General features: G+C 72.6%; 52 protein-coding genes (2 of these 52 running past the window's edge). 30 read left to right on the forward strand and 22 right to left on the reverse strand.

Features of this window, described 5'->3' with window-relative positions:
- A protein-coding gene (locus ACFV4P_RS15095) for an ABC transporter ATP-binding protein (protein ID WP_380471121.1) crosses the window boundary here: on the reverse strand, positions 1–840 show its 5' portion. The gene continues 78 nt to the left of window position 1, outside the view; only the first 840 of its 918 coding nucleotides appear in the window; it begins with the start codon at positions 838–840; its stop codon lies off the left edge, out of view.
- Positions 841–1,140: 300 nt separating this feature from the next.
- On the opposite strand from ACFV4P_RS15095, the gene ACFV4P_RS15100 reads away from it, so the two are divergent.
- Positions 1,141–4,839: a toxin TcdB middle/N-terminal domain-containing protein gene (locus tag ACFV4P_RS15100; RefSeq protein ID WP_380471123.1), complete on the forward strand. Its 3,699-nt coding sequence runs from the start codon at positions 1,141–1,143 to the stop codon at positions 4,837–4,839.
- Between the two features lie 252 nt (positions 4,840–5,091).
- Here the strand turns inward: ACFV4P_RS15100 and thpR are convergent, their stop codons facing one another.
- The 4 genes from thpR to ACFV4P_RS15120 form a co-directional block, all read right to left on the reverse strand.
- Entirely contained in the window at positions 5,092–5,673 is a 582-nt protein-coding gene (gene thpR / locus ACFV4P_RS15105) for an RNA 2',3'-cyclic phosphodiesterase (protein WP_380471125.1), read from the reverse strand.
- Positions 5,674–5,699: 26 nt separating this feature from the next.
- A complete protein-coding gene (locus ACFV4P_RS15110; RefSeq protein ID WP_380471127.1) occupies positions 5,700–5,933 on the reverse strand; it encodes a hypothetical protein in 234 nt (77 codons plus the stop codon).
- A gap of 30 nt (positions 5,934–5,963) precedes the next feature.
- Positions 5,964–9,065, reverse strand: coding sequence for a hypothetical protein (locus ACFV4P_RS15115; protein WP_380471129.1), 3,102 nt, complete (start codon positions 9,063–9,065; stop codon positions 5,964–5,966).
- Positions 9,066–9,322: 257 nt separating this feature from the next.
- Positions 9,323–10,051, reverse strand: a complete 729-nt coding sequence (locus tag ACFV4P_RS15120) for a Crp/Fnr family transcriptional regulator (protein WP_380471131.1) — start codon at positions 10,049–10,051, stop codon at positions 9,323–9,325.
- Between the two features lie 168 nt (positions 10,052–10,219).
- On the opposite strand from ACFV4P_RS15120, the gene ACFV4P_RS15125 reads away from it, so the two are divergent.
- The gene (locus tag ACFV4P_RS15125; protein WP_380471133.1) at positions 10,220–10,957 is read left to right on the forward strand and encodes a hypothetical protein; all 738 of its coding nucleotides are present in this window, start codon (positions 10,220–10,222) and stop codon (positions 10,955–10,957) included.
- Between the two features lie 16 nt (positions 10,958–10,973).
- Entirely contained in the window at positions 10,974–11,387 is a 414-nt protein-coding gene (locus ACFV4P_RS15130; protein ID WP_380471135.1) for a hypothetical protein, read from the forward strand.
- Positions 11,388–11,400: 13 nt separating this feature from the next.
- Here the strand turns inward: ACFV4P_RS15130 and ACFV4P_RS15135 are convergent, their stop codons facing one another.
- Positions 11,401–11,952 carry an EF-hand domain-containing protein gene (locus ACFV4P_RS15135; protein ID WP_380471136.1) on the reverse strand — a complete coding sequence of 184 codons (552 nt, stop codon included), beginning with the start codon at positions 11,950–11,952 and terminating at the stop codon, positions 11,401–11,403.
- Between the two features lie 345 nt (positions 11,953–12,297).
- Here ACFV4P_RS15135 and ACFV4P_RS15140 point away from each other — a divergent pair, with 345 nt between their 5' ends.
- Positions 12,298–13,323, forward strand: coding sequence for an alcohol dehydrogenase catalytic domain-containing protein (locus tag ACFV4P_RS15140; RefSeq protein WP_380471138.1), 1,026 nt, complete (start codon positions 12,298–12,300; stop codon positions 13,321–13,323).
- Between the two features lie 48 nt (positions 13,324–13,371).
- Here the strand turns inward: ACFV4P_RS15140 and ACFV4P_RS15145 are convergent, their stop codons facing one another.
- The 3 genes from ACFV4P_RS15145 to ACFV4P_RS15155 all read right to left on the reverse strand — a co-directional run bounded on the left by ACFV4P_RS15145 (position 13,372) and on the right by ACFV4P_RS15155 (position 15,048).
- The gene (locus ACFV4P_RS15145; protein WP_380471140.1) at positions 13,372–14,196 is read right to left on the reverse strand and encodes an HAD-IIB family hydrolase; all 825 of its coding nucleotides are present in this window, start codon (positions 14,194–14,196) and stop codon (positions 13,372–13,374) included.
- A gap of 184 nt (positions 14,197–14,380) precedes the next feature.
- On the reverse strand, positions 14,381–14,893 hold the full coding sequence (locus tag ACFV4P_RS15150; RefSeq protein WP_380471142.1) for a tetratricopeptide repeat protein: 513 nt from the start codon (positions 14,891–14,893) through the stop codon (positions 14,381–14,383).
- Positions 14,890–15,048: a hypothetical protein gene (locus tag ACFV4P_RS15155; protein WP_380471144.1), complete on the reverse strand. Its 159-nt coding sequence runs from the start codon at positions 15,046–15,048 to the stop codon at positions 14,890–14,892. Before ACFV4P_RS15155 ends, ACFV4P_RS15150 begins: the two co-directional genes overlap by 4 nt.
- Positions 15,049–15,291: 243 nt before the next feature.
- Here ACFV4P_RS15155 and ACFV4P_RS15160 point away from each other — a divergent pair, with 243 nt between their 5' ends.
- From ACFV4P_RS15160 to ACFV4P_RS15175, 4 genes are all read left to right on the forward strand, one after another.
- Positions 15,292–16,491 carry an FAD-dependent oxidoreductase gene (locus ACFV4P_RS15160; protein WP_380471146.1) on the forward strand — a complete coding sequence of 400 codons (1,200 nt, stop codon included), beginning with the start codon at positions 15,292–15,294 and terminating at the stop codon, positions 16,489–16,491.
- Between the two features lie 72 nt (positions 16,492–16,563).
- On the forward strand, positions 16,564–17,988 hold the full coding sequence (locus ACFV4P_RS15165) for a rhodanese-like domain-containing protein (protein ID WP_380471148.1): 1,425 nt from the start codon (positions 16,564–16,566) through the stop codon (positions 17,986–17,988).
- The gene (locus ACFV4P_RS15170) at positions 17,985–18,776 is read left to right on the forward strand and encodes a sulfite exporter TauE/SafE family protein (RefSeq protein WP_380471150.1); all 792 of its coding nucleotides are present in this window, start codon (positions 17,985–17,987) and stop codon (positions 18,774–18,776) included. Before ACFV4P_RS15165 ends, ACFV4P_RS15170 begins: the two co-directional genes overlap by 4 nt.
- Positions 18,777–18,937: 161 nt before the next feature.
- Positions 18,938–19,762: a GntR family transcriptional regulator gene (locus tag ACFV4P_RS15175; RefSeq protein ID WP_380471152.1), complete on the forward strand. Its 825-nt coding sequence runs from the start codon at positions 18,938–18,940 to the stop codon at positions 19,760–19,762.
- 29 nt (positions 19,763–19,791) lie between these two features.
- Here ACFV4P_RS15175 and ACFV4P_RS15180 read toward each other — a convergent pair whose 3' ends face one another.
- The 6 genes from ACFV4P_RS15180 to ACFV4P_RS15205 all read right to left on the reverse strand — a co-directional run bounded on the left by ACFV4P_RS15180 (position 19,792) and on the right by ACFV4P_RS15205 (position 26,267).
- Positions 19,792–20,415: a response regulator gene (locus ACFV4P_RS15180; protein WP_380471154.1), complete on the reverse strand. Its 624-nt coding sequence runs from the start codon at positions 20,413–20,415 to the stop codon at positions 19,792–19,794.
- Positions 20,412–21,698: a sensor histidine kinase gene (locus tag ACFV4P_RS15185; protein WP_380471156.1), complete on the reverse strand. Its 1,287-nt coding sequence runs from the start codon at positions 21,696–21,698 to the stop codon at positions 20,412–20,414. The genes ACFV4P_RS15180 and ACFV4P_RS15185 overlap by 4 nt, the downstream gene beginning before the upstream one ends.
- 13 nt (positions 21,699–21,711) lie before the next feature.
- A complete protein-coding gene (locus ACFV4P_RS15190) occupies positions 21,712–22,452 on the reverse strand; it encodes an ABC transporter permease (RefSeq protein ID WP_380471158.1) in 741 nt (246 codons plus the stop codon).
- Between the two features lie 41 nt (positions 22,453–22,493).
- Positions 22,494–23,402, reverse strand: a complete 909-nt coding sequence (locus tag ACFV4P_RS15195; protein WP_380471160.1) for an ABC transporter ATP-binding protein — start codon at positions 23,400–23,402, stop codon at positions 22,494–22,496.
- Between the two features lie 207 nt (positions 23,403–23,609).
- Positions 23,610–24,896: a cytochrome P450 gene (locus tag ACFV4P_RS15200; protein WP_380471162.1), complete on the reverse strand. Its 1,287-nt coding sequence runs from the start codon at positions 24,894–24,896 to the stop codon at positions 23,610–23,612.
- A gap of 15 nt (positions 24,897–24,911) precedes the next feature.
- Complete coding sequence (locus tag ACFV4P_RS15205; protein ID WP_380471164.1) at positions 24,912–26,267, reverse strand: glutamine synthetase family protein; 1,356 nt, start codon at positions 26,265–26,267, stop codon at positions 24,912–24,914.
- A 332-nt stretch (positions 26,268–26,599) separates the two neighbouring features.
- Here ACFV4P_RS15205 and ACFV4P_RS15210 point away from each other — a divergent pair, with 332 nt between their 5' ends.
- From ACFV4P_RS15210 to ACFV4P_RS15255, 10 genes are all read left to right on the forward strand, one after another.
- Entirely contained in the window at positions 26,600–26,788 is a 189-nt protein-coding gene (locus ACFV4P_RS15210; protein WP_073812716.1) for a ferredoxin, read from the forward strand.
- A 5-nt stretch (positions 26,789–26,793) separates the two neighbouring features.
- Positions 26,794–28,005 (forward strand): NAD(P)/FAD-dependent oxidoreductase, encoded by a 1,212-nt coding sequence (locus ACFV4P_RS15215; RefSeq protein WP_380471166.1) that lies wholly within the window; start codon positions 26,794–26,796, stop codon positions 28,003–28,005.
- A gap of 9 nt (positions 28,006–28,014) precedes the next feature.
- The gene (locus ACFV4P_RS15220; RefSeq protein WP_380471168.1) at positions 28,015–28,824 is read left to right on the forward strand and encodes an acetoacetate decarboxylase family protein; all 810 of its coding nucleotides are present in this window, start codon (positions 28,015–28,017) and stop codon (positions 28,822–28,824) included.
- A gap of 30 nt (positions 28,825–28,854) precedes the next feature.
- Positions 28,855–30,318 carry an aldehyde dehydrogenase gene (locus ACFV4P_RS15225; RefSeq protein WP_380471170.1) on the forward strand — a complete coding sequence of 488 codons (1,464 nt, stop codon included), beginning with the start codon at positions 28,855–28,857 and terminating at the stop codon, positions 30,316–30,318.
- Positions 30,311–31,246 carry a 3,4-dihydroxyphenylacetate 2,3-dioxygenase gene (locus ACFV4P_RS15230; RefSeq protein WP_380471172.1) on the forward strand — a complete coding sequence of 312 codons (936 nt, stop codon included), beginning with the start codon at positions 30,311–30,313 and terminating at the stop codon, positions 31,244–31,246. Before ACFV4P_RS15225 ends, ACFV4P_RS15230 begins: the two co-directional genes overlap by 8 nt.
- A 12-nt stretch (positions 31,247–31,258) precedes the next feature.
- On the forward strand, positions 31,259–32,104 hold the full coding sequence (locus ACFV4P_RS15235; protein WP_380471174.1) for a fumarylacetoacetate hydrolase family protein: 846 nt from the start codon (positions 31,259–31,261) through the stop codon (positions 32,102–32,104).
- Positions 32,105–32,132: 28 nt separating this feature from the next.
- A complete protein-coding gene (locus ACFV4P_RS15240) occupies positions 32,133–32,756 on the forward strand; it encodes a TetR/AcrR family transcriptional regulator (protein ID WP_380471176.1) in 624 nt (207 codons plus the stop codon).
- A gap of 204 nt (positions 32,757–32,960) precedes the next feature.
- Positions 32,961–34,415, forward strand: a complete 1,455-nt coding sequence (locus ACFV4P_RS15245; protein WP_380471178.1) for an APC family permease — start codon at positions 32,961–32,963, stop codon at positions 34,413–34,415.
- Positions 34,416–34,474: 59 nt separating this feature from the next.
- Complete coding sequence (locus ACFV4P_RS15250; RefSeq protein ID WP_380471180.1) at positions 34,475–35,956, forward strand: aldehyde dehydrogenase; 1,482 nt, start codon at positions 34,475–34,477, stop codon at positions 35,954–35,956.
- Entirely contained in the window at positions 35,953–36,678 is a 726-nt protein-coding gene (locus ACFV4P_RS15255) for a gamma-glutamyl-gamma-aminobutyrate hydrolase family protein (RefSeq protein ID WP_380471182.1), read from the forward strand. Before ACFV4P_RS15250 ends, ACFV4P_RS15255 begins: the two co-directional genes overlap by 4 nt.
- On the opposite strand, the gene ACFV4P_RS15260 is transcribed toward ACFV4P_RS15255, so the two are convergent.
- A complete protein-coding gene (locus ACFV4P_RS15260; protein WP_363471227.1) occupies positions 36,675–37,247 on the reverse strand; it encodes a MarR family transcriptional regulator in 573 nt (190 codons plus the stop codon). The genes ACFV4P_RS15255 and ACFV4P_RS15260 overlap by 4 nt on opposite strands.
- Before the next feature lie 207 nt (positions 37,248–37,454).
- Here ACFV4P_RS15260 and ACFV4P_RS15265 point away from each other — a divergent pair, with 207 nt between their 5' ends.
- Complete coding sequence (locus tag ACFV4P_RS15265) at positions 37,455–38,168, forward strand: WXG100 family type VII secretion target (protein ID WP_380471184.1); 714 nt, start codon at positions 37,455–37,457, stop codon at positions 38,166–38,168.
- Between the two features lie 245 nt (positions 38,169–38,413).
- Here the strand turns inward: ACFV4P_RS15265 and ACFV4P_RS15270 are convergent, their stop codons facing one another.
- Positions 38,414–40,204 (reverse strand): zinc-ribbon domain-containing protein, encoded by a 1,791-nt coding sequence (locus ACFV4P_RS15270; RefSeq protein ID WP_380471186.1) that lies wholly within the window; start codon positions 40,202–40,204, stop codon positions 38,414–38,416.
- A 111-nt stretch (positions 40,205–40,315) separates the two neighbouring features.
- Here ACFV4P_RS15270 and ACFV4P_RS15275 point away from each other — a divergent pair, with 111 nt between their 5' ends.
- On the forward strand, positions 40,316–42,028 hold the full coding sequence (locus ACFV4P_RS15275) for a sialidase family protein (RefSeq protein WP_380471188.1): 1,713 nt from the start codon (positions 40,316–40,318) through the stop codon (positions 42,026–42,028).
- A 68-nt stretch (positions 42,029–42,096) separates the two neighbouring features.
- On the opposite strand, the gene ACFV4P_RS15280 is transcribed toward ACFV4P_RS15275, so the two are convergent.
- From ACFV4P_RS15280 to ACFV4P_RS15295, 4 genes are all read right to left on the reverse strand, one after another.
- Positions 42,097–43,035: a hypothetical protein gene (locus tag ACFV4P_RS15280; protein WP_380471190.1), complete on the reverse strand. Its 939-nt coding sequence runs from the start codon at positions 43,033–43,035 to the stop codon at positions 42,097–42,099.
- 42 nt (positions 43,036–43,077) lie between these two features.
- Positions 43,078–44,226: a DUF3696 domain-containing protein gene (locus ACFV4P_RS15285; protein ID WP_380471192.1), complete on the reverse strand. Its 1,149-nt coding sequence runs from the start codon at positions 44,224–44,226 to the stop codon at positions 43,078–43,080.
- Positions 44,223–45,485 carry a DUF262 domain-containing protein gene (locus ACFV4P_RS15290; RefSeq protein WP_380471194.1) on the reverse strand — a complete coding sequence of 421 codons (1,263 nt, stop codon included), beginning with the start codon at positions 45,483–45,485 and terminating at the stop codon, positions 44,223–44,225. Before ACFV4P_RS15290 ends, ACFV4P_RS15285 begins: the two co-directional genes overlap by 4 nt.
- Before the next feature lie 112 nt (positions 45,486–45,597).
- The gene (locus ACFV4P_RS15295) at positions 45,598–46,338 is read right to left on the reverse strand and encodes a FadR/GntR family transcriptional regulator (RefSeq protein ID WP_380471196.1); all 741 of its coding nucleotides are present in this window, start codon (positions 46,336–46,338) and stop codon (positions 45,598–45,600) included.
- Positions 46,339–46,392: 54 nt separating this feature from the next.
- On the opposite strand from ACFV4P_RS15295, the gene ACFV4P_RS15300 reads away from it, so the two are divergent.
- The 4 genes from ACFV4P_RS15300 to ACFV4P_RS15315 all read left to right on the forward strand — a co-directional run bounded on the left by ACFV4P_RS15300 (position 46,393) and on the right by ACFV4P_RS15315 (position 51,722).
- Positions 46,393–47,166, forward strand: coding sequence for a gamma-glutamyl-gamma-aminobutyrate hydrolase family protein (locus tag ACFV4P_RS15300; protein WP_380471197.1), 774 nt, complete (start codon positions 46,393–46,395; stop codon positions 47,164–47,166).
- Positions 47,163–48,596 (forward strand): amino acid permease, encoded by a 1,434-nt coding sequence (locus tag ACFV4P_RS15305; RefSeq protein ID WP_380471199.1) that lies wholly within the window; start codon positions 47,163–47,165, stop codon positions 48,594–48,596. The genes ACFV4P_RS15300 and ACFV4P_RS15305 overlap by 4 nt, the downstream gene beginning before the upstream one ends.
- A gap of 163 nt (positions 48,597–48,759) precedes the next feature.
- Positions 48,760–50,292 carry a flavin monoamine oxidase family protein gene (locus tag ACFV4P_RS15310; RefSeq protein ID WP_380471201.1) on the forward strand — a complete coding sequence of 511 codons (1,533 nt, stop codon included), beginning with the start codon at positions 48,760–48,762 and terminating at the stop codon, positions 50,290–50,292.
- 23 nt (positions 50,293–50,315) lie between these two features.
- A complete protein-coding gene (locus tag ACFV4P_RS15315; protein WP_380471203.1) occupies positions 50,316–51,722 on the forward strand; it encodes a glutamate-cysteine ligase family protein in 1,407 nt (468 codons plus the stop codon).
- A gap of 2 nt (positions 51,723–51,724) precedes the next feature.
- Here the strand turns inward: ACFV4P_RS15315 and ACFV4P_RS15320 are convergent, their stop codons facing one another.
- Complete coding sequence (locus tag ACFV4P_RS15320) at positions 51,725–52,672, reverse strand: RimK family alpha-L-glutamate ligase (protein ID WP_380471205.1); 948 nt, start codon at positions 52,670–52,672, stop codon at positions 51,725–51,727.
- Positions 52,673–52,897: 225 nt separating this feature from the next.
- Between ACFV4P_RS15320 and ACFV4P_RS15325 the strand changes: the two genes are divergently transcribed.
- The 6 genes from ACFV4P_RS15325 to ACFV4P_RS15350 form a co-directional block, all read left to right on the forward strand.
- Positions 52,898–53,719 carry a lipase family protein gene (locus tag ACFV4P_RS15325; RefSeq protein WP_380471207.1) on the forward strand — a complete coding sequence of 274 codons (822 nt, stop codon included), beginning with the start codon at positions 52,898–52,900 and terminating at the stop codon, positions 53,717–53,719.
- A gap of 342 nt (positions 53,720–54,061) precedes the next feature.
- Positions 54,062–55,189 (forward strand): helix-turn-helix transcriptional regulator, encoded by a 1,128-nt coding sequence (locus ACFV4P_RS15330; protein ID WP_380471208.1) that lies wholly within the window; start codon positions 54,062–54,064, stop codon positions 55,187–55,189.
- A 96-nt stretch (positions 55,190–55,285) separates the two neighbouring features.
- Positions 55,286–55,729, forward strand: coding sequence for a hypothetical protein (locus ACFV4P_RS15335; RefSeq protein WP_380471210.1), 444 nt, complete (start codon positions 55,286–55,288; stop codon positions 55,727–55,729).
- A gap of 323 nt (positions 55,730–56,052) precedes the next feature.
- Complete coding sequence (locus ACFV4P_RS15340) at positions 56,053–56,295, forward strand: DUF397 domain-containing protein (protein WP_380471212.1); 243 nt, start codon at positions 56,053–56,055, stop codon at positions 56,293–56,295.
- A gap of 90 nt (positions 56,296–56,385) precedes the next feature.
- Entirely contained in the window at positions 56,386–56,874 is a 489-nt protein-coding gene (locus tag ACFV4P_RS15345; protein WP_380471214.1) for a hypothetical protein, read from the forward strand.
- A 14-nt stretch (positions 56,875–56,888) separates the two neighbouring features.
- A protein-coding gene (locus ACFV4P_RS15350; protein ID WP_380471216.1) for a JmjC domain-containing protein crosses the window boundary here: on the forward strand, positions 56,889–57,321 show its 5' portion. It continues 464 nt past the right edge of the window; only the first 433 of its 897 coding nucleotides appear in the window; the start codon lies at positions 56,889–56,891; its stop codon lies beyond the right edge, outside the window.

The raw sequence follows: 57,321 nt of genomic DNA on the forward strand, positions 1-57,321 counted from the left end.
CACGGCGATGCCGGCCCGGACGAGTCGCACCACCAGGGCGTCCAGTGCGGGTACGGCCGCGCGGATCACGAGGCGGTCGGCGGTGTCGTCGGTGAGGCGGACGCCCGTCGTTCCGGCGGCGACGCGGCGGGCCGCCGCCGGGTCGGAGGTGAGCAGCCGGTGGTCGAGTTCGCGGTTCCGGGCGGCCAGTTCGGTCAGCGGGCCGGAGAACACCACCCTCCCGGTGGCGAGGACGGTGACCTCGGAGCACAGCGCCTCCAGGTCGTCCATGCGGTGGCTGGAGAGCACGACGGCGCAGCCGTCCGCCGCGAGCCGCCGGAGTACGCCGTGCACCTGCCGCTTGCCGGCCGGGTCGAGGCCGTTGGACGGCTCGTCCAGTACCAGCAGGCGGGGCCGGGTGAGCAGGGCGGCGGCGAGGCCGAGCCGTTGGCGCATGCCGAGCGAGAAACCGCCCACCCGGTCGTCGGCGACGTCGGTGAGGCCGACCTGGTCGAGTGCCTCCTCGACCCGCGCGGCCCGGCCCTGGAGCGCGGCCAGTGCGGCGAGGTTCTGCCGGGCGGTCAGCGCGGGGTAGAGACCGGGCCCGTCCACGAACCCGGCCACCCCGTCGGGTGCGGCGAGTGCCCGCCCGATCGGTGTCCGCAGGATCTCCAGGCTGCCCCCGTCGGCGGCGGCCAGCCCCAGCAGCAGCCCGAGCAGCGTCGTCTTCCCGGCGCCGTTCGGCCCCACCAAGCCGTGGATCTGCCCCTGCGTCACATCGAGGTCGACGCCGTCGAGGGCGATCACGTCACCGAAGCGCTTGGTGATCCCCCGGGCCCGGACCGCGAGCGGTGTGTCCATGAGTGCTTCCCTCCAAAGCCGTTGGAGACCCTAGGCAGTTGACGCGACGCGATCAGGGACCGCTTCCTGAACATTCATGGAACGGAAGGCGAGGAGCGGCCGAGGAATTGACGATTCGTCACCTCATCGGTCGACCGGGCCGGAAATCGTCCGACGTATCCGGGGGCGGGCCGCCCGGCGTACGGGCGTCAGCGGGCGCGCGGGGGTGTCGTCACGCGTACGGTGGAACCGGGGTTGCGCTCCGAGCGGGCCTGTGGAGCTGGCCGGTTCGGTGCTTCCTGGCGTCTGGAAGGACGTGCCATGGCTGGTCCCGCGCCGATCGTTCCGACCGACAACGTGGCGGGAGTGACGCCGGGCAAGCTCGCCGGCGGCGCGTTCGGGGTGACACCGGACGGCGCGGGCAGCCTGACGCTGCCGCTCTGGGTTCCGGTCGGGCGGCTGGGCGTCCAGCCCGAGCTGGACCTGCACTACCACAGCCGGGGCGGCAACGGCCCGCTCGGCGTGGGATGGTCGCTGAGCGGCCTGCCCAGGATCACCCGCCGCCGCACCATCCCCGACGAAGGCACCGACGGGCCGATCAGGTACGACAGCACCGACCCGTTCGCGCTGGACGGCGAACCGCTCGTCCTCGTGGGCGGCACCCACGGCGCGGACGGCGCCGAGTACCGGACGAAACGCGACACCTTCACCAAGATCGTGCTGCACGACGTCGACACCGCGCCGGACGGCCGCCCGCTCGGCCCGACCTGGTTCGAGGCCTTTCAGAAGGACGGCCGGATCCTGACCTTCGGCGGCCTCGGACGGGAGGACCTCGGCTCACGCTTCGAAGGCCTGGCCCAGGTGGTGACGCCGGTTCAGGTACCGGCCGGGACCTTGCCCGCCGCCGTGCGGGACGCCGTCGCGGTGTCGCAGCAACCGGTCCGCTACGGCTGGGGCCTGCGCAGCATCAGGGACCGCTCCGGCAACGAACTCCGGATCACCTACCAGGGCTACCCGTTCCGGCCGGAACTGCCGCCGCCCGAACGCGACTTCGTGCCCGTCCGCATCCAGTACACGGGCTCGCAGGGCGGCGGCGTGCCCGCGCTGCGCTCGGTCGACTTCGGGTGGGAGCCGCGCCCCGACCCCGAGACCCGGCTGCTGTCCGGTCTGCCCGTCACCCAGCACACGCGGCTGCGGGAGCTGCGGATGAGCGGCCCGGACCCGACCGCCGCCGACCCGTCGAACGTCGCCCTGCTGCGCCGCTACGTCTTCGCGTATCAGAACACCAGCGTCAGCGGCCGCAGCCTGCTCACCGGCGTCCAGGAGCTCGACGGGGCCGGGATCGCGCTCGGCGGGCACACCTTCGACTGGGAGCTCGGCGGGAGCGGCTTCCAGGAGATCGCGACGGGCATCACCGACATCAAGACCACACCCGCCGGGCGCAGCACGCTCCCCGGCCGGATCCGGGTCGCCGACTTCGACGGCGACGGGCGGGACGACATCCTCTACGTGCCGCGCTCGGACCCGGACCACTTCGCGATCCTGCGCTCCGATCCCGCCTCGCCCACCGGCTTCCGGGACCCGTACTACACCGACATCCCCGTCCCTGCGGACAGCGAGGACGGCCGGGTGCACGTGTACCCGGACCCGGCCGGTGACTTCATGAACATCTTCGTCCTCGACGACTCGGCACAGCCCGGCACCGTGGGCAGCCCGACCTACCGCGTCCACCATGCGGGAATCGACCGCTCGGGCGCCTCGGGCAGCATCGGCTCGTTCTGGGTCTTCGAGGGCCGGGACGTCTTCAACCCGGCCGGTTCGGTGGACGGGCCGGTGGAGGTGGCCGACCTGGACGGCGACGGGCTGCCCGACCTGGTGCACGGCTGGACCGGTGGCGGCGGCGTCGACCCGAACTGGTACCTGCGGGCCAACCTCGGCGGCAACCTCAACTTCGACGTGGAGCAGCCGCTCGGCACCTACCCGTTCCCGCACCTGACGGTCTCCCCGGACGGCGGCAGCGCGACGGCGCTGCTCGTCGACGACTCCGGCACCACCGGCGGCGACCCGCGCTGGTCGGCCGTCGGCGTGACCAGGCAGGGCGGCCAGGTGAGCACCACCGTGGCGCTGGGCACGCTCCCGCGCGGGCAGGACTACCTGTTCGGCGACTTCACCCGCAGCGGCCTGCCGTCCGCGTTCAGCCTCGGCGGCGCGCCCGGACCCGTCCCGGCGGCCGTGTCCGACCCGACGCTGACCGAGAACCTCGGCGGCACGTTCGGCCAGGCAGTGCCCGTCGTGCTCCAACTCCCGCAGCCCCCCAGCAGGTTCACGCCCGCGCTGCGGGTCATCGACTGGAACGAGGACGGCCACGCCACCGTGCTGGTCCGCACCCGGACGGCCGAGGAGCTGGGCGACCCGATGTACGTGCTGCGGTGGGACGGCCAGGGCTTCGCGCAGCTCCAGCTGCCCTTCACCAGCAGCTGGGACCAGCAGTTCCCGGAGGGCTTCGACCTCTGCAAGGTGATCGACCACAACGGCGACGGCCTGGACGGCGTGGTGATGTACAGCGGCGGCGAGCTGCGCCTGTTCGTCCGCGGCGGCGACCGGGCCGACCTGCTGACCGGCATCACCGACGGGCTGGGCGCCCACACCGCGATCGGCTACCGGCCGATCTCCGACCCGGCCGTGCACACCCCGCAGTACGGCTTCACCTTCCCGCTGCGGGCGAGCACCGGGAAGATCTGGGTGGTCGCCGAGTACCGCGAGGACAACGGCGTCGGCGGGGTGAACACGCACCGGTACACCTACGCGGGCGGCGTCCAGGACGTCACCGGCGCCGGGTTCCTGGGCTTCCGGCGGCGCACCGCCGTGCACGTCGAGACCGGTGTCGGCACCGTCTCGGACTACCTCCCCGACCTGGCCGCGGCCGCCGGCAGCTATCCGCTGCTCGGACTGCCCGTCAAGGAAGTCACCACGACCCCGCTCGGCCACGGCCTTCAGCACCGGACGAGCATCACGGCCACCTACACCGAGCGGCCTGGCCCGGTGGGCACCGTCCCCTACTTCGTCGTTCCGCTCGGCATCGACGAGGAGCAGGTGATCACCCGGAACGGGGTGCCCACCATGCCGGTGCGGCGCTGCACCACGGCACAGGACATGGACGCCTACGGGAACCTGACCGTCCGCTCGCAGACCTGGAGCGACGGCAACGCGCTCGCCGTGAAGTGCGCCTACAGCAACGACCCGGTCGGCTGGCTGATCGGGCTGTGCACCGAGGTGACGGAGCGGAGCACCAGCCCGAACGGCTCGGCGCAGACCAGACGGTTCGGGTACGAGTACGACGGCGACGGCCTGCTCACCCGCGAGACCGTCGAACCCGGCGTGCTCGGCCCCGACGGCTGGCTGCCGATCGGCCCCCAGCCGGACGGCGTGCGGACGCTCTACCGGACCCTTCAGCGCTACCCGGACGGCAACCTGCTCCGGGTCACCCTGGAGGAGAGCATCGGCCCGGGCGGCGCGAAACGCTCCACCCAGGTCCAGTACGACGGCCTTGAGCACCAGTTCCCGGTGCAGGTCACCGACGGCCTCGGGCACACGGTGAGCGCGACCCACCACCCCGGGCTCGGCGTCCAGACCAGCAGCACCGACCAGAACGGCGTGCAGACCTTCCGGCAGTACGACGGCTTCGGCCGGCTGCGCGGCGAACTCGCCCCGGACGGCACCCGCACCACCGCCCACCAGCTCGACGTGGGCGGCCGGGCGAGGATCTCGGTGGTGGCCGGATCCGGCGAGGAAGCGCTGTTCGACCACGACGAGCTGGGCCGGGTGGTCACCCGGACGCTCTTCGCGCGCGACGACGGCAAGGCCATGATCCGCGACACCGAGTACGACGCGCTCGGCCGGGCCGTCCGCACCTCGCTGCCGCACTTCGCCGCCGACGCGCCCAGCGCGTTGTGCGCGGAGACCCTGCCCTGCGCTTTCGCGGCGTGCTGCCGGCCGACCTCGGCCTGGTGCTGCGCCTGACGTGGGAGGGCCGGGCGGGGAGCGGGGGCCGCGAGCGCCTGGGAGGTGGCCAGGCCGAGGGCGGTCAGGGTGACGGCGGGCAGCAGCAGCCGTCGCGTTGCCTCTTGGGCACGGTGCCGGGTCCTTTCGCTACGGGCGGGACGCACGATCGCGCAGCCCCGCCGAAGCCTCCCGGGTCGGCGCGGTCGATGGGAAGGGACGCGGCGTAATGAATGGTTGAAACCCGAACCGGCGAAGCCATCTGACGAGACGTCAGGACAGGGCGAGCGGCCAGGAGGCGAGGTCGCGGTAGCGGATCGGGCCGGGGCCGCGGCCGGTGTTGCTGCCGACCAGGTGGAGGCGTTCGGCGGGCCAGCTGCGGCCGGCGAAGTCGGCGAGACCGGCGGCGGCCAGCGGGACGCTGGTGGGGTCGTCGCGTCGGGAGCGGGCCAGGGTGAGGTGCGGGTGCAGCGGGCGGTCGCGGAAGTCGAGGCCGTGGGCGCGGATCAACTCGCGGACGTCGGAGGCGAGTTCGTGGAGGCCGTCGAGGTCGCCGGTGACGCCGCTCCACAGCAGCCGCCCGTCGAAGTGGCCGCCGCCGTGCAGGGCCAGCCGCGGCGCGGGGTGCGCGGCCGCCGCGCCGGGCAGCGTCGAGCGCAGCACCGGCACGGCGGCGGAGGGGAGCTCGCCGAGGAACGCCAGGGTGATGTGCCAGTCCGCGATCCGGTTCCAGCGCAGCAGCGGGTACGCCGCGTAGGCCGGTTGCAGGGCGCGGGCCAGCTCGTCCTTGGCGTCGTCGGGCGGGGCCAGCGCCACGAACAGGCGCCGGGTCGGGGGCTCGGGGTGATCGTCCACCAGGGATTTCTAGCACCCCCGGCCGGTCAGTCCGCCGGGTCGGCCGCCTCGTGGTGGACGTGGAGGTCGCCCTTCATGACGGTGTAGAGCGAGGCGTGGCCGCCGGCCGTGTTGTTCTGGGTCGGGGACTCGGCCGGGGACTCGGGCGGGGTGTCGGGCGCGGCGGGCGCTTCGACGCGGTTGTCGCGGCCGACGACGACGGGGCCGTGCGCGTCGCCGCCGATGCGGACGTCGTACCGGTCACCGGATCCGGTGGCCATGCGGGACTCCTTCCGTGGAGGGGGGGGTGGTCAGTGGGCGCCGGAGCGTTCCTGGCGGACGGTCGACAGCAGCTGGTCGACCTCGGCCCCGGTGAGCACCAGGGCCTCGATCTCGATGTCCGAGGCGCGGTCCCAGTAGGTGCTGCTGCCGAGGGCGTCGGCCCGGTTCTGGTTCTCCGCGCTGACCTGCTGGAACACGGCGGCGCCGGCCGGGTCGTCGCAGGTGATGGTGCCGGTGACGGCGCCGGTGCCGACCGGGAGCGAGGTCGGGGCGCTGGTGCACTTGCCGGCCGCGCGGCCGTCGATGGTGATCGTGCCGACCGTCATCACCACGTTGACGTGTGAGAGTCCGTGGACCACGGAGTCGCCCTGGAGGATCTTGGCGGTGACGTTCTCCTTGATGTGGCACCCGGTGGCGTCGCAGTTCACGTGGCTGTCCGCGTCCTGGTCGAAGTCCAGGGTGCCGTAACGGGCCGTGGTGAGGTCCTTGACGGACGCCTCCAGGGCGTCGTACATCGCCCCGGTCCCGCCCGGCGCCACCGTCGAGAGGTCCATGGAGGTGGTCTCCCACATCGGCGAGTGGGCCTCCATCGCGCGGGAGAGCTTGCCGTCCGTCGGCAGCTGGAACTTCATCGCGCTCGGCGGCTCCCAGCGCAGCACGCGGTACGGCGCGTCGCGGGAGACGTACAGGTAGCCGACGGTGGTGTCCGCGCGCAGGGCCGGGACGCCGTTCACGTCGGTGGTCGGCGGGTTCTGCGCGGCGGGGAGCCGGGGCCGGTCGGCGAGCGCCTGCGAGAAGCGCTTGGCGAGGTCGGCCGGGGTCTCGTACATCCCCATCTCCTCGGACAGGCGGCTGGTGCCGCTGCTGGTCCGGTCGCCGAGGCCGTTGTACGTCCACAGGCGCAGGATGAGCTCCGAGGAGTGCCAGCGCGAGTAGTCCTTGCCGCCGATGGTCAACATGTCCTGGGCGTCCTTGTCGGCGGCCATGCTCTCGTTGCTGAGGTGGCTGGTGCCGAACTTCTCGCCGTGCGCGGTCACCGTGACGTCGTTGAGGTACTCCTGGACGTTCCAGTCGCCCTGGTAGCGGACGCCCGGGGCCGAGGCCAGCGCCTGCACCGCCTGCTCGAACGGCGCCCGCAGCACCTTCCCCTCACCGGCCCCGCCGCCACCGCCGCCGCTGCCGCCCGACACCGACCAGGTGACCGCGCCCGCACCGGCCAGCAGCAGGCCCAGCGTGACCAGCAGGCCCTTGGCGCTCAGCAGCCCGGCCGTCCCCGCCACCCCGGCCCCGGCACCGGCGCCGGCCGCCGCACCCGCGCCGGCCGCCGCGTGTCCGGCGGCGTGTCCGGCGGCATGCCCGGCCGCCTGCTGGCCCGCCTGCGCGGCGCCGTGCTGCGCCGCCGGCGCCGCGGCGTGCGGGACGGCCCCGGCGTGCGGGACGGTCGCGGGTGCGGCGGACGGCGGCGGGGTGGGGGAGAGGTTCGCCATGTGCGAGGCCACCGACTGGGTCTGCGCGCTCTGGGCCGCGGTGCCGCTGTGCGTCCCGATGCTGCTCAGCCCGGCACCCGGGTCGCCGGGGACGTGCGGGACACCCGGGACGTGCGGAGGGGTGGGCAGCGGGCCGGTGGGCGGCGGCCCGGCCAGGCCGGGCACGACGTGCTGGGCGTTGAGCGCCGCCGTCGCACCGTGCAGGTCGCCGATCGCCTTCCACAGCAGCGCCGCCTCGCCGAGCAGCGCCGCCGCGATCACCCGGCGGCCCGTCAGCAGGCTGCGGATGCCCTCCTCGTGGATGAAGAAGGTCTGCGCCGACCGGTCGCCGGCCCGTTCGGCGGCGTTCCAGCCCCGGCCGAGCAGGCGGCCCCACGCCCCCGGGCGCAGCGCCCGCGCCATCGCCGGGGACGCCGCCCGGGCCAGGTGCACGGCCAGCTCGGGCCGCCCGGCGGCCTCGGCGAGTGCGACCGCCCGCTCCAACGCCCGGCTGTGCTCGGCGACTTCGGCGGGTGCGGTGTCCCGCCGGGTGACCCAGTCGGTGAGCTGCGCGCAGATCCGCTCGAACGGGAACGGGTCGGTCCGGCCGAGCGCCGCCGCCACCGCGTCCGGCGGGCAGCGGTAGCCGTGCTGCTCGGCGCGGAGCAGGCCGACGTCCGCCAGCCGCTCGCAGAGCGCCGCCGCGTCCGGCAGGTCGGCGATCGCGGCGATCCGCTCCGCCGCGAGCTCCGCGCCGTCCAGGGTGGCCAGCAGACGCAGGACCTGCGAGGACGGGTCGTCGAGGCCGTCGAGCAGCAGCGGGACGATCTCCGCCACCTCGCCCGCCCGCGGCAGGCCGCCGTCGCCGGCGGACCGGAACCGGGCGAGCACCGCGGCCTGCAGCAGGTGCAGCGGGCGACCCTGGGCGGCCTGCCAGAGCGTCGTCGCGTCGGCCAGTTCGCCCGGTGCGAGCGGTCGGCGCAGCTCGCGGGTGAGCAGCTCCAGGCCGGCCGCCCGGTCCAGCCCGGCGAGTTCCACCAGCACGGCGCCCTCGCCGAGCAGCGACCGGTCGTGGGAGGCCAGCACGAACGTCGCGTCCGGGACCAGGTTGGCCAGGATGAGCGCCTCGGCGCGGGTCAGGTCGGCGTTGTCGAGGTACACCGTGACCCTCAACCCGGCCATCAGACGCCGCAGTTCGGGCTCGGACGGGGCATAGCCGACGGCGTCGTAGCAGGCCTCGAAGATCTCCTGCGCCAGGTCGGCGACCTCCCGGTCGGCGGCGTTCAGGTACACCCGCCCGTCGGACCCGGCGGCCGTCCGGTGCGCGGCGTGCCGCAGCAGCATGCTGGTGCCCGTGCCGGACGGGCCGTACAGCTGGACGAGCCCGCCGGCGTCGATCGCCCGTGCCAGTTCGGCGAGTTCGTCCTCGCGGCCGAGCGGCGGCTGCGGCCGGCGCGGGAGCAGCGCCACCTGCGGGCGGCGCACCGGCGTGGGGCGGCGGCCCGCCACCAGCAGGGTCACCGTGGAGCCGTGGTCGGCGTCCACCACCAGGTTGTGGTCGCCGACCACCACCGGACCGTTGGCGTCGCCGTCGATGTCGAGGCGGTAGTCGTTGCCCGGGGAGCGCTCGGTGCTGCTCGTGGCGGAGTCGTCCGGTTCTTCCATCGCGACTGTCTCTCCCGGCCGTGGAGCGCGACCGTTCTCGAGGCGGACCGCCGCGCGGGCAGGTCGGCCGGTACAGAAGGTGAGGGTCCGCCGGGCGGCGTGACGGGCGCCCGGCAGTGGCCCGGAACTGCCGTCGGCGGTCCGGTAGTTGGCCAGGCTAGTGCGGGCCGCGCGGCGAGACCCCGTCGAACGACGGTTTCCGCCAAGGCCGTTCACATCACCTCCCCGGTCGGGGGAAGCTCTGGGGGGTTCCCCGGTCAGGGGAAGGCGATGGTCTCCAGCAGCGCCATGCTCTCCACCCGGATGCTGCGGTAGCCGGTGGTGACGGCCCCCGACTCGCGCAGGCGGCGCAGCGCCTTGTGCACGGTGGGCTCGGCCGCGCCGGACAGCGTCGCGAGTTCGGGCTGCGTGATCGGCCAGCGGATCACCGCGCCCGCGCCGGCGGGCTCGCCGTACGTCACCGCGATCTGGTGGATCACCCGGGCCAGCCGGGTCGCCGTGTCGCAGCCGGTGAAGTCGATCCGGCGGTCGTTCGCGGCCCGCAGCTTCGTCACGATGGACTCGTTGACGGCCTGCGCGATCCGCGCCTCGCGCCGCATGCAGTCCAGGAACGCCGGGCGGCTCACCGCCCGGGCGGTGACCTGGCCGCAGCTGGTGACGGTCGCCGAACGCGGCCGGCCGTCCACGGCGGCGAACTCGCCGACCAGGTCGCCGCCCATCCGCACGGCCAGCAGCGCGTCCCGGTGGTCCTGCGTGCGGCCCGTCACCTTGACCACGCCCGCCAGCAGCACCAGCAGGAAGTCCGTCCGGTCGGACTCCCGCACCAGCACCCGGTCGGCCGGGTACCGCACCTCGGTGCCGAGCGACAGCAGCGGCGCCCGCTCGGCCGGCGACAGGCCGCCGAGCAGACTCGACAGCGGCCACGCCCAGTTACGGCCGGACGGGGCGCTCCCGTCTCCGGTGCGGCTGTGGTCGTCGGCTGCCATCGCTCTCCCCCTGCCCGGTGCGCTGCTGCCACCAGTATGCGGTCGGCGGGCCGCCCCGGGGTGGTGCGGGTCGGTGGGAGAAACCGTATTCCGACGGGGTGCGCCGCCCGCCGGTCCGGCACCATGGAACCCGGAGCGCTCGCGAAGGTGCGGGATCAGGAGGCTGGCGTGGACTGGGAATTGGCGTACCGGACGGTGCTCGCCGTGGACATCGAACGCTCCGCCGGACGCGGCGACCCGGCGCTGCTGGCGATTCGCGCGGCGCTCCGGGCGGTGCTGCGGGAGTCCTTCGGGCGGAGCCGGATCGACTGGGCGCAGTGCCGGATCGACGACCTCGGCGACGGCCTGCGGGTCACCGCCCCCGCCGGGGCGCCGAAGGCGTCGCTGGTCCACCCGCTGTTCGACGAGGTCGCCGCCCGGCTGCGCGCCCACAACCGGCTGGCCGGGCCGCCGACCACGATCCGGGTCCGGATGGCGCTGCACGCCGGCGACGTCCGGCTCGGCCCGGACGGGGAGGTCGCCGGGCGGCCGCTGGAGGTGCTGGCCCGGCTGCTCGACGCGCCCGCCGTCCGCACCGAACTGGCCGAAGCGCCGGGGGCCGTCGCCGTGCTGGTCCTCTCCGAGCACTTCCACGAGGAGACGGTGCAGCCCGGGCTGCCCGGCATCGAACCCGAGGACTACCGGCAAGTCGCCGTCCACAACAAGGAGTTCACCTCCACCGCCTGGCTCAGGACGGCCGCGGCCGACGCCCCGGCCGGGCCTTCCGCCGCGCCCCCGGCCGTACCCCAGGCCGTGCCGCCGCCGGCCGCCGGGGCGTCGCGGATGAACAACCGGGCGACCGGGCACGGCGTCATCTACGCCGTCCAGAACGGCGTCCAGCACATCACCACCACCCCCCGAAACTGAAGGAGAGACGCCCCCCATGGAGCAAGAACTGGTGACACTCGCGGAGTCCGGCGCCGCCGTGGTGGTCGGCGCGATGGCCACCGACCTGTGGCAGTCCGTCAAGGACGGGACGCTCGCGCTGTTCCACCGCCTCGGCCGCGACCGGCAGCGCACCGTCGCCGAGCAGCTCGACCGCAACGCCGAACTGGTCCGCGACGCCGACCGCCCCGAGGAGGCCCGGCGGGCCCTGTTCGCCTTCTGGGCCCTGGAGTTGGCGGCCCTGCTCCGCCAGGACCCCGAGCTGCGCCCCGAACTCGCCGGACTGGTCGACGAGTTCCGGGGCGAACAGCAGCGCCTCGCGTACACGCAGAACAACACCGCGCACGACCGCGGCACCGTCTACGCCGTCCAGCACGGCGACCAGCGGGTGGTCCGGAACGGCGACTCGTAGGCGGTCCGCGGGCTCAGCCCTGCCGGATCGGGCCGATCAGCCAGTTCCCCGGCGCGTTCTCGTCGGAGCTCAGGTAGAACTCGGTGATGGCGCTGCGGAATTCGTCATGGCTGAGCACCCCGTTGCCGTCCAGGTCGAGCCGCTGGAACGCGTCCCCCGAGTGCTCGGGCGGGATGCCCAGGGCGTCGTACATGCGCACGTACTCGTCCTTGCTCAACACGCCGTCGTGATTGGTGTCCAGCGCGCGCATCAGGGCGTCCGCGATGGCCAGCACCGCCTTCTCGAAGTGTTCCGGCGCCGTGACGGTGGCCTTCATCAGGGCGAGGAACTCCTCGTGGTCGATCTGCCCGTCGCCGTTGGCGTCCCCGTGCTCCAGCAGCACCCGCCACCACTCCTCGAACGCCTTCTTCATCGCCGCGGCGTTCTCGTGGTCGCCCGGCTGGGAGAGCGTGGCGAAGAGCTCTCCCATCGCCAGGAAATCGTCATGGGTGAGCATGTTGTCGCCACCCTGGTCGAACCAGTGGAAGAGCATGCTGAATTTCTGGTTCTTCACTTCGGCCGGCATTCGTGCCGCCTCTCTCTCGCCCGGCGACAGGGCGGTGCGGGCCCGGTCGCGACTTTCGACGCACGCCAGGGCGGAGCCGAACGGCGGGGCAATCGGAGAAAGGGAAAGTCACGCCTTGGGCGGAATAGTTCGCAATGAGCAGATGATCGGTGTGCGAATGGTAGGGGGTGGTGCGGCGGGAGTGCGGTGACGACCGGCCGGGACGCCCCGCGGGCTCGCCCGAACGACGGAATCCGTGGCGGACACGGGAGATCGGGCGGCGGGGGCGCGGTCGGGCGTCGATACTGGAGCGGGCCGCCCGCAAGGGTGCTGGGTGGACGTCAACTTCCGTCAGGAGTACAGGACATGGGCACCTATCGCGTTGTGCAGGCGAGCGTTCCGGACGGGCCCCTGGAGGTGGTGGAGCGCGAGGTGCCGGAGCCGGGAGCACGGCAGGTGCGGATCGCGGTGGAGGCGTGCGGGGTGTGCCACAGCGACGCGATGTTCCTGGGCGGCGGGCTGCCCGGGGTGTCGTTCCCGGTCGTGGCCGGTCACGAAATCGCCGGCCGGATCGAGGAGTTGGGCGCGGGTGCGGCCGAGGCCGGCTGGCAGGTCGGGGACCGCGTCGCGGTCGGCTGGTTCGGCGGCAGCTGCGGGCACTGCCGGCCCTGCCGGGAGGGCGACTTCATCGTCTGCCGCTACCTGAAGGTCCCGGGGTGGGCGTACGACGGCGGCTTCGCCGAGAAGACGATCGCGCCCGTCGACGCGCTGGCCCGGATCCCCGAGGGGCTGACGGCCGTCGACGCCGGGCCGATGTCCTGCGCGGGCGTGACGGTCTTCAACGGGATGCGGCGCAGCTCCGCCCGGCCCGGCGACCTGGTCGCGGTGCTCGGCCTCGGCGGCCTCGGCCACCTCGGGGTGCAGTTCGCGGCCGCGATGGGCTTCGAGACGGTCGCGATCGCGCGCGGGCAGGAGAAGGCCGCCTTCGCCGAGAAACTCGGCGCCCACCACTACATCGACAGCACCTCCGACACCCCGGTCGCCGAGGCGCTGCAATCCCTGGGCGGCGCAAGGGTCGTGCTGGCGACGGCCGCCAACGCGGACGCGATGACCGCCACCGTGGAGGGCCTGGCCCCGCGCGGCGAACTGGTCGTCGTCGGCGCGGACACCACGCCGCTCGGCATCAACCCCGCCCAACTGCTGATGAACGGCCTGGTCCTGCGCGGACACCCGTCCGGCACCGCGCAGGACGTGCAGGACACCATGGCGTTCGGCGTCCTGCACGGCATCCGCCCGATGGTCGAGACCGTGCCGCTCGACCGCGCGGAGGAGGCCTACCGGCGGATGCTGGACGGCCGGGCGCGGTTCCGGATGGTGCTCACGAACGGGTGACCGGGTGACCGGGCGTCCGGGTGTCCGGGTGTCGGCCGGTGGGCGCTGTCAACTTCCGTGCGGCGTCTGCCGGATGGCGTTGGGGCCGGTGGGCGGGCGGTGCTGCGGGGGCGGGCGGTGGTAGCCGACGAGGAGCGCGTGGCGGTCGGCGTCGGCGGCCGCCATCCAGCCGAGAGCCCGGAGGGCCGCCAAGATGCCTGCCGCTCCCGGCTGTTGGGACCGGTGGACCAGCGGGTCCGCGCCGACCGCCGCGTCGAACGCGGGCTCGGCGCCGCCCACGACCACTCCGTGCGCGCCGACCTGGAACAGCGACAGGTCGTTGAGCGAGTCGCCCGCCACCAGGATCTCGTCCGCCGCCCAGTTCAGCTTCTCCGCGAGCGCCCGCAGCGCGTTGCCCTTGGACGCCCCCGGTGGCAGGACGTCGAACCAGAGCTCGCCCGAGTACACCCAGGTCAGCCCCAACTCGGCGACAGCGGACTTGAGTTCGCCGGTGAGGGCGTCCGGCGACAGGTAGTAGGAGCAGCGGCCGTCCTGGGCGATGCCGCGCTGGTACTGGAGCGCCGGGAACCGTTCCAGCGCGGCGCGCACCCGGCGCGGGCCCGGCCAGCCGGCGCGCAGCTGCCCCTGGAGGGGCTCGACCGGGGAGAAGTCGGCGCCGTCGAGGAGGGTGGCGCCGACGTCGGCGATGATCCACCGAGGGCAGGGAACGAGCGGATCGCGCAGCACGTCCCGTACCGAATCCGGACCCCGGCCGGTGGCGAACACCACCGTCACCTCCGGATGGCGGGCCAGCGCCTCCCGTAGCCGCAGCCGGTCGTCGGCGTCACCGCCGAGCAGAGTGCCGTCCAGATCCGTGACCAGAATCCTCGACATCCGACGGACGCTAACACGACCACCCGAGGTGGTGAAGAGGACACCCCCCGGCCGCCCGGACGGCCGAGCTCGCACCCGGGCCGGATGCCGGAGCGGGCCGGCAAGCGGTGGCGGCCGCGACGCGTTCGAGCGTCAATAGTCGTGCTGGGGAGAAGAGTTCGGCCTTGTGCAGGGCAGGTGATTCCTATGCGGGGCGGCCGTCGGCGAGCCACTGTGCGAGGCCCCGCAGTCCGACCGCCCACCGTCCGAGGTCGGTGACCTCGGCGTGCTCGGTGACGACGGTGAGCAACTCGCCCACCGCCTCGTCCGGCCGCTGGGCGTCGTTGAGGGTCAGGGCGCGGAAGACGCGTACGGAGTCCGAATCGGGGAACTCCCTGCGGGCACGGTCGAGCACCGCCAGCGACTCGTCCAGCTCGCCCAGCCACCTCAGGGTGCTGGCGTACTGGCACAGGCACCGGCGCAGGACGTCGCCGTCGAGACCCAGGGCGAGCGCCCGCTCGTAGTAGCTGCGGGCGGTCTCCTCCTGGCCCGCGGTGTCGTAGGCGCCGCCCACCTCGTACATGAGGACCGGGTGACCAGGGTGTTCGGCAAGCAGGGCCTGGAAGTAGGCGATTGTCGGCGCCATGTTCGCCCGGTCCCGCTGGTCGTAGCCACGCTGGATCGCCTCGGCCAGTTCGGGCGTCACGTCGGTCGTCACTGCTGCGCCTCCATGCGGACAGGTCCGAAGATCGGCTCACCATAGTGCAGCCTCGTCCGCAGGCGCGCAGCGCGCGGCCCCGGCAACACCGGATCCGCGAAGTGGGGCCCTGTGACCAGGACTTCGCAGCCGTGCGAGATGCCGTCGGTCTCCATCGGGGGAGCATGCGGCGGCGCGGCGCGGCGCGGTGCGGCCGGGCGGCATTGATCGGGCCACCGCCTCGTCCGGCCGCCGTCGGTGAGCCGGTCCCGCGGTTCCGCGCCTCGCGTCTCGCGCCTCGCACCTCGTGCCTCAGAGGCAAATGTACGGACAAATTCGGTGGGATTCCCCCGGCGGTCTTGCGGTCGGTCGCGACCCCGCCCTACTTTAATGTCCGTACATTTGCCGAGGGAGGCCAGTTGACCAGCAAGCATCATCGGATCGTGATCATCGGCGGTGGGACCGCCGGCATCTCGGTCGCTGCCCGGCTCCGACGGGCCGGCGAGAAGGACGTCGCGGTGCTCGATCCGAGCGACCGTCACCACTACCAGCCGCTGTGGACGTTGGTCGGCGGCGGACGGGCGCCTCTCGCGGAGAGCATCCGGCCGCAGGCGTCCGTCATGCCGAAGGGCGTGCAGTGGATCCGCCGGGCCGCGGTCGCCGTCGATCCCGAGGCGCAGGCGGTGACGCTGGACGACGGCGGCACGGTCTCCTACGAGCACCTCGTGGTCTGCCCCGGCATCCAGCTGGACTGGGACCGGGTGCCGGGCCTGGAGGCGGGGCTCGGCAAGGACGGCCTGTCCAGCAACTACCTGCCGCAGTACGCCCCGGCGACCTGGCGCTTCATCCGCGAAACCCGTTCGGGCAGCGCGGTGTTCAGCATGCCGACGGGTGCCATCAAGTGCGGCGGCGCCCCGCAGAAGATCGCCTACCTGGCCGCCGACCACTGGCGCAGGGAGGGCGTGCTCGACAAGATCGACGTCCACCTGGTGATCCCCGGCGCCGCCATCTTCGGCGTCCCGGAGTTCGCCCGGGTGCTCGACGAGGTGGTGCGCCGCTACGGCATCAAGGTCCACTACGGGAGCGAGGTCACCGAGGTGCGCCCGGGCGCCCGCGAGGTGGTGGTCACCGACCTCGGGACCGGCGGCACGACGACCCTGCCGTACGACGTCGCCCACGTGGTGCCGCCGCAGAGCGCCCCGGACTGGGTCAAGCGCAGCCCGCTGGCCGGCGCCGACGACCCGGCCGGCTACGTCGAGATCGACAAGCACACCATGCGGCACGTCCGGCACCCGAACGTGTGGGCGCTCGGCGACGCCGGATCGTCGCCGAACTCCAAGACCGGCGCCGCCGTGCGCAAGCAGGCCCCCGTGCTGGTGGAGAACCTGCTCGCCACCATGAACGGCCGGGAGCCGACGGCCTCCTACGACGGCTACGCCTCCTGCCCGCTGACCACCGCGCGCAACAAGATGCTGCTCGCCGAGTTCGACTACAGCGGTCGGCCCGCCCCGTCGATCCCGCTGATCAACACCTTCCGCGAGCGCACCGACATGTGGCACCTCAAGCGGCGCGGCCTGCCGTTCCTCTACTGGAACCTCATGCTCCGCGGGCTCGCCTGACCCTCCGGTCGCACCCGAGCTCCCACCCTCCCACCCTCCCGCCCCGTCCAACTCCCTTTTCAGGAGCCCAAGATGACGACGCCCGACCGCTCGCTGGTCTTCGTGCAGTTCTACCTCGACTGCCTCTCCCACGCCTCCTACCTGGTCGGCGACCGCACCACCGGCCGGGCCGTCGTGGTCGACCCCCAGCGCGACGTCCAGGACTACCTCGACACCGCCGCGCAGCACGGCCTGACCATCGAGCGGGTCATCGAGACCCACATCCACGCCGACTTCCTCTCCGGCCACCTGGAGCTGGCCGAGCGCGCCGGCGCGCGCATCTCCTACGGCTCCGTCGCCGCGCTCGACTTCGACACGGACCCGCTGGCCGACGGCGAGCGCCTCGGCCTCGGCGAGGTCGAGCTGGAGATCCTGCACACCCCGGGCCACACCCCGGAGTCGATCTGCGTCGTGGTGCGCGAACACCCGGACGACGCCCTCCCGTACGGCGTGCTCACCGGCGACACGCTGTTCATCGGCGACGTCGGCCGCCCCGACCTGCTCAGCTCGCGCGGCCGGTCGGCCGAGGAGATGGGCCGCCTGCTGTACCGCTCCACCCGCGCCCTGCTCACCCTCCCCGACGACACCCGGGTCTACCCGGCGCACGGAGCGGGCTCGGCCTGCGGCAAGAACCTGTCCGCCGAGCTGAGCTGCACGATCGGCAACCAGCGGCGCGGCAACTACGCGCTGGCCGACATGACCGAGGACGAGTTCGTCGCCGTGGTGGCCGCCGGCCAGCCCGCCGTGCCCGCCTACTTCGCGTTCACCTCGGTGCGCAACCGCGAGGCCCGTCCGGTGCTGGACGAGGGCTCCGCGGTGCCGGCGCTCACCCCGGAGGCGTTCCTCGCGGCGCGGGCGGGCGGCGCCACCGTGCTGGACACCCGCGACCCGGAGGCGTTCGCCGCCGCCCACCTGCACGGCGCGGTCAACATACCGCTGGGCGGCCGGTTCGCCGAGCTCGCCGGTCAGGTGCTCGACGCCCAGGACACCCTGGTGCTGTGCGGCGACCCGGCCACCGCCGCCGAGGCCCGCACCCGGCTGGCCCGGATCGGCTTCGACCGCGTCCTCGGCGCCCTGGCCGCCCCGGTGGACGCCCTCGGCGCCGCGTACCTCGCCGCCGCGACCCGGGTCGAGGCCGACGCCCTCGCCGGTGAACTGGCGGGCGCCGGAAGCGAGTTCGAGCTGCTGGACGTCCGCGGACCGGGCGAGGTGCGGGACACCGGCACCATCCCCGGCGCCCGGCTGATCCCGCTGCCCGAACTGCTCGCCCGGCTGGGCGAGCTGCCGACCGGACGGCCGCTGACCGTGATCTGCGCGAGCGGCAACCGCTCCTCGGTGGCGGCCTCCGTGCTGCGCGCCCGCGGCTTCGACACCACCGACCTGCGCGGTGGGTTCGGCGCCTGGCAGGGCGAGGTCGTCCGGCCCGCCGACACCGCCCCGGACGGCGTCACGGCGTGAGCGTCCTGATCACCGCTCTGCTCTGCGGGGCCGTGGTCGGCGTGGCGCTGGGCGCGCTGGGCGGCGGCGGGGGCGTGCTGGCGGTGCCGGCGCTGGTGTACCTGCTGGGCGTCGAGCCCGCCCAGGCCGGGACCACCAGCCTGGTCATCGTCACCGCCACCACCGTCACCGCGCTCTTCCGCCACGCCGGCACCGGCAACGTCAGGTGGCGGACCGGCGCGCTGTTCGCCGCGGCCGGCGTGCTCCCCGCCATCGGGACGTCGGTGCTCGCGCACCGCATCCCGCAGTCGGCGCTGACCGTGGCGTTCGCCGCCCTGGCCGCCCTCGCCGCCGCGGCGATGCTGCGCGGCACCCGCAGCGCGACGCGCGCCCCGGCCCGCGCCCCGGCCGAGGACGAGGGCCCCGCCGGGTCGGCCCGGCGCGGTCGCCTCGGCACGGTCGCGGCCGGTGCCGGGCTGGGCGCGGTGACCGGACTGCTGGGCGTCGGCGGCGGCTTCCTCGCGGTGCCCGCGCTGGTCTCGGTGCTCCGGCTGCCGATGCGCAAGGCCGTCGGCACCAGCCTGGTGGTCATCCTGATCAACTCGGTGGTCTCCCTCACCACCCGCCTGGCGGTCTCCGGCATCTCCCTCGACCTGGCCGTCTTCGGGCCGTTCGTGGGCGCCGCCGTGCTCGGCGCCTGGGACGGCAGGCGACTGGCGTCCAAGCTGTCCGGCGCCGCACTGCAGCGGGCCTTCGCCGCGGTCCTGCTCGGCGTGGCCTCCTTCATGCTGATCGGCGCGCTCGCCTGACCGTCCTGGCCCGACCGCCCTGGCCCGACCGTCCTGGCCCGACCGCCCCCGTCACCGGACCCGCCCGACCGCCCCCGTCACCGCCGCACCGTCGGACGCCCGCCGCACCCGGCGGGCGTCCGATTTTGTGCAGCCCCCGCCCAGGTACGAACATTCAGTTCGTGTCCCGCTCCACCCATCCGAACCCTGACCTCCAGGACGGCGCCGTGACCACCGACCCCGGCCCCAGGCCGATCACCCGATCCGCGGGCAGCCCGCTCTGGGCGCAGCTGCGCGCCGACCTGCTGCGCCGGCTCGACCAGGGCGAGTTCCGCGACGTCTTCCCCGGCGAGCACGACCTGGTCGCCGAGTACGGGGTCAGCCGGCACACCGTCCGCGAGGCGCTGCGGGGGCTCCGCGAGGAGGGCGTGGTCAGCGCGCAGCGCGGCAGGGCGTCCAGGTTCACCGCGAGCCGCCCGCTGGAGCAGGACGTCGGCGAGGCGTACAGCCTGTTCCGTTCGGTGGAGGAGGTCGGCGCCGTCCAGCGCAGCGTGGTGCGCGCGCTCGACCGGCGCGCCGACGGCGTCATCGCCGCGCGGCTGGGGCTGGAGGAGTCCACGCCGCTGCTCTACCTGGAGCGCATCCGGCTGGCCGACGAGGAGCCGCTGGCCGTCGACCGGATCTGGCTCCCCTGGGACGTCGCCCACCCGCTGCTGGACGTGGACTTCACCCACACCGCGCTCTACGACGAACTCGAACGCCACTGCGGCAGCCGGATCTGCGGCGGCTGGGAGCGGATCCGGGCCGTCGTCCCCGGCCGGGGCGAGCGCATCCTGCTGGACTGCCCGGAGACCACCGCGCTGCTCGCCATCGACCGGCTCGGCCGGGACGACGGCGGGCGGCTGATCGAGTGGCGGCAGACCCTGGTCCGCGCGGACCGCTTCGCCGTCTCGGCCGCGTTCTCCGCGCACGACTACCGGATGGGCGCGGCGGTCCAGATGTCCTGAACGCGGACGGTGGCTCGGGACGGCCGCCGTCAGGGCGTCAGGTAGCCGTGGGAGAAGCCGGCGGCGACGGCGGAGGCGCGGTCGGTGGCGTTGAGCTTGGCGTAGAGGTGCAGCAGGTGGGTCTTGACGGTGGCTTCGCTGATGAACAGCTGCCGGGCGGCCTCGCGGTTGGTGGTGCCCTTGGCGATCAGTTCGAGGACTTCGAGTTCGCGGGCGGAGAGCAGAGTGGGCGCGGGACGGCGGACCTGGCCGATGAGCAGGGCGGTGATGGCGGGGGACAGCACGGGCCGGCCCTCGGCGGCGGCTTCGACGGCGCGGAAGAGTTCGTCCCTGGGGGTGTCCTTCAGCAGGTAGCCGGTGGCTCCGGCCTCGATGGCGGGGACGACGTCGCCGTCGGTGTCGTAGGTGGTGAGCACCAGGACGCGGGCGGGAAGGCCGAGCCGGGCGAGTTCCCTGATGGCGGTGACGCCGTCGGTGCCGGGCATCCGCAGGTCCATCAGGACGACGTCGGGCCGCAGCCGCTGCGCGGCGGTGACGGCGGCCGCGCCGTCCGCGGCCTCGCCGAGCACCTCGAAGCGCGGATCGGCGCCGAACATGCCGCGCAGTCCGTCCCGGACGACGGGGTGGTCGTCGACGATCAGCAGCGTGATCACCTGGTGCCTCCTGCGGGGATCGCCGGGACGGTGGCGGAGATCGCCGTTCCGCCGCCCGGCTCCGATTCGACGACGAGCTGTCCGGTGAGGCGCTGGACGCGGCGGCGCATCGCGGCGAGCCCGAAACCGCCGTCGGCGGACATGACCGGGCGGGCGGCGGCGGGGTCGAAGCCCGCGCCGTCGTCGCGGACGTCGAGGGTGACCACGTCCTCCATGTAGGAGAGGGTGAGGCCGACCCGGGTGGCGCGGGCGTGCTTGGCCACGTTGGCGAGGGCTTCCTGGGCGGTGCGCAGCAGGGCGGCCTCGACCTCGGCGTGCATCGGGCGGGCGTCTCCGGTGGTGGTCAGGCGGGCGTCGACGTGCTGGAGTTCGGACCACCGCCTGGTCACCTCGCCGATGGCGTCGGGGAGTCGGGCCTCGGCCAGGGCGGTGGGCTGCACGGCGTGGACGGTGCGGCGGGCCTCGACGAGGCTCTCGCGGGCCAGGCCGGTGGCGTTGGCCAGGTGCCGGCGCAGCGCGGCGGGCGCGTCCAGGGTCTGTTCGGCGGCCTGGAGTTGGGTGAGGATGCCGGCCAGGCCCTGGGCGAGGGTGTCGTGGATCTCCCGGGCCATCCGCTGCCGTTCGTCCTGGACGCCGGCCTCGCGGGCCAGCGTCAGCAGGCGGGCGTGCAGGCCGGCGTTCTCCACCAGCGCGGCCTCCAGCCTGGCGTTGGCCTCGTGCAGGCGGGCGAGCGCCCGTTTCTGCTCGGTGTCGCGGCGGTCGGCCGTCCCGACGAAGTGGAACAGCACGCCGGCGAGCACTGCGGAGATCAGGCCGATGCCCGCCCAGGCCCACCACATGCGGGCGGCGTCGATGCCGGACACGCCGCCCATGAACGCCGCCGCCGAGATCGCCGCGGTGGCGGCGGCGCCGGCGTAGCGCGGGCGGCCGGTCAGGTGCTGGAACGCCTGCGGGTAGCCGGCGAAGGCGAACAGGCCGTACCAGGGGGCGACGGCGACCAGCCCGGCGGCCAGCAGCATCAGCCCGGCGTAGTACCCGCAGCGGACCCCGGCCGGTCGGCGGCGGGCCGGGCGGAGCGCGTGGAAGCCGAGCATCCAGAGTGCGGCGGCGGCCGAGAGCCCCAGGACCAGCGGGAAGGGCATCGGGACGTCGCGCAGCCACTGCAACACGGCGATCGCGGTGCTGAGGGCCAGCAGGACGAACGGCAGCAGCCGGACGGCGGCCGTCCCGGTCCGCTCCCGGCGGTCGGATGCGGTGCGCAGCGCGGTCACGATGCCGGTCACGATGCCCAACCCCCTACTCCCAACGGAAGTACCGGGCAGCGAGCCCACCGGCCACGGTCGTCCACGCCAGCAGGGCGAGCAGGTGGATCGGGTGCGGCCAGTGCCCGGCGGTGGCGTCCTGCAAGGATTGCACGCCTGCGCCGAGCGGCGTCAAATCGCTGATCGTCAGCAGGACTCCGTTCATCCTGGCCCGGGGCAGCCACAGGCCGGCGAAGAACATCAGCGGGAAGAACAGCAGCGACCCGACCGCCGCGGCGCTGCGGCCGTTCGGGGCGAGCGCGGCGATCAGCAGGCCGAGCGCGAACATCGAGGCCGCGACCAGCAGGTGACCGAGCAGGAACGCCGGGAGCAGGCGCGGCAGGTGGACGTCGAACGCCAGCCGGCCGACGACCAGCAGGACGAGGAGGGTGGCCAGGGACAGCGCGGTGGCCATCAGCAGCTGGGCGCCGAGCAGCACGCGCGGCCCGACGGGCGTGGTCCGCAGGCGGCGCAGCACGCCCTTCTCCCGGTAGCCGGCCAGGAGTTGGGTCAGGCCGCTGAGCGCGAACAGGGCGATGCCCATCGCGACCACGATCGGCAGGTAGAGGACGATCGGCCGGACGCCGCCCAACTCCGCGTTGGCGGCCCGCATGGAGGGAATCAGGCCGAGCACCACCAGCAGGATCGGGGCGAAGGCGAGCGCGAAGAACACCACGACGGGTTCGCGCAGGAACAGCCGGGTCTCGGTGACGGTGAGCCGGAACAGCGGTGACACAGGGACTCCTCGGGATTCGGCGGGCTCGGGACTCGGCGGGCTCAGGATTCGGCGGTGCGGCCGGTGAGCGCGACGAACGCGTCCTCCAGCGAGTGCTGTTCGACCCGCAGGTCGAGGGCGGCGATCCGGCGGGCGGTGAGCACCGTGGTGACGGCGAGCAGGAGTTCGCCGTCGCCCGTCACCACCAGCTGTTCGCCGACCCGCTCGACGGATTCAACCTCGGGCAGCGCGGCCAGCTCCGCCACGTCGAGCGGGGCGGACGGCCGGAACCGGATCCGCTGCGCGGACCGGACGCGGGAGACCAGGCCGTCGGGGGTGTCGATCGCGACGACGCGGCCGGTGTCGATGACGGCGAGCCGGTCGCAGAGCCGCTCGGCCTCCTCCATGAAGTGGGTGACCAGCAGGATCGTCACGCCGCGGTCGCGGATCCGCTCGATCAGGCCCCACACGTCGCGCCGGGCCTGCGGGTCGAGGCCGGTGGTGAGTTCGTCGAGCACGGCCACCCGCGGGGTGCCGAGCAGGGCGAGCGCGATCGACAGCCGCTGCTTCTGCCCGCCCGACAGCCGGCGGAACTGCGTGCCGAACCTGTCGGTCAGGCGCAGGATCTCGGCGAGCTCCCGCCAGTCGGCGGGCCGACGGTAGAACGAGCTGTACAGCTCCAGCGCCTCGCGGACGGTGAGTTTGTCGGGCAACTCGCTCTGCTGGAGCTGCACGCCGAGCACCTGCGGCAGCTGGCCGCCGTCGTGCTGCGGATCGAGCCCGCACACCCGGACGGTGCCGCCGTCGGGCGCGCGCAGCCCCTCGACGCACTCGACGGTGGTGGTCTTGCCGGCCCCGTTGGGGCCCAGGATGCCGAAGATCTCGCCCGGCGCGACGGCGAAGGAGACGCCGTTCAGCACGGCGCGCCCGGCGTAACGTTTGACGAGGTTCTCCACCTCGATGATTGCCATGGCAGCAGCGTGCCAGCCGGCACCGCGGCGCCGGATCGACCGGTCGGCCAGGCTTGGTGCGGACTGTGGTGGATGCCGCCATCCACCGATCGGTTGATGCGGCGTCAGGCGAAGGCGGAAGACGGGAAGGCGGAAGGCGCAAGGCGCAAGGCGGACGCCCTCCCCGGACGGCCGGGGAAGGCGGTGCGGGGAGGGCGGCGCGGGGTCTCAGGCGAGGGTGATCGAGACGGGCAGCTTCTTGATGCCGTTGACGAAGTTGGACCGCACCCGGGGGACGTCGCCGGCCAGCCGGATCGAGGCCAGGCGCGGGATCAGCTCCTCGAACATGATGCGGATCTCGGTGCGGGCCAGCAGGTTGCCCAGGCACAGGTGGGGGCTGCCCTTGCCGAAGGTGATGTGGTCGTTGTCCTTGCGGGTGACGTCGAAGTCGTAGGGGTTGCCGAAGACCTCCTCGTCGCGGTTGCCGGAGGCGAACCACATGACGACCTTGTCGCCCTCCTTGACGTTCTTGCCGCCGAGTTCGACGTCGCGGGTGGCGGTGCGGCGGAAGTGGTAGACGGGGGAGGCCCAGCGCAGGAACTCCTCGACCGCGGCGGGGATCAGCGAGGGGTCCTCCTGGAGCCGGGCGAGCTGCTCGGGGTGCTGGAGCAGGGCCAGCATGGAGTGGCTGATGGTGTGCCGGGTGGTCTCGTTGCCGGCGACGACCAGCAGCAGGAAGTAGTTGTCGAAGTCCTGCGCGGACAGCGGCACGCCGTCCTTCGGGGTCTCGTTGACCAGGCGGGAGATCAGGTCGGTGCCGGCGCCGCCGCGGCGCTGCGCGGCGAGTTCGCGGCCGTACGCGAAGACCTCCAGCGAGGCGGGGGAGCGGAACGGCAGGTCGCGGTACTTCTCGCTCTCCGCGCTGTGCAGCAGGACGTCGGCGTAGTCGGGGTCGGTGTTGCCGATGATCCGGTTGCCCCAGTCGATGAGCTGCTGGTTGTCCTCCGGCGGGACGTCCAGCAGCCGGGCCAGGACGTTGATCGGGAAGTCGGCGGAGACCTCCTTGACGAAGTCGAAGGTGCCCTTGGCGAGCGCGGCGTCCAGCGTGGTGGCGGTCAGGCCGCGCAGGAAGTCGGCGTAGCTGTTGATGACGCTCGCGCCGAACTGGCGTTGCAGCAGGCTGCGCAGGGCGCGGTGGCGGACGCCGTCGAGTTCCAGGATGGAGGCGCGCTTCTTGATCTGGTCGTCGTCGACCTCCTCCAGGTTGACGAAGCGGGCCGAGGTGAAGGTCTCGGCGTCGCGGTCGACGCGGGCGATGTCGGCGTGCCTGGTGAGCGCCCAGAAGCCGGAGTTGGGGGCCTCCTCCTCCTGCCAGTGCACCGGGTCCTGCTGCCGCAGGGTGTGGAACATCCGGTACGGGGTGACGCCGTCGGTGAAGTTGTCGAGATCGGCCAGGTTCACCTGGTCCAGCGGCATCGGCTCGGGCACGGCGCCGGAGTGGGCGGCGGTGGTCATGGTTCGCTCCTCGGCTTACAGGTGGTAGGCGTACTCGGTGAACTCCCAGTCGGTGACGTGCCGATGGAAGCGGGCGACCTCGTCGCGCTTGTACGAGAGGTAGGCGGTGGTGAAGTCCTGGCCGAGCACCTCGGTCAGCGCGGTGTCGGCCTCCAGGGCGTCGAGCGCGGCGGGCAGCGACATCGGCAGGACGGGCGACTTGGCGGGGTCGTAGCCGTAGCCCTCCAGCGGGGCGGGCGGCTCGTCGCCGGCGAGGACGCCGAGCAGCGCGGCCGCGAGGGTGCCGGCGATCAGCAGGTACGGGTTTGCGCCGGCGTCGCCGAGGCGCAGCTCGAAGCGGGAGCCGGCGCCGCGCTCCGGCGGGATGCGGACCATGGCGCTGCGGTTGTCCAGGCCCCAGTCGACCAGCCAGGGGGCGAGGGTGTCGGGCCCGAAGCGCTTGTAGGAGTTGACCGTCGGGTTGGAGAGGGCGGCGAGCGCGGGGGCGTGCGCGAGGATGCCGGCCACGGCGTGGCGGGCGGTGGCGCTGAGGCCGTACGGCGCGGCGGGGTCGGCGAAGACGTTGCCGCCGTCCTCGTCGGTGCAGGACAGGTGCAGGTGGAAGCCGGAGCCGCCGGCGTCCATGAAGGGCTTGGCCATGAAGGTGGCCAACCGGCCTTCGGCGCGGGCGAGTTCCTTGACGGCGGCCTTGAAGCGGAAGGCCCGGTCGGCGGCCGACAGGGCGTCGGAGTGGGTCAGGTTGATCTCGAACTGGGAGCCGTCGAACTCGTGGTTGCCGCCGGTGACGCCGATGTTCAGCTCGCGCAGCTGCCGCAGGGTGCGCAGCAGGTGGTTGTCGCCGTCGGCGCGCAGGCCCGCGGTGTAGACGACGCCCGAGGCGTCGCTGTAGCGGCGCCAGCCGCGCGCGGTGTCCGGGGCCGGGTCGCACAGGTAGTACTCCAGCTCCGGTCCGACGACCGGGTGCAGGCCGACCTCGCGGCAGCGTTCGACGACGGCGCGCAGCAGGTCGCGGGGCGACTCGGGGGCGGGGCGTCCGGTGGCGGGGTCGGTGACGTCGCCGAGGCAGGAGGCGACGCCGGGCTCCCACGGCAGCGGGGTGAGGGTGTCGAGGTCGGGGCGGACGCAGATGTCGGGCAGGCCGGCGTCCAGGCCGCCGGGGACGGGGACGACGTCGCCCTGCGGGCTGGTGTGGTAGACGGCGCGGCAGAACGCGAGGCCGTGGTCGCAGGCCGAGGGCAGGTGGTCGAGCAGCACGTCCCGGGCCCGTTCGGTGCCGATCAGGTCGGGATAGGTCACCCGGACCACGTCGATGCCCTGGGCGGCCAGCCGCTCCTGGTGGTGGCGGACGGGCGGGGTGTCGGATGCGCTCACCGGTGTCTCCTGTGGGGAAGTGTGGGGCGCCGCCCAGGGTGCGCGGGGGTGCGGCTGCTCGCGGCGCCGGGCTGTGCCGACCGAGCGGAACCGGAGTCCGCGGCCCTGGGGGGAGGGGGAGCGGCGGCGTCAGGACTGCGGCCAGGCGCAGGAACCGCTCGCTGTTGGTGGCCCACCGTATGAACGCAGGTCACCGTCCCGCAAGGGGTCGGACGCATTAATTTATCCATCCGTATAGCTATTGACCCCGGGTCGACCGCTTCCTATGTTGTTTGACGCCAAATGACTTTCCGGCGCCCCCGCTGCCCCACCCACCCCCAGGAGGACCGGCCATGCAGGTCGTCGTCGACATGAACAAGTGCCAGGACCACGGCCAGTGCGTCTTCGCCGCCCCCGACGTCTTCTCCTTCGACGAAACCGGCCGCCTCGCGTACGTCGCCGACCCCGACGACGCCCTGCGCGCCGACGTCGAGGAAGCCGCCGACGTCTGCCCGCTGCAGGCCATCCGGATCGAAGGCTGATCCCGGTGAACGCCGCACCCGTCGTGATCGCCGGCGCCTCCATGGCCGGCCTGCGCGCCGCCGAACAGCTGCGCGCCGCCGGCTGGACCGGCCCGATCACCCTCGTCGGCGACGAGCCCCACGCGCCGTACAACCGGCCCCCGCTGTCCAAGGAGGTGCTGGCCGGCAAGGCCTCCTTCGACTCGCTGGCCTTCCGCCCCCGGGCCGCCGTCGCCGACGTGACGTGGCACCTCGGCACCGCCGTCGTCCGCGCCGACCTCGACCGGCAGTCCGTCGAACTCTCCGACGGCACCCGCCTGTCGTACGCCGCACTGGTCGTCGCCACCGGCATGCGCCCACGCCGCCTGCGCTGCCCCGGCCCCACCGCCGGACGGCACACCGTCCGCACCCTGGACGACGCCCGGGCGCTGCGCACCGCGCTGACCGCACCCGGCGCGCGGGTGGTGGTGGTCGGCGCCGGCTTCATCGGCTGCGAGGTCGCGGCCACCGCCGTCGCCCTCGGCGCCGCCGAGGTCACCGTCGTCGACCCGCTGCCGCTGCCGATGGCCGGACCGCTCGGCGAGCTGCTGGCCGGCGCGCTGAAGCGCCGCCACGAGCAGCGCGGCGTCCGCTTCGCGCTCGGCGCCGGCGTCACCGGCTTCGACGGCGAGGACCGCGTCACCGGCGTCGCCCTGGCCGACGGCCGGGTGCTTCCCGCGGACGTGGTGGTGGAGTCCGTCGGCTCGATCGCCAACACCGAATGGCTCGACGGCAACGGCCTCGACCTCACCGACGGCGTCCTCACCGACGAGCACCTGCGGGTCGGCGGCCGGCCCGAGGTGGTCGCCGTCGGCGACGTCGCCCGGTTCCCCAACGCCCGCTACGACGGCGTCCCGCGCCGCGTCGAGCACTGGTCGATCCCCACCGACACCGCCAAGCACGCCGCCAAGGTGCTCGCCGGCCACCTCGCCGGCGCCGAGCCGGGCCTCGACCCGTTCGCGCCGCTGCCGACCTTCTGGAGCGACCAGCACGACTTCCGCCTCCAGTCCTTCGGCGCCCCCGCCCTCGGCCGCGAGGACGTGCGCGTCCTGGACGGCGACCTCGACGGCGACGTCCTGGTCGGCTACCACCGCGACGGCCGCCTGGTCGGCGTCGTCGCCCTCGGCGGACAGCAGGCCGCCGCAGCCGCCGCCCGTCACCGCGCCGAGCTGCTCCAGCAGCCCGCCCTCACCGCGTAAGGAATCCAAGTGGCCGACGTCCGTGGGTACTTCCACCCCAAGACCGCGACGGGATCCTCGTCGCTGATCCCCTCCCCGCCGTGGCGCTACTCCGGCGACCTGCTCACCATCGAGTACCGCACCGACCCCGAGCGGGTGCGCGAACTGCTGCCCGAGCCGCTGGAGCTCGCCGACGAGGACCCCGGCGCGGTCGCGCTGATCTGGGCCGACTGGCAGTCCTGCTCGGCCTCCGGGCAGGAACTGCTCGACCCGGTGCTCGCCCAGTACAAGGAAGCCTTCGCCGTGGTGCGCTGCCAGTACCAGGGGCAGACGTACTCGCGCTGCGTGTACATCTGGGTCGACAAGGACTTCGCGATCGCCCGCGGCCTGCACCAGGGCTACCCGAAGAAGCTCGGCTCCATCCACCAGACCCGCCCGCACCCGTACGGCCCCGCGCCGCGGATCGAGGCCGGCGCCCGGTTCGGGGCCACCCTCGCCGCCGCCGACCGCCGCCTCGCCCAGGCCGTCGTCACGCTGCGCGAACCGTCCGCGACCAACGGATTCGTCAACGGCCACCCGATGGCCCACCACCGCTGGCTGCCCTCCATCGAGAAGGGCAAGGGCCTCGCCCTGGACGAGCTGGTCGCCTCCGGCGCCGCCGCCTTCGAAGCCGGACCGGCCTGGGTCGGCGACTTCGACCTCGAACTGTTCGAGTCGCCCACCGAGGAACTCGCCCGGCTGGAGATCCGCGAACCCATCGCCGCCTACTACCGGCAGGTCGGCGTGGTCTGGGACGGCGGCCGGCTGCTCGCCTCCCACACCACCACCGTCGGACAGTGAACCACCCTGCCCAGCAAGGAACGTGACGCAATGAGCGGACACCTCACCACCGTCGCCGGCGTCGCCGTCGACACCCGGCACTGGATCGGCGGACAGCGCGTCGCCTCCGCCGCCGCCTTCACCGACCACTCGCCGATCGACGGCAGCGTCCTCGGCGAGATCGCCCGCGGCACCGCCGCCGAGGCCGACGCCGCCGTCGCCGCCGCCACGGCCGCCTTCCCCGCCTGGGCCGCCACCCCGCGCGCCGAACGCGCCCGCCTGCTGCACGCGATCGCCGACGGCGTCGAACGGCGGCTGGAGGACCTGGCCGCCGTCGAGACCGCCGACAACGGCGCGCTGCTGCGCTCGCACCGACGCGGCGTCATGCCCCGGGTCGCGCACAACTTCCGGTTCTTCGCCGACTGGCTGCTCACCCTCGACCACGAGGACTTCGACACCCGCGGCCACACCAACCACGTCAGCCGGGACCCGGCCGGCCCGTGCGTGCTGATCACCCCGTGGAACGCGCCGCTGATGCTCGCCACCTGGAAGATCGCCCCCGCGCTCGCCGCCGGCAACACCGTCGTCCTCAAGCCCGCCGAGTGGACGCCGCTGACCGCCTCGCTGCTCGCCGACATCGCCGCCGAGGCCGGGCTGCCCGCCGGCGTCCTCAACGTGGTGCAGGGCCTCGGCTCCGAGATCGGCGACGCGCTGACCTCCCACCCCGACGTGCGCCGGATCAGCTTCACCGGCTCCGTCCCCACCGCCAAGCACATCGCCGCGTCCGCCGCCCCGCAGCTCACCCCGCTCAGCCTCGAACTCGGCGGCAAATCACCGCTGTTGGTGTTCGCCGACGCCGACCTCGACCTCGCCGCCACACTCGCCGTCGAGCAGTACGACAACGCCGGACAGGTCTGCCTGGCCGCCACCCGCCTGCTGGTCGAGGAGAGCGTCGCCGAGGAGTTCACCCGCCGCTTCGTCGAGAAAGCCGCGCAGCTCACCCAGGGCGACCCGCGCGAGGAGGCCACCGACCTCGGCCCGAACATCCACCCCCGGCAGCTGGAGAAGATCGACGGCTTCGTGCGGCGCGCGATCGCGGCCGGCGCCCGCGCCGTCGTCGGCGGCACGCGACTGGAAGGCCAGTACTACGCGCCGACGCTGCTCACCGACGTCGCCCAGGACTCCGAGATCGTCCAGGAGGAGGTCTTCGGACCCGTCCTGACCCTGCAGACCTTCCGCGACGAGGCCGGGGCCGTGCAGCTGGCCAACGACACCCGCTTCGGCCTGGCCGCCACCCTCGCCACCGGCTCGCGCGAGCGCGCCGAACGCGTCACCGGGCAACTGGTCGCGGGCACCGTCTGGGTCAACTGCTTCTTCGTCCGCGACCTCCGGGCCCCGTTCGGCGGCTCCCGGCACTCCGGCGTCGGCCGCGAGGGCGGCACCTGGAGCTTCGACTTCTACTGCGACGTCAAGAACACCGTCAGCGCGCCGAAGGGATGGAACGGCCATGGGTGAGATCGTCGGGGCCGGCCTGCTCGCCCACGTCCCCACCGTCGTGCTGCCCGAGGAGACCCGCCGGGAACTCAACGAGGGCCGGGAGATCACCCTCGTCACCGGCCTGCGGCAGCTGCGCGAGGAGGTGTTCGAACGCGACGACTACGACACCGTCGTCGTGCTGGACTCGCACTGGGCGACCACCGTCGAGTTCGTGGTCACCGCGCAGCGGCGCCGGGCCGGGCTGTTCACCTCCGAGGAACTGCCGCGCGGCATGTGCCGGATGCCCTACGACTTCCCCGGCGACCCCGAACTCGCCGACAACATCGCCGCGTTCGCCGACCGGCACGGCACCTGGATCACCCCGATCGACGACCCGTACCTGCCGATCTTCTACGCCACCGTCAACCTGTGGAAGTACCTCGGCGAGGGCCTGCCGGACAAGAAGTGGGTGACCATCGGGGTCTGCCAGACCGGCGACAACGAGGACCACCTGCGGCTCGGCCGCGCCCTGGCCGACGGCATCGCCGCCACCCCCGGCCGCCGGGTGATCGTGATCGCCTCCGGCGCGCTGTCGCACACCTTCTGGCCGCTGCGCGAGCTCCGCAAGCACGAATCCAGCGACCCCTCGCACATCTTCACCCCCGAGGCGCGGGCCGCCGACGAGCAGCGGATCGCCTGGTTCAAGGAAGGCAGACACGACCGAGTGCTCGACACCATGGACGAGTTCGCCACGTACAAGCCCGAAGCCAGGTTCTTCCACTACCTGATGATGGCCGGCGCCCTCGGCGAGCGGGCCTGCACCGCACCGGCCCGCCAGTACGGCGAGTACGAGAACTCGATCGGCACCGGACAGGTCCACCTCTGGTTCGACCGCCCCGTGAACGGCTGGACCGGCACCGGCCTGCCCGACGACACCGCCCCCCGCCACCCCCACCGCCTCGCCTAGAAAGGCCCCACCGTGCCCGAGTACCGCCGCATCCTCCTCGACGGCGCCGTCGTCGAGACCGTCCGCGACGGCGACGAACTGGTCGCCGGCGACGGCCGCCGGGTCGCCGTCGCCGACGCCCACCACCTGCCGCCCGTGGTGCCGTCCAAGGTGATCGCCGTCCACCTCAACCACCGCAGCCGGGTCGACGAGTTCCGGATCGGCCTGCCCGACACCCCCACCTACTTCCACAAGCCGACCTCCTCGCTGAACGCGCACGGCGGCGCGATCGTCCGCCCCGAGGGCTGCCGGTGGCTCAACTACGAGGGCGAGGTGGCGATCGTCATCGGACGGACCGCGCGCAACATCTCCCCCGAGGAGGCCGGCGAGTACATCGCGGGCTACACCGTCGCCAACGACTACGGCCTGCACGACTTCCGCGACACCGACGCCGGCTCGATGCTGCGCGTCAAGGGCGCCGACACGCTCTGCCCGCTCGGCCCCGGCCTGGTCACCGACTGGGACTTCCGCGGCAAGCGGCTGCGCACCTACGTCAACGGCGAGGTCGTCCAGGACGGCTCCACCGACGAGATGACCTGGGACATGCACTACCTGGTCGCCGACATCGCCCGCACCATCACCCTGTACCCCGGCGACGTGCTGCTCTCCGGCACGCCCGCCAACTCCCGCCCGGTGCAGCCCGGCGACGTGGTCGAGGTGGAGGTCGAGGGCCTCGGCCGGCTCACCAACCGCATCGTCACCGGCCCGACGCCGATCCGCGCCGACGTGGGCGCGCAGCCCACCGAGTCCGAGGAGGTGCTGTCCACCGCGCTCGGCGGCGACTGGGAGTTCCGCGGCATCCGGCCGCCGAAGCGCTGAACCGGCGCCGCCCGGTAGGGTCACCGCCATGAACGACCCCAAGCCCACCACCCGCAAGCGCGTGAAGAACTACGGGACGGGCCGCACCGCGCTGCTGGAGGCGGCGGTGCGGGTGGTCGCCCGGGGCGGGCTGCGCAACCTCACCTACCGGGCCGTCGCGGAGGAGGCCGGAGTCACGCACGGCCTGGTCGTGCACCACTTCGGCTCCCGGGACGCGCTGATCGAGGAGGCGGTGACGCACGCCATCCGCTCCTCGCTGGGCACCAACTCGCTGGAGTCCGGCACCGGAGGCCCGGACGGGTTCGCCGCCGGCCTCGCCGACATGGTCGACTCCGGGCCCGAACTCCAGGCGTTCCAGTACGAGTTGCTGCTGGAGGCGCGGCGGCGGCCGGAGCTGCTGGCGCACCTGCGCGCGCTGTACGAGGAGTACTTCGAGGCGAGCCGGCGCGAGCTCGGCCGCCTCCTGCCGGACCCGGTGAGCCCCGGCCTGTCGCGGCTGGTGTTCGCCGCGCTGGAGGGCCTGGTGCTGCACCAGCTGGTGTTCGGCGAGCGGGCGGCGACGGAGGACGCGCTGTCCGAACTCCGGTCCCTGCTGGAGGTGTTGGCCTCCCGGCCGCAGGCTGCGCCGGACGGGCGGCCGGACGCGGGCTGACCTGCGGGTCGGCTTGCGGCCGACTGGCGGGCCGACCTGTCGGCTGACCTGTGGCCGGCCGGCGGGCCGACCTGCGGGGCGGCATCGAACCGTTACCGCTCGGGCGGTGCGAAACCCTTGCCAAACGGATCGACCGCCTCCACGATGAGGCAACTCGTTTGACCTGAAACGATTCCCCCCACTTCGATCTGGCAGGTGATCCGTGTGGACAGTCAGACGGCTTCCCACGAGCGGACCGTGCGGCACGCCCCCACCAGTGCCACCCTCAAGCCCAACGCCCTCGGCGTCCTGGGCATCCTCTTCTTCGTCCTGTCCGGCCAGGCCCCGCTGACCGGCATCGCCGGCGCCGCCCCGATCTCGGTCGCCATCGGCAACGGATCCGGCACCCCCGCCGCCTACGTGGTGGCCGGTGTGGTGATCCTGCTGTTCTCCGTCGGCTTCATCGCGATGGGACGGCACGTCGTCGACGCGGGCGCCTTCTACACCTATATCGGCACCGGCCTCGGCCGGACCGCCGGCGCGGGCGGCGCGAGCGTCGCGCTGTTCGCCTACTGCGCCATCCAGGCCGGCATGTACGGCCTGTACGGCTCCATCGTCTCCTCGCTGGTCGCCGACCACACCCCGCTCCATCTCCCGTGGTGGGTCTACACCTTGGTCACCATGGCGGTGGTGCAGGCGCTCGGCGCGGCCGGCATCGAGATGGGCGCGAAGGTGCTCGCCGCGTTCGTGCTCGCCGAGTTCAGCATCCTGCTGGTGTTCGGCCTGGTCACGCTGTTCAAGGGCGGCGGCCCCGAGGGCCTCGGGGTGAGCGCGAGCTTCTCCCCGTCGTCCGCCCTCCAGGGCGCGCCCGGCATCGCCGTGATGTTCGCCCTGGCGTCGATGTTCGGCTTCGAGGCCACCGCCATCTACGGCGAGGAGGCCCGCGAGCCGAAGAAGACCGTGCCCCGCGCCACCTACCTCTCGGTGCTGGTGGTCACCGGATTCTTCGCCCTCACCTCCTGGTCGCTGATCTCCGCCCACGGCGCCTCGCAGGCCCCGGCGGCGGCCGACGCGGCGCTGGAGGCCGGCGACTCCGCCGGGTTCGTGTTCGCGCCCATCGCCGACCTGTTCGGCGGCTGGGTGAACAGCGTGCTCCCGGTGCTGCTCGCCACCTCGCTGTTCGCGGGCGTCCTCACCTTCCACAACTCGGCCGCCCGCTACCTGTTCTGCCTCGGCCGGGACGGCCAACTCCCGCCCGCGCTGGCACAGTTGAACGGCCGACACGCGCCGGCCAAGGCCGGACGGGTGCAGACCGTCATCGCCGTGCTGCTGGTGGCGCCGTTCGCGGTGGCCGGCCAGGACCCGGTGCTCACCCTGTTCTCCTGGTTCAGCGGACTCGCCGTGCTCGCGATGATGCTGCTCTACCTGCTGACCTCGGTGTCCGTGGTGGTGTACTTCCGCCGCAACCGGGTCGACACCCGGCTGTGGAACACCGTGATCGCCCCCGTGCTGGGCGCCCTCGGCATCGCCGGCGCGATCTGGCTGATCCTCGCCAACTTCACCACCCTGATCGGCGGACAGCTGAGCACCGCCCTGTGGCTGGTGCTGTCGGTGCCCGTGGTGCTGGCGGCCGGAGTGGTCAACCAGCGCATCCGGCAAAGGCTTTCGGCTTCCCGATAGTTCGACTGCGGCGCGCGTCCGGCACCCGGGCGCGCGACCGCCCTTCCTGGAGGACCCGCATGACCCACGAGGACTGGCTGCGCCGGGCCGAGGCCCTGCGACCCGCCACCGCGCACCTGATCGACGGCGCCGACGAGGCCGGCGGCGGGAAGGCGTTCGCCGTGGTGTCGCCCCGGGACGGCCGGGTGCTGGCCGAGGTCGCCGACGGCGGCGCGGCCGAGGTGGACGCGGCCGTCGCCGCCGCCCGCCGGGCCTTCGACCGCGGCCCCTGGCCCCGGCTGTCGCCCACCGAACGCGGCAGGGTGCTGCTGCGCTTCGCCGACCTGCTGGAACAGCACCGGACGGAACTCGCGCTCACCGTCAGCCTGGAGATGGGCAAGCCCGTCACCGACGCGCACGACATCGAACTCCGCGCCGTCATCAACACCTTCCGCTGGTACGGCGGCCTCGCCGACAAACTCACCGACGAATCCCCGCACACCGCGCCCGACGCGCTCGCCCTCGTCACCCGCGAGCCCGCCGGCGTGGTCGGCGCGGTCGTCCCCTGGAACTTCCCGCTGACACTGGCCGGTTGGAAGATCGCGCCCGCGCTGGCCGCCGGCTGCACCGTGGTGCTCAAGCCCTCCGAGAACTCGCCGCTGTCCGCGCTGCGCCTCGGCCGGATCGGCCTGGAGGCCGGACTGCCGCCCGGCGTGCTCAACGTCGTCGCCGGCAACGGCCCGGTGGCCGGGCGGGCGCTCGGCCTGCACCCCGACGTGGACGTGCTGGCGTTCACCGGCTCCACCGCCGTCGGGCGTCAATTCCTGCACTACGCCGCCGACTCCAACCTCAAGCGGGTCTGGCTGGAACTCGGCGGGAAGTCGCCCAACATCGTCCTGCCCGACGCCCCCGACCTGGACCGGGCCGCCGCGACCGCCGCCTGGGGCATCTTCTTCAACCAGGGCGAGATGTGCACCGCGCCGTCCCGGCTGCTGGTGCACCGCTCGGTCGCCGAACAGGTCACCGAGGCCGTGGTGGCCCGCGCCCGCGCACTGCGGGTCGGCGACCCGCTCGACCCCGCCACCGAGATGGGCGCGCTGGTCGGCGCGGCCCACCTCGACCGCGTCCTCGGTCACGTCGACGCCGCCCTCGCCGACGGCGCCCGGCTCCGCACCGGCGGCGCCCGGTGCGGTGCCGACACCGGGGGCAGCTACCTCGAACCGACCGTCTTCGACCAGGTCGCCCCCGGCAGCCGTCTCGCCCGCGAAGAGGTCTTCGGCCCCGTGCTGTCCGTCCTCGCCTTCGACGACCTCGACGAGGCCGTCGCCCTCGCCAACGCCACCGAGTACGGTCTCGCGGCCGGCCTGTGGACCTCCGACCTGTCCACCGCCCACCTGGTCTCCCGCAGCCTCAGGGCCGGTACCGTCTGGGTCAACTGCTACGAGGAGGGCGACCTCACCGTCCCCTTCGGCGGCATGAAGCAGTCCGGCAACGGGCGCGACAAGTCCGCGCACGCGCTGGAGAAGTACACCGAACTCAAGACCACCTGGATCCAGTTGTGAGCCCCCGCCCGCTGATCGCCGTCCCCGCCCGCTTCGCCGCCTCCACCTCCGCGCTGCGGTACGCCGCCGAGGTCAACGCCCGCGCCCTGATCGAGGCCGTCTGGCGGGCCGGCGGCGAGCCCGTCTCCCTGCACCCGCACGCGCCCGGCGGGGTCGCCGACCCGGCCGAGGTGCGGGAGCGGCTCGCCCGGTTCGACGGGCTGCTGCTGCCCGGCGGCGGAGACCTCGCACCGCGCCGCTACGGCTGCGCCGACGTGCACGAGGCCGTGTACGACGTGGACGACGAGCAGGACGCGTTCGACCTGGAACTGGCCCGGGCCGCGATCGACGGCCGGGTGCCGACACTGGCGATCTGCCGGGGCCTCCAGGTCGTCAACACGGTGCTCGGCGGGACGCTGCACCAGGACATGGGCGGCCCCGAGCACGAGCACCGGCACCTGCGCCACCCCGTCGCCCTCACCCCCGGCTCCGCGCTCGCCCGCACCACCGGCGGCGCGGCCGTCGCCGAGGCGTCCTGCTACCACCACCAGCACGTGGATCGGCCGGGGGAGGGGCTGACCGTCACCGCCCGGGCCGCCGACGGGACCATCGAGGCACTCGAACTCGCGGGCCACGCTGGGTGGTTGATGGCCGTGCAGTGGCACCCGGAGGACACTGCGCACCAGGACCCGGTGCAGCAGTCGATCTTCCACGCGCTGGTGCGGGAGGCGGCGCGTTCCTAGCCCCGAGGGCGCCGGCCGCTGCGGCGCGGGGCCGGCTCCTCGCCGTTCAGCAGCGAGCGGCGCCGGTCCTCGCCGTGCTCCTCGACCTGGAGCACCACCCGGCGCAGCCCGTCGGCCAGGCTCTCGCACTCGGCGTCGCTCAACTGCGCGGTGACGAACGACTCCTCCTCGTTGAACGCCGGGAACACCCGCTGCATGAACTCCTCCCCCTCCGGGGTGAGCGCCAGCAGCACCAGCCGTCCGTCGGTGGGGTGGTCGACGCGCCGCAGCAGGCCGCGCGACTCCAGGGTGCGCGACACCCCGGTCAGCGTGCCCTTGGAGATGCCCGCCTCCTCGGCGACCCGGCGGGTCTCCGACTCGCCCCACACCCACACCACCCAGAGCACCACGAACGCGGTCCAGGTCAGGTCCGAGCCGCGCAGCACCGAGTTCTCCAGGTGCTGCCGCACCGCGGACGCCGCCCGGTAGATGTTGGCCACCGCCGCCATCCGCTCCGCCCGCACGGGCGTCCCGCCGAGCTTCGCCCCGACGAGCCGCTCCGCCTCGTTGATGGACCGTTGGCTGGGCACCGGGCTCCCTCCGTCCTATCGCCGCCGGAAGCCGCAGGCCGGGCCCACGACAGTTCGGTGTCGCATTCTACGGGCGCACACCGCGCGACCCCCCTTCTCCTCACGGATGCCGTGCCGAGGTCACGAGATCTGAAAAGTTCGCCCCCGCATGCCGGGCCTCGGCTACGGTCGAACGGACCTGCGGGTGCCGTCGGGGGAGGGCGTGGCGTGGCGATCGAACTGCCGGGCGAGGTAGTGGAGTTCCTGTCGTTCATCGGTATCAACTGGCCGACGGTGAACGAGGACAAGGTGCGTGAATTCGGCTCGCACGTGCGGGAGTTCGCGCAGAACGTGGAGTCGGTGCACCAGGAGTCGACGGCGACGGTGCAGCGGCTGGGGCAGGCGTACGAGGGAGCGTCGTACGAGGCGCTGCTGGCGAAGTGGGCGTCGCTCTCCGAGAGCCACCTGAACGAGCTGGTGCAGGCCTGCCACGTCGTCGCGGACGCGCTGGACATCGCGGCGGACGTGATCGTGGCGATGAAGATCGAGACGATCGGTGAACTCATCGCGCTGGCAGCCGCGTTCGTCGCCGACCAGGCGGCGGCGGTGGCGACGCTGGGTGCGGCGGAGGCCGCGGTGATCCTGATCGAGGAGACCGCGAAGCGCCTGATCAACTACCTGGAACAGCAGTTGGAGCAGTACATCGTCGCCCAGGTGGTGGAGGCCGCGATCGGCCCGCTGGTGGACACCGTGGCCAACGCCGTGCAGGGGCTGGTGTTCCAGGCGGCGGAGTCGGCACTCGGGGTCTCGGGTGGCAGCGGGTTCCGGATCGACCCGGACGCGCTGGAGGAGCACGCACGGATGATGCACGACCAGGCGGAGACGGTGGCCGGTCACGCGCAGGTGTTCCAGTCGAAGATCGCGGGGGTGAGCTTCGAATAGCCGGCTCGCCGCAGTCGATGCCGCCCTCGACCGGGACGACCCCGACGCGGGTGCCGCGGTGATCGAACTCGTCTTCGCGAGCGACGCCGTCGGAACCGCACGCGACGCTTGGCGGCGGGCCGGGCCCGGACACCCCAGGCGGCCGGACCGCCGGTGACCCGGCAGGCCGGACCTGAAGCGGCCGGCCGATCGGTGACGACGCCCACGGGGCCGCGGTGGTCGGTGCGGGGCCGTCGTGAGCGGTGTCAACTCCGGTCGGTCGTCGCCCAGTTCCGCACCCGCTCGATCACCTCGTCGGGCCGGGGAGCGGACGAGTGGACGGTGAACTCGACGTAGTCGGGGTGCTGGACGGGCAGGGGCGGGAGCGGATGTTCGCGCAGGCGGGCGACGAGGTGGCCGGCGGCGAGGAGGTCGCGGGACTTCTCGGTGTCGAGGTCGGCCTTGTCGGCGTGCCAGTAGGAGCCGTCGTACTCGATGGCGAGCGTGCGGCCGTCGGGGAGGGGCACGGTGATGTCGACGGTCCAGCTGCCGCGGCGGGCGAACGCGTCGTGACGGACGGTCCGGCCGGACGCGGCGGCGCCGAAGGCGCGTTGCGCGGCCGCGTGATGGGCCAGTTCCACCTGCGACTTGCCGCGTTCCCGGCACTCGGGGCAGCCGCTGCCGTTCGCCCGGGAGGCCAGCGGCGCCTGCCAGCCGTGCCCGTCGGAGCACGTCCAGGCCGGGACGAACGCGGTCTGCGCGGTCGGGCGGACCTGCCAGGCGGAGAGCGGGTTGGCGGGCGACCACTCGGCGGCGAGGTCGGGGAAGTGGAAGGCCAGCGAGTCGAGGATGGTGCGGCACTCGGGGCAGCGCAGCCGCTGCCCCTTGTCGCGCTGCTCGGGCGTGTCCTGCCATTCGTGCCCGCAGTTCGGGTCCAGCCACCAGAGCGTCCGGCGCGACCCGGGGGAGATCTTCGCCAGGTCGGTGCGGCCGTTGCGGGTCGGGTGCCACTGGCCGGCGATCTCCGGGCTCAGCCGGAACGGGGTGTCGGCCTCGGCGTCCTTCCGGGCGGCGGAGGTCTTGAGGCTCCGGCAGGACGGGCAGCCCGCCTCCAGGTACCGCAGCGGCGTCACCCTCGGGTGGTGGCCCTGCGGGCAGCGGAAGCGGCGCAGCCAGTGGTCGCCGGCGACGGTCACCGTGTGCGGGTCGTCCTCGTCGGCCCAGGCTGCGAGGAGTTCGGGCAGGTCGGCGACCGGTGTCACCGCCAGGCGGGCGAGCTCGTCCTCCCGTTCGGCGCGGCGCTTCGGCGCGCACGCCGGGCAGTCCCGGCTGTGCAGCATGTGGCTGACCCGGGCGCGGAACCGCAGGTCGCACTCGGGGCAGCGCCAGGCGGCCTCGCGCAGCGCGGTGACGGTGACGGTCTCCCACTGCGCGGCGTCGTTGGCCTCGTGGTCCCACCAGTCGAGGACGGGCAGCCCCGAGTCCTTGAGCAGGTCGCGCTTCTTCTCGCCGGGGGCGTTGGACGTCTGCCGTGCCCGGCTCGGGTTGGTTTGGCACCGGCAGCCGAACGCGATGTCGCCGAGCCGGTCGGCGCTCAGCCGCCCGCAGTACCGGCAGCGGACGTGGTGCGGGTCCTCGGCGTACGACGGTTCGGTCAGTGCGGCGAGGTGGTCGTAGCCGTGCTGTTCGGCCTGCGCGCGGGCCTGCTCGACCGGAACGGGCGTCAGGTCCGCGTACGGGCCCTGGTTCCGGCGGACGTCCAGCGCCCACCCGCGCCAGTAGCAGGCCCGGCAGGTCGCCTCGCCCGCCGCGTTCTTGTCCAGCGTGTAGTCGAACCGGTAGTGCGCCTCGCACCCGCAGGCCAGGCACCTGGTCAGCCGCCAGGCGGTGGGCTTGTCGAACGGTTCCAGCGGTTCGAGGCCGCCGGCCCGGAGGATGTCCGTGATGTGTTCGTCGCACCAGGCGTCGCGTGAACGCGTCCGGTAGGCGGTGGGCTGCGAACAGTCGGGATTCGCACACAGCTGGGTCGGTTTCCGGGGCGACGATATGGCACTCACCTGCGCATTTTCCCACAGGCGCGGTACAGCACTGCCGTCAGTGGGTGTTGACGGAACATTTACTCGCACTTGGCACTCTCGGGTACCGCAACGAAACCCGAGGGGGCCGACTTGTCCATCCGTTCCGTCTTCCCGGTCGCCGGCCGGCCGGTGGCGCTGCTGCTGGCCGGCGTCGCCGTCGCAGCATCCGTCCTGGTCGCGCCCGGCCACGCGCAGGCAGCGCCGGTCTGCGACCAGCCCAAACCGCCGCCGATCTGCTTCGAGCCGCCGGACCCGGACCCCGACCAGGCCGCCGAGGGCTCGTTCGAGGTGATCGTCGGCGCCAACGGCGGCGTCGTGGTGTCGGGCTGGGCCAGGGACCCCGACACGGACGCCCCGGCGAAGGTCAGGGTCCGCCGCAACGGCACGCAGGTCGCGGAGTTCACCGCGAACGACTACCGCTACGACGTCGGCAACCACGCCTACAGCCGGACGCTGCCGGCCGCGCCGGCGGGACAGCAGACCGTCTGCCTCGCCGCCGTCAACATGTACGCCGGCGCGCCGCACCAGGCGGCCGAGACGCCGCTGGGGTGCCGCTCCTACACCGCCGGGCTCTACACGGTCGGCGTGGACCCCTACACCACCGCCGACACCCAGCACTCGGCCGCCGTCGAAGCCGACAGCCACGCCTGGGGCAGCACGGTGGTCAGCGCCTACCAGGTGGGCCGGGCCTTCGACGGCGGCTCGACCAACATCGGCTTCGCGGTCTCCCGGGACGCCGGGCTCAGCTGGACGTCCGACGTCCTGCCCGGGCTCACCGTCGCGGGCGGCGGCACCCACCAGCGGGCCAGCGACCCGGTGGTGGCGTACAGCGCCCGGTGGGACACCTGGATGGTGGGCAGCCTGGTCTTCGACGGGGGCGGCGGCACCGGCATCATGGTCAACCGTTCCTGGGACGCGGGCGGCCACTGGACCACCCCGACCTGGGCGATCGGCAACGACGGCGCCGAGTGGGACAAGGAGTGGATCGCCTGCGACAACTGGACCTCCAGCCCGTACTACGGCACCTGCTACCTGACGGTGACCAAGATGACCGGCTACCAGGTCGAACTCGCCAAGTCCACTGACGGCGGCCGGACTTGGATGCCCGTCGACGGCCCTCGGCCGGCCACCAACGGCAGCTACCCGGTGGTCCGACCGGACGGCGCGGTGGTCGTCCTGTACGGGCTGAACGGTCGCGTCGGCTCCTTCACCGTCACCGGAGGCGGCACCGGCTGGACCGGCCCGGCGACGGTCAGCAACGGCAGCCGGTACGACGTTCCGGACCTGCGCGACGTCTCCGTGGTCTCCGCCGATGTGGACAGCACCGGCCGCATCAACGCCGTCTGGCACGGCTGCCGGGCCGCGACCGGCTGCGCCTGGAACGGCATCGTCCAGGCCACCTCCACCGACGGCCGGAACTGGACGGTGTCGGAGATCGACACCTGCCCCGACACCGCGCTGTGCGCGGCCACCCACCGCTTCGCCCCGACCATCACGGCCGATCCGCAGACACCCGGCCGCTTCGCGATCGTCTTCAACGACCTGTGGAGCAGCGGCGTCTCGGTCAGGTACCTCTCCTCCACCGACGGCGGCGGCACCTGGAAGAAGCGGACCACCCCGCTCACGGACGTGATGCCACTGACCCGGATGCCCGACACCAGCCAGGGCCGGATGCTGGGCGAATACCTGGGCATCGCGACCGCCAACGGCACCGTGGTGACCACCTTCCCGGTCGCCGCCGCACCCGCGGGCGGACAGGCGTTCGCGCAGACGATGTCCACCTACACGCCGCTCGGCTTCTGACGAAGCGCCTCCGGCACCCGGTCGACGCAGGCACCGACACCCTCGACCGGGCGCCGGGGCGGCCCGTCTCACACTCGCCGCGACCTGCGCGGGACGTCCTCCGCCAGCCGCTTTCGGCCGATGTAGCCGATCCGCACCCGCCCCTCCTCGGCGACCACCCGCAGATGAATACGGCCGGGCTTCGGTCGAAACCGGGTATGGAGGCTGAACAGCCGCTTGGTTCCGTCGCTGTCAGTGAAGTTGCACAGCCCGAGATTGATCCGGGTATCGCTCTCGGGCACCACCTTGATGGGCCACGCGGGTTCCGAATCTCCCGGCTTCCAGCCGGCAGCCGCCGTGTCGAGCGCGAGCAGAGCCGCCCGGACCGAGGGTACGGAGACACTCGCAAGGTTCCTCAGGTCGTCCTCCACGCCGGGCGCGAACTGGAGTGAGGCGAAGAGGCTTTCGCGTTCCTCCCAGAGCTGCGCGCCCGAGGTGACGGTGCCCGCCGCGCTCTCGCGTATCCAGTCGGCGTGTTCCGACACATGCTCGGGTGTCGAAGCGTGCCGAACCTCTGCGCTGTCCTCCTGGATCTCGTCCTCGTCGAGGAGGACGTAGTCGACATTCAGCCAAGAGTCCTCCCAGGCCCGGGTGGTGGGAAGGCTGACTGCCAGAGCGTCCATCAGGTGGGCGGCGGCCAGCCCGAGAACCCGGTCGCCGTTGTGGCGGTACTCGACGTCCTGGTCATCGGGGGGTGCCGGCAGCACTGTGGAGTGCGGGGACTTCCGGTTGAGCAACCGCATGAACCGCCAGTAGTCGCGGTTTCGGCTCTCGTTCCGCCACTGGGCGAGGTAGTAGCCAGGTGCGAGTTCCAAGTCCTCCAACCTGACCTCGCTGACGAGACTCGCCCCGTTGTCCACTCGCCGGACCGCCTGGCAGACCCGTACGAAATCGCGCATGGCCTGCCCGATCTCCTCCTGCGAGCAGTCGGAGACACAAGACTTCTCGTTGAAGAACATGAGCACCATGGAGTGCCCCCCTTTGGTCTTGCCGAACTGACAGGCGGGCGTTCAGCCCAGCAACTGGTCGAGCGTGTTCTCCGACTCGTCGAAGAATCCCTCCGGCCATTCGGAGAGCGATCCGTCGTCGGCGACCGTCGGGGTGATGATCTCCACTCCGGCTCCGTTGCCCCGGAAGAAGTGCACCGCGGTGTCCGCTGCTGTCAGACGCCCCTGCTTGACGGCCAGCCGGGTTCCGTCGAGCACGTGGTCGCTGTGGGTCTCGACGATGAGCTGGGCGCCGGCGGACGCCGCGGCGGCGATGAGTGAGGCCATCCTGGACTGGCCGCGTGGGTGGAGATGGGCTTCGGGGTTCTCCAACAGAATGAGACTGCCGGGTCCGGCGGTGAGGCACGCCACGACGATGGGAAGGGCGTAGGTGAGACCGAAGCCGACGTTGGTCGGGCGTCGGCGCCGGGTGGAGTCCAAGCCGGCAGTGCCACCGAATCCGAAGCTGAGGCGCACCGAGTCGATCCCGGGAATCTCCGAGGCTTCGAGGTTGACCCCGGGGCACAGTTCCTGCATCCAGGCGACCACCTGATCGAGCAGCGTGTGCCCGTCTGCCTGCGGATGCCGGAGCGAGTGGCCGTCCGGTACGACGTCCTGTGCGTGGTGCCTCAGATAGTTGACGGCATGTTCACCGCGCGCACCGAGGAAGCCGCGGCCGATGGCCTGATGATGAGACCGGGGGTAGGTGGTGGCCGGTGTGATCCGGTCGGCCTTGAGGTACTGGAAGCGGCGGGAGAACAGCGGGAGATCACCCCAGTCCGTCGGGCGTGGGGAGTTGTCCAGCAACAGGACGTCCTGCTCCGGCGCGTACCGGGCGGACCAGGCGTACGACTCCTTGTCGACGGTGTCGAATGCGACGGAGATGAGTGGATCCGTGCCCGGCCGCTCGGTGGTGAAGTCCTCATGCAGGAGATCCTGGCCTGTGCCCAGTTCCACGAGGTCGCCGTCGAGGAGGAAGCCCCCGCGGCTGTCGGCGTCCCCATCGGTGGACATGAGGATGCCGGAGTCGTACGACTGCCGAAGCAACGCCAAGGATTGCAGGACCGTGCTCTTGCCCGAGGAGTTGAGGCCGGTGAGGAGCGTGATCGGAGCCAGCCGGATGTCGGCGGCCCGGAACGCCTTGAAGTTGGTCAGTGACAACTGTTCGATCACTGGCTGCTGCTCCCGTTGTTCTGCAGGACGGTGCTGAAGAGTTCGTGGACCTTTGCGAAGCGGCCGACAACCTTGGCCCGGTCGCCGGTGCCCACGGACACGGCCCGCTCGAAGTTCCGGTCGGTCATGAGCTGTTGAAATCCCTCGACCACCTGCTCGCGGGAGCGTACCAGCGCGGCTCGCCGAGGCTCCGAGAGCGCGGCCAGGTTCACGGAGACCGTTTCGAAAATGGCTTTGTTCACCGGTGAGCGTCGGGTCTGGCCGGGGAACTGCTTGCGGAAGGCGTGGCCTTCGAAGATTTCCTCAGCCGTGGCCATGACCCGGCGGAAGTCTTGGGCGTGAGCCTCTCGCTCGTCATCGGTGAGCCGATTGACCTGGCGCATGGTTCGAGCGAGGAACTGGTCGAAGTCCTGGCTGCGGAACCGGCTGGGGTCGGCGAGTCGGAAGGCCAGGTAGCGCAGCACCATCTCGCGGTCCGCCATCCGCTCGCTGTAGACGCCGTGGCCGGTCGCCGAGGCGAACTCCGGCGATTCGGCAAGCGAGGACAGGAGTTTCCGGGCCGGGCCCGGGATGAGCGCGTGTCGGATCTCCTGCCGGGTCAGCGGGAGGCCTCCCGTGTTGATACGGGCGAAGATGTTGAACTTGACCTCTTCGGGTGTCCCCGGGCGGATGAGGTGGACAACGACCTGGCTCTCATTGAGGCGAATCTGCATGCGCCCCGAAAGATCGTTGTACCCCTTGCCCTCAAAGTCGTCCTTGAGGTACTCCAGGCCGCGCAGTTTCAGCGGCCCGGAGTCGATCCCCGACTCCGCCAGAGCTTCGGGGGCGATGAACCGCGCGATCGCGGTGAGGCGCTGGATGCCGTCCACGATCGCCCAAGAACTGTCCTGGGCCCACGAGCTGTCGGTGAGCTCGGAGGCGTAGAAAGAGGGGATGGGGATCCGCAGGAGCAGGGACTCGATCAGCCGACTCTGCTGTTCGTCCGACCAGATGCCTGCCTTGCGCTGGAAATCCGGGGCGAGATCGATCATTCCGTTGATCAGCCGGGAGATCAGCAGGTTGATCGTCGGGTTGAGGGTCTGAATCTCGATCTTGGACGGATCGTACGGTGCCGTGATCCGGTCGTCCGCACTGCCCGGCTCCTCGTCGGGCTGCTCCAGCTCCACATCGGTGCTCCGCCCACCGGCCCCGATCTCCACCAGGACGTCATGACCCTCCTCGGCGGGAGCGCCGGTCAGATAGCGGCTGTACAGGGACAACTGGTGGTCCTTCGACTGGGGCACGCGGGTGCTGCCGCTTTCCTCTGGAGACATGTCTGTGCGTCCGTTCCCTCTTTGGAGTGGCTCCCTCTCGATCGGCATCGATTCTGCCTCACGGCTGTGATTCGGCCGGCTCCTGCACGAACGGCAGGCACAGGTCGGCGGTGGCCTCCGCGTGGACGGCGAACTGTCGGCGGGCCAGGGCCGGGTCGCGGGCCTCGATCGCGCCGGCCAGGGCGCGGTGGCGCTGGTCGGGGGTGCTGCGGGAGCCGGTGCCGCCGGGGTGGCCGGCGAGGAGCCGGGTCAGTTCGTGCTGGATGCCCTGTTCGGCCTCCAACAGCCGCCGGGAGCCGGAGAGTTCGGCGATGTGCAGGTGCAGTCCGGCGTCCGCGGTGCGGTAGGCCTCGGCGTCGGCGACCACCGCGTCGGCGGCGAGTTCGAGTGCGCGCATCCGGGCCAGGCCGGCGTCGGAGGCCAGCCGGGCGGCGCGGGCGGAGGCCTCGCCGGAGACGGCGATCCGCCAGGCCGTCAACTCCTCGATGTCGGCCCGGGTGTAGGGGTGCAGGGCGGTCAACTCGCCGATTCGGGTGAGGATGTCGGGGACCACGAAGGTGCCGGCGCCGCGGCCGCGCCGGGTCTCGATCAGGCCGTCCTCGCGGAGCACCGCCATCGAGTGCCGGACGGTCATCACGGCGACGCCGAACAGCTCGGCGAGGGTCTTCTCCGGCGGCAGGCGGTCGCCCCCGACCAGGATCCGTGCGCCGATCAGTTCGCCGAGGCGGCGGGCGATGGCTTCGGCAGCCCCCGCCGCACGCACCGGCTCGATGTGTTGCGTCCAGCTCTTGCCATCCATGAAATCTATCTTCTAGATTTCACATCTCATCCGCAAGCCGTTCAGGGAGAGCCTATGAGCGTCACCGATCACCCGGAACCCCTCATCGGGATACCCGTCCGCCTCAGCGACGGCGACGCTCCAGGCGCCGACGTGCGGATCGGCGAGGCCAACGCGATCTTCGAGGAGGTCGTCGGCCTGATCCGGGCCGCCGGCGCGCAGCCCGTGCTGCTGGAGCCGGACGCCGACGGCAACCCGTCGGCCGAACAGCTGGCCGCCTGCGCGGGCTTCGTGGTCCCCGGCGGCGGGGACGTCGACCCGGCCCGGTACGGCGCGGACGCGAACCACCCGTCGCTGTACGACGTCAACCCCGTGCAGGACCGGCTCGACGAGGCCGTGCTCCGGTACGCCCTCGACCACCGCCGGCCGATGCTCGGAATCTGCCGCGGCATGCAGCTGCTCAACGTCCTTCGCGGCGGCACCCTGCACGTCGACATGGCGCCGACCGGCGTCACGCACAACCCGCCGGCCGGCGTCGAGTGGGCCACCCACGAGGTCGCGCTGACGGCCGGCACCGCGGTCGCCGAGGCGTTCGGCCGCGAACGGATCGACGTCGCCTCCGGGCACCACCAGGCGGTGGACCGGGTCGGCGAGGGCCTGCGGGTCTCGGCCCGCGCCGACGACGGCTGCGTCGAGGCGATCGAACCGGTCGACCCGGAGGCGGCCTGGACGGTCGGCGTCCAGTGGCACCCCGAGGCGCTGGAGCCCGTGGACGAGCTGCGGCTGCCGCTGTTCCGCGCGCTGCTTAGCCAGGTGGAGACCCGGCACGGAGTGGAGCTGCGGTCGTGAGCGACGTCAGAGAGAACACCGGCGCCCAGCTGCTGGAGGACGCCCACGACACGGCCGTCGCGGCCGGCGGGCCACAGCTGTCGCGCAGCCTGCTCAGCCGCCACATGACCATGATCAGCATCGGCGGCGCGGTCGGCGCCGGGCTGTTCGTCGGCTCCGGCGTGAGCATCCAGCAGGCCGGCCCCGGCGTGCTGATCGCCTACGCGCTGACCGCCGCGATCGTCATCGTGGTGATGCGGATGCTCGCCGAGATGTCGGTGAGCCGCCCCGACACCGGCGCCTTCGCGGTGTACGGCCGGATGGCCTTCGGCCGCTGGGCCGGGTTCGCCAGCGGCTGGATCTACTGGGTCGGCTGGCCGCTCGGCATGTGCATCGAGTCGATCGCCGCCGGTCGGATCGTCCACGGCTGGCTCCCGTCGCTCCCGGTGTGGCTGATCGCCGTGCTGATGCTCGGGGTCGTCACCGCCGTCAACCTCGGCTCCGTCCGCGCCTACGGCGAGATGGAGTTCTGGGTGGTCTGGGTGAAGGTCGCCGTGATCGCCCTGTTCATCGGCGTCGGCCTGGTCGCCGTCTCCGGCCTGCTGCCCGGCACACCCGCCCCCGGCACCGACAACCTGCTCGGCCGGGGCGGCCTCCTGCCGATGGGCTTCAGCGGCGTCGTCATCGCCACCTCCGGCGCGATGTTCTCCTTCTCCGGCACCGAGATCGTCACGATCGCCGCCGGCGAGGCCGAGGACGCCGCCGCCGCGATCCGCAAGAGCACCCGCACCATCCTGTGGCGCGTCACCGTGTTCTACCTCGGCTCGCTGTCCGTCGTGGTGCTGCTGCTCCCGTGGAACAGCGCCGCCGTCGGCGAGAGCCCGTTCGCCGCCACCCTCGACCACCTGGGCCTGCCCGGCGCGTCCACCGTGCTGAACATCGTGCTGTTCGCCGCGATGCTCTCCACCATGAACTCGCAGGTCTACGCCAGCTCCCGGATGCTGTTCGCGCTGGCCCGCGACAAGGACGCGCCCGCGCTGTTCGCCCGGATCTCCCGGCGCGGCGCCCCGCACACGGCGATCCTCTTCACCTCCGCGCTGGCCGCCCTGTGCCTGGTGCTCCAGGTGACCCACCCGACCGAGGCGTTCAGCCGGCTCGTCGACATCACCGGCGACACCGTCTACGTCACCTGGATCGGCATCGCCGCCTCGCACCTGGTGCTCGGCCGGAAGGACCGCTCCGACGGCCGCCGCCCCGCCGAAGGCACCGCCGTCTGGCTGTTCCCCGGCCTCACCTGGGCCGTGCTGCTCGCCCTGCTCGGCCTGTACGCGGTGATGATCGTGCTCGCCGAATCGCGGGTCGACGCCCTGCTGGCCCTCGCCCTCACCGTGGCCGTGTCGCTCGCCGGCCTGTGGCTCCAGCGCAAGCAGGGAGCGACGACTCCGGCCTGAGCCCCGAGAAGACGGCTGTCGTCGGGCCACCGGTTGTCGGGCCACCGGATGCGAACCCGGCGGCCCGGTGGCACGGTGTGCGGGAGGCGCGGCGAGGTCCGGTCACGGACGGTAGCGGGCAACGGTGGGGCCGCCGCGCAGTACGCGCACCGAAGGGGTCCCGATGTTCGACGCCAGTTTTGCGTTCCCCCGCGCCCTGCTCACACCCACCGCCGGCCCCGGCGGCCGGGTGGTCGTGATCGGCTCCGGCATCGCCGGCCTGGTGTGCGCCTACGAGCTCCAGCGGCGCGGCTTCGACGTGGTGGTGTACGAACGCGGCAACCGGCCCGGCGGCCGGATCCGCACCCACCGGTTCTGGGACGGCACGCACGCCGACCTCGGCGCGATGCGGATCCCCGCCAACCACCACTGCGTCCTGCACTACGTCGAACGGTTCCGACTGGCCACCCGGCCCTTCGTCAACGCCAACCCGCAGGCCTACTACCACCTGCGCGGCAACCGGGTCCGGGTCCACGACGTCGCCTCGCTGTTCCCCGCCTTCGCGCTGCGACCCGAGGAACGGCACGCCCCGTCCGCGCTGTTCGACCGCATCCTCGCCCCCGTCTGGCAGGGCCTCACCGTCGAACAGCAGCGCCGCGCCCTCGACGGCCGGTGGGACGACCCGGCCCTCGAACGCGCCGCCTCCGTCTCGCTCTGGCAGTACGTGCACGAGCACCTCTCGCAGGACGCCTGGGACCTGTTCGGCCACGCCAGCGGCCTCGCCCACTACGAACAGTCCTCGCTGCTGGAAGTCCTCGTCGACTACTTCGGCCTGTTCCACCGCGGCCAGGTCGAACTCGCCGACGGCATGGACGCCCTGGTGCACGCCTTCGTCCGGGCGCTGCGCCCCGGCACCCTGCGGCTGTCCACCCGGGTCGACGAACTCGCGCTGCGCGGCGACGGCGTCCGGATCCACGGCCGGCAGATCGGCGGCCGGCTCGACGACCACGCCGACTTCGTGGTCTGCTGCATCCCCGCCCCCGCGCTCGACCAGATCACCGTCACCCCCGGCCTGCCGCACGCCCAGCGCCACGCCGTGCGCGGCATCAGCTACGCCTCCAGCGCCAAGACCGTGCTGCACGTCACCCGGCGCCGCTGGGAGATCGAGGACGGCATCCACGGCGGCGGCAGCTTCACCGACCTGCCGATCCAGCAGTGCTGGTACCCGTCCGACAACGCCGTCCGCACCGACGGCGGCGTCAACGGCTCCGGCACCCCCCGCTGGGGCGCCGCCGACCCGCTGCGCTCCGCCGAACCCGCCGTGCTGCTCGGCGCCTACCTGTGGGGCGCCAACGCCCGCCGGTTCGCCGCGCTCGAACCCGCCGACCGGGAGACGCTGGTGCTGGACTGCCTGGAGAAGCTGCACCCCGGCATCACCGGCGACATCGACGACCTCGTGCACTGCAACTGGGACGTCCAGACCGGCATGGGCGGCGGCGCGTTCGCCCACCTCACGCCCGGCGAACACACCCGCTACCTGTCGGTGCTCGGCGCGCCCCACCCCGCGCACCGGCCGCGGATCTTCTTCGCCGGCGAACACCTCTCCGGCGCGCACGCCTGGTGCCAGGGCGCCGCGCAGTCCGCGCTCGGCGCGGTCGGGACGCTCCTCTCGCACGCCCGGGACACGCGCGCCGCCGCGCCGGTGAGCGCGCGGTGACGGAACGCGCCGCTGAGCGTGCGGTGGCGGAACGCATCGGTGAACGCGCCGTGACGGAACGCGCCGCTGAGCGTGCGGTGACGGAGCACGCCGGTGAGCGCCCCGTGATGGAACGCGCGGAACTGCTCGCCCCGCTGACGCCTCCTCCCGGCGCCGTCGAGCAGGTCGGCGTCGAGGTCGAGTGCGGACTGCTCGACCCGGCCACCGGCATCGGGGCGCACTACTCCGGGCCGCGCGGCGTCCGCGCCGTGCTGGAGGCGGTGGCCGAACACTGGGGCGGCGAACCCGAGTGGGACGACGACTGCCTGACGGGCGTCCGGCTGCCGGACGGCAGCACCGTCACGCTCGAACACGGCGGGCAGATCGAGTACTCCTCCACCCCCGGGCCCGGCGTCGGCAAGACCATGGACGAGGTGCGCGCCGCCCTCGCCCGGCTCGCCGACCTGGCCGCGGGCTTCGGCCTCGCCCTCGTCCCCGGCGGCAACCTGCCCTTCGGCCGGCTCGCCGACGTCGAATGGGTGCCGATGTCGCGCGGCGCCCTGATGCGCCAGTACTTCGCCGACCTCGGCCCCGGCGGCGCCCGCGCCCCGCACGTGATGGCGCACTCGCTCTCCACCCAGGCCACCCTGGACTTCCTCGACCCCGCCGACCTCACCCGCAAACTGCGCATGCAGACCGCCGCCGCCCCCGTGATCTCCGCGCTGCTCGTCAACTCACCGCTCCACGAAGGACGTTCGGGCGGGCTGCTGTCGCACCGCAGCTGGGCCTGGCTGCGCATGGACCCGCGCCGGGCCGGCCTGCTGCCACCCGGACTGCGGCCCGACGTCGACGCCGAGGACCTCGTCGACTGGGCGCTCGACATCCCGCTGATCCACTACCGCACCGACGACGGCCGCTACCACCGCGCCCCCGACCGCAGCTTCGCCGAACTGCTGCGCGACGGCCTCGACGACGCCCCGCGCCGCTGGGCCGCCCACCTCTCCCAGTTGTGGACCGACACCCGCGTCCGCCACACCCTCGAACTGCGCGGCGCCGACGGACCGCCCCACCCCCACCTCGGCGCCCTCCCCGCGCTCTGGACCGGACTCAGCTACCACCGCGAATCCTGTGACGCCGCCTGGGAGTTGACCGGCCACCACAGCGCCGCCGAACACCGCGCCGCGCGCGCCGAACTCCCCACCCGCGGCCTCGACACCCGCCTCGGCGACACCCCCGTCCGTCCGCTCGCCGCCGAACTCCTCCGCCTCGCCCGGGCCGGCCTCGACGCCCGCGTCGCCGCCGGCCTCGAACCGCCGCACGTGCCCGGCTACCTCGACCCGCTCGACGAGATCGCCGCCACCGGGCGGACCTTCGCACAGCAGGCGTTGGCGCGGTGGAGCGGCGAGTTCGGTTCTGACGCTTCGAAGTACGTTGCGGCGTACCGGATCTGACGCTACGTCAGACGTTTCGTGATCGCGGCGACCAGGGCGGGGGTGACGTCCGGCATCCGGTCGCCCCAGGCGGCGTTGGCGTTCACCTCGCACACCGTGAAGGCTTCGCCCTCGGCTGCGGAGGCGTCACCCTCGGGCGTGGCGGCCCTGCCCTCCTCGAAGAGCAGGTCGACGCCGCAGAACACCAGGCCGAGCCGCTCGGCGGCCCGCACCGCGAGCTGCTCCGCCGCCGGGTAGCGGCCGAGGCAGGGCTCGATGACGCCGCCGATCGCCGTGTTCGACTGGAGACGGCCGTCGGGCGCCCGGCGCTCGCCGGCGGCCACCACCCGTCCGTCCACCACGATCACCCGCAGGTCACGGCCGTGCGAGTGCCGCACGTAGCGCTGGAACAGGAACGGCACGTCGGTGCGCAGGCTTCCCTGGAGGTCCGCCACCGTCGCGGCGTCCGGGGCCAGGAACACCCGGCGGCCGCCGCTGCCGCGCACCGACTTCACCACGCACGGCTCGGGGATGCCGGCCGCCACCGCCCGGCCCGGGCGGGCGTCGGTGTGGGTGCGGGTGTCGGGGACCGGCAGGCCGGCCTCGGCGAGGCGCTGGAGCTGCCAGAACTTGTTGACGCAGGTCAGGGTCGCGTCCATCGGGTTGACCAACTCGGTGCCGAGTGCTTCGAGTTGGCGCATCAGGGTGACTTCGCGGTCCATGCTCAGCGAGGTCGTCGCGAGGCGGAGCACCGCCACCCGGGGCGGCTCGATCCGGCGGCCCGTCAGGTCGTGCAGGGTCAGCTCCCCGCCCGTCACGCCCAGCAGCAGCCGGTCGGTCGGCACGGCCGCGAACCTCGGGCCGAAGGCCTCGGCGAGGGCGGCAGCGAGGCGGTGCGTCGTCGGGGTGTCGCGGACGAAGGGGCCGAGCAGCAGCCACAGATCGGCCTCGGGACTGGGGTCGGCCGCCACGAAACGCGCTCCAGGGGTTGGCAGTTACGGGATCTCACCCCATCATCCGGGCCGTGCGCCCGCCGCGACAACCGCCCTCGTGGCGCGCGCCCCCTCGGGCGCGACTGCTGCCCGTGTGCGCGGACCGCGCTCCGCAGCGCCGCCGTGTCCGACCCCCGGTTGCCGGGCCACGGTCGCCGCCTCGGCGCACGATGACGGCCACCCCCTCCGGAAAGGACACCTCCCGTGGCCGTCCCCACCACGCTCGACCAATCCGTCACCGGCTACAGCCTCCCGCACGCCTACTGGCTGGCGAAGGCCGCCGACCTCGCCTACAAGGACGACGCCACCATCGACCAGCAGGCCCACGACTGGGGGCTCCCGACGGTCCGCCACCACTTCACCGCGTTCACCCCGCCGTTCCCGCTCCAGGACACCCAGGCCTACACGGCCGCCAGCGACCGGATGATCATCACAGCGTTCCGCGGCACCGAACCCAAGGAGATCCGCGACTGGCTCTCCGACGGCACCACCCCGCCCTGGCCCGGCCCGGCCGAGACCGGCTACGTCCACTACGGCTTCGCCGAGGCGCTCAACTCGGTCTTCCCCACCGTCCGCGACACCATCGCCGACCTGCGCGACAACGGCCAGAGCCTCTGGTTCACCGGCCACAGCCTCGGCGGCGCCCTCGCCATGCTGGCCGCCGCCCGCCTCTACCTGGAGGACCCCAAGCTCCAGGCCGACGGCGTCGTCACCTTCGGCCAGCCCCGCACCTGCGACCGACTCCTCGCCGCGGCGTACAACAAGGGCTTCAAGGACCGCACCTACCGCTTCGTCAACAACAACGACATCGTTCCCCAACTCCCACCCGAGCCGGCCTTCACCCACGTCGACACCGCCCGCTACATCGACTCCGCCGGCCGCATCCGCGACAACGCAGGCCTCCTCGGCACCCTCCCCGACCACGCGAAGGGCCTGACGGCCGACGCCTTCGCCCCGGCGAGCGACGGCATCCGGGACCACTTCATGCGCAACTACCTGGCGGCGCTGGAGAAGAACCTGAGCTAAGGGCTGTCCCGTAGTCGCCGATGGCGGTCAGGGCGCCTTCCGCGTCGCGCCGCTCCGAGTGGACGTGAAGATCAGGGAAACCCGCGCAGCACCACACACGCCCCGCCTTGTCCTCCCCCCCGCGGGCGGTCGGGGCGGGGCCTTGCCGTTTCCGGGGTCTTCCGGGTGCGCTGGTCGACCGTGCCGTGGGGCCACCGTTGTCGCCGGCAACCGCGTCGATGCCTTCGGGCCGGCGCGTCCTGACGGTCGAGTTGCCGCGATTTGCTGCACAGGTGCTGCGTCCCCCGTAGGGGGGAATCAAGCGGAGGGCCCTGTGGTGCGGTCCGGCGTAGGCTGCCGGTCATGACGACGGCGGTGGGGAGTCTGATCGAAGAGCTGCGCCGTGGACTGGGCATGTCTCAGGACCAACTTGCAGCGAGGCTCAATGAGTTGGGAAACCGTACGACGGTGACGCGGCAGTTGATCAGCCGGTGGGAGAACGGATACCAGGGACGGAAGCCCGGCCCGCTCTGGCTACGTCATTTGGCTACCGCCTTGCAGGTGCCCCTGCACGCTCTTGAGAGTGCGGACGTGAACCGACGATCCTTTTTGACGAACGTTGCCGCGACAGCCATAGCGCCCGCGACTGCCTCGGACTTGTTGTCCCACGGCTTCGCGACTGCACTCCGCGGCGGGCCGTCCCTGGACGACTGGCAGGAACGGCTCTACATCTACGGCCGGGACTACATGTCGTCCGGTGCGGAGGAGATCCAACGCCGTCTCGCCGCGGACATGGTGGTGCTGCAGCGGCAAGCCGAGGGCCCGCGCATGTGGGAGGTGGCCGCCCGGCTCGCAACTCTGTTCGCCAAGACGTTCCCTGGCACCGACGCGGCACGGACCACGGGCTGGTACGGCATGGCGGCAACTGCGGCCGACCGGTCCGACGACCAGGCTTCTCGGGTATGGGTACGGGGGCGCGCTGCGATCGCACTCGGCTATGAAGGCGCATCGCTGGCGGTCGCGGAACGGTTCGCCGACCAGGCTCTGGCGTTCGACTCGCGGCCGTCCCTCGGCCGACTCAACGCGCTCATGGGCAAGGCGCACGCTGCCGCGATCCGCGGCGACCGGCGGGCAGCTTTGCAGCTCAACGACGAGGGGTGGCGAGTCTTCGAGCGGGTTGCCTCACCAGCGGACGAGCAGTCGGACTACGCGGTGCCCGAGTGGCGGATGAACGTCTTTTCGTCTCTGCTGTTTGCTCGGCTCGGTGAGGAGAAACGGGCCGAACACGCTCAGGAGCAAGCACGCTTGTTGCTTCCGCCCTCACTTCCGCGGTTCGCCACGCATCTTGAGCTGCATCGCGGGCTCATGCTCGCTCAGGCAGGCGATCGTGTCGGCGGAGTGGCGTATGCGCGGGCGGCGCTGAGCCAACTTCCTTCTAGCAAACGATCCCTGACGCTACGTCTGTTGATGGCTGAAGTGGAAGCGGCCTAAGGGGCCTGGCTACCCCAAGCGGCTACCCCCTGTCTGACGACCTGTTGCGGCACGCAAAGTGGTGTCCCCGCACGGTTCGGAGCGATCGGGGACAGTGTGACCAGCGAGCTACTTGCACAGCGTCGGGCAGACCAGTTCGAGAAGGCGCGTACGGCGTGCGCCTACCTGGGGAGTGCGCTCGACTCCATCGGTGTCGCACTGCCGGGACTCAAGGTGGAGCAGACGGAGTCGGGCGACTGTCGGTTGGCACTCGGCAGCTTGGACATTGGCCCCGGCAAGGAGCTGGCGTTCGCCGTTCTCGCAGGTGCGTCGGTGCTCCACGCGATCAAGGCGGTCCCGACCGCCGGCGAACTGCTGGCCGACATGTCCACGGGCCGACTCGGCAGGTTCCGCGGTATGGAGGGCGAACGGTGGCGGCTCGCCGGGGCCTTCGGCAACGGCGAGCCATGGACGGCCGATCCGCTCAAGGTAAGGGAGCCGACCCTCAACGAACGGGTCCGTGCGGACATGGCGGCCGTCATCGGTGGCAAGGCGGGGTGAGCGGTGACGCGCTTGACTGCCTTGAGGGCCCTGTGGTGCTCGGATTCGGTGCTGCACCGGCTGGCACGGTGCTCGCGTTCGCAATGCCGGCTGCGGTGGGTGGCGTGCTTCGTCGCGCTGACGCTCGCCGTGATCGGCGGTTGTAGGCCGATACGCCGCACGAAATCGCCGGCACTGTCCGGTGGGCACATGTCCCGGCCTGCCCCACCGAGTAGCCCCGACAACTCCCGTTCGGGTCGCGTGCCAACCCCGCGAGCGAAACGGGTGCAGCACCCGGCCGGTCACCCGATCGACCGGACACTCGATCACCCCTTGGAGGGGAAATGAAGACCAACCTGTACGAGTTGCCGACCGAAGGCCTGGCTCTGGCCAAGGTGTGCGGAGGCAACAGCGGCGACGGCGAGTCCGAGTCGTGCGCGACCATCGGTGCCATCCCGGGCCCGGTGGACGCCTACGCCCTCGGTGACAGCAAGCTGGGCGATGGTTCGCCGCTGCTCCGCTTCACCGGGGCCGAGCTGGACGCCCTCGCCGCCCGGATCAACGCCATCCGGGGCGCGGCGGCCTGAGTTCCAGGCTGACGCACCACTGAATCACACGGGGGTTGTTGGTCTGAGTCTCAGTCAGACCAGCAACCCCCGCTCCGTGGAGGATAACCCGTGACGACTCTCGCCCACTTCCACGGCTACGGTCCGTGGCTCGGTAGGCCCGATCAGTACCACGCCGAGTATCTGCGGCGCCCCGCCCCGTTCGACACAGCGTGGCAAATGATGGTCTCCGGTATGAAGTCGCCGGACCAGGAAGCGCACATGCCGTTCGAGCAACGGACGATCCCGCCCATGCAGACAGGGCATTGGTTGTTGCGCCGCCCATCCTGCCTTGCGCGGCAGACCTGGGCGGAGCCCAAGGAAGCCGCCGAGTGGCTGGCCGGCATGTACGACCAGTATCCGCCGGCCCAGCGTACGGACGGGGCTCCGGTGGATATCGGAACCGCGGCAAAAGTGGAGTACGCCACGATGGCCCTTACCCACGGCACCGACGTGGTGTGGGTCCACTACCTGTCGGGCGAACGCATGTTCAGCGCTTCGGTGGTCGCATGCCCGAACCGGTTCCACCCCCGTACTCCATGCCCGCACCCTCTCTCGTGATCGGAGAAGACTGCATGGCGCTTGCCACGCTGGTCGGTCCCCAGGGGGCCGAAGCACTGCTACGTGCCTGCCCGATCGAACCCGCGGTGTACCGTCGCGGCGGGTCCGAGTTGGACGAGCGGATCACGCTTCCGCTCGTGGGGGCCTACATCGACCACGGGCTGACGGATCCCGCGTTCACGGCCGCCGTGAAGGATGGGAAGGCTGCGCACCCGGGACGGTTTTCCCGGGACGGGAAGTTGCGTCCCGGGAAGTTGCGGGAGCTGTTCGAGGGCGGGCACACGGTCAATCTGCGGCACCTGCAGACGCGAGTGCCGTACCTGGCCGAACTGTGCCGCGAGATCGAAGCGGAGACCGGCTGCACGATGTTCGTCTCGGGCCTGCTCACCCCGCCCGGCGCACAAGGACTCACGCACCACTGGGACCAGTTCCTGGCCGTGGTGACAC

This window comes from Kitasatospora sp. NPDC059795 (genome assembly GCF_042732175.1).
Lineage (GTDB): Bacteria > Actinomycetota > Actinomycetes > Streptomycetales > Streptomycetaceae > Kitasatospora.

Excerpts from the sequence above, each read along its gene's own strand:
- ACFV4P_RS15140 (WP_380471138.1), top strand. The coding sequence starts at position 12,298 with ATGGGCACCTATCGCGTTGTGCAGGCGAGCGTTCCGGACGGGCCCCTG.
- ACFV4P_RS15300 (WP_380471197.1), top strand. The coding sequence starts at position 46,393 with ATGAGCGTCACCGATCACCCGGAACCCCTCATCGGGATACCCGTCCGC.
- ACFV4P_RS15230 (WP_380471172.1), top strand. The coding sequence starts at position 30,311 with ATGGGTGAGATCGTCGGGGCCGGCCTGCTCGCCCACGTCCCCACCGTC.
- ACFV4P_RS15110 (WP_380471127.1), bottom strand. The coding sequence starts at position 5,933 with ATGGCCACCGGATCCGGTGACCGGTACGACGTCCGCATCGGCGGCGAC.
- ACFV4P_RS15115 (WP_380471129.1), bottom strand. The coding sequence starts at position 9,065 with ATGGAAGAACCGGACGACTCCGCCACGAGCAGCACCGAGCGCTCCCCG.
- ACFV4P_RS15135 (WP_380471136.1), bottom strand. The coding sequence starts at position 11,952 with ATGCCGGCCGAAGTGAAGAACCAGAAATTCAGCATGCTCTTCCACTGG.
- ACFV4P_RS15155 (WP_380471144.1), bottom strand. The coding sequence starts at position 15,048 with ATGGAGACCGACGGCATCTCGCACGGCTGCGAAGTCCTGGTCACAGGG.
- ACFV4P_RS15210 (WP_073812716.1), top strand. The coding sequence starts at position 26,600 with ATGCAGGTCGTCGTCGACATGAACAAGTGCCAGGACCACGGCCAGTGC.
- ACFV4P_RS15130 (WP_380471135.1), top strand. The coding sequence starts at position 10,974 with ATGGAGCAAGAACTGGTGACACTCGCGGAGTCCGGCGCCGCCGTGGTG.
- ACFV4P_RS15240 (WP_380471176.1), top strand. The coding sequence starts at position 32,133 with ATGAACGACCCCAAGCCCACCACCCGCAAGCGCGTGAAGAACTACGGG.
- ACFV4P_RS15145 (WP_380471140.1), bottom strand. The coding sequence starts at position 14,196 with ATGTCGAGGATTCTGGTCACGGATCTGGACGGCACTCTGCTCGGCGGT.
- ACFV4P_RS15280 (WP_380471190.1), bottom strand. The coding sequence starts at position 43,035 with ATGGTGCTCATGTTCTTCAACGAGAAGTCTTGTGTCTCCGACTGCTCG.
- ACFV4P_RS15310 (WP_380471201.1), top strand. The coding sequence starts at position 48,760 with ATGTTCGACGCCAGTTTTGCGTTCCCCCGCGCCCTGCTCACACCCACC.
- ACFV4P_RS15225 (WP_380471170.1), top strand. The coding sequence starts at position 28,855 with ATGAGCGGACACCTCACCACCGTCGCCGGCGTCGCCGTCGACACCCGG.
- ACFV4P_RS15195 (WP_380471160.1), bottom strand. The coding sequence starts at position 23,402 with ATGGCAATCATCGAGGTGGAGAACCTCGTCAAACGTTACGCCGGGCGC.
- ACFV4P_RS15330 (WP_380471208.1), top strand. The coding sequence starts at position 54,062 with ATGACGACGGCGGTGGGGAGTCTGATCGAAGAGCTGCGCCGTGGACTG.
- ACFV4P_RS15200 (WP_380471162.1), bottom strand. The coding sequence starts at position 24,896 with ATGACCACCGCCGCCCACTCCGGCGCCGTGCCCGAGCCGATGCCGCTG.
- ACFV4P_RS15340 (WP_380471212.1), top strand. The coding sequence starts at position 56,053 with ATGAAGACCAACCTGTACGAGTTGCCGACCGAAGGCCTGGCTCTGGCC.
- ACFV4P_RS15165 (WP_380471148.1), top strand. The coding sequence starts at position 16,564 with ATGACGACGCCCGACCGCTCGCTGGTCTTCGTGCAGTTCTACCTCGAC.
- ACFV4P_RS15100 (WP_380471123.1), top strand. The coding sequence starts at position 1,141 with ATGGCTGGTCCCGCGCCGATCGTTCCGACCGACAACGTGGCGGGAGTG.
- ACFV4P_RS15120 (WP_380471131.1), bottom strand. The coding sequence starts at position 10,051 with ATGGCAGCCGACGACCACAGCCGCACCGGAGACGGGAGCGCCCCGTCC.
- ACFV4P_RS15295 (WP_380471196.1), bottom strand. The coding sequence starts at position 46,338 with ATGGATGGCAAGAGCTGGACGCAACACATCGAGCCGGTGCGTGCGGCG.
- ACFV4P_RS15250 (WP_380471180.1), top strand. The coding sequence starts at position 34,475 with ATGACCCACGAGGACTGGCTGCGCCGGGCCGAGGCCCTGCGACCCGCC.